The organism is Mitsuokella apri (assembly GCF_047974105.1).
GTDB lineage: Bacteria > Bacillota > Negativicutes > Selenomonadales > Selenomonadaceae > Mitsuokella.
Genome location: NZ_JBHYRS010000004.1, coordinates 176905 through 218234 on the forward strand (window position 1 = coordinate 176905; position 41330 = coordinate 218234).

The following is a 41330-nucleotide window of genomic DNA, read 5'->3' on the forward strand; positions in this document are numbered from 1 at the left end:
CTTATCCGTGATAATGATGGTGTCTTTCGTGAAATCCATATCGGTGACGGCAGCAAACGGCATGATGTTCGTCGTTGTCCAGCTCATCTTCTGCGGACGGTATTTTTCGATATCGGCATCCGTCGCCACGAGACGGCTCGGCACAAGGCCGCTGTAATACGAAATCGAAACCGGATAGCGCACGCCGTAGGTCATGACGGCCGTATTTTCCGTGCTGTTGGCTTTTAGCAGCGCCGCGAGATCCTTGCCCGAGTGGTCCTGCGTCACAAAGGGTACGGCGACGAGCACGGCCGCGATATAAAGAGCACTCATGCCCTTGGCCATGCGCCAGAACATTTTCCCATGTGCCGCAAAATACGCGCCCATGAGAATGGCCAGCGGCATCATGTACGGGAACGTATACGTCGTGTACTTCGAGGCCATGCATTCAAAAGCCGCGAAGACCGCGAGTGCCCAGACCATCAGGAAACGTTCCTTATCCCCCGCAGGCAGGTGCAGCTCGTGCGTAAAAAGCTTTTTGAAAAAGGCCGGCACGACAATGAACGACCACGGAAAGAAGCCAATCACGAAGACGAGCAGATAATAATACCAGACGCTGTTGCGCACATGCTCCGGCACCGTCGCGCGCAGGATATTGTGCACGCCGAGAAACGTGTCGATGAAATCGCTGCCGTGCATCATATACATCGGCAGATACCAAATGCTGACAATCGCCAAGAACAAGGCGAGCCCGCCGAGCATATGAACGGAAAGGAGCAGGCGCAGTGCGCGCTGCCAGGTGAGGAACAAGAGAATGACGAGCCCCGGCAGGGCAAGGCCGATTGGCCCCTTTGTCAGCACGGCCACGGCAGCTGCCGCAAAAGACAGATAATAATAGACCGGCTTATCCGTCTCATAACCCCGATAAAAGAAAATGAGTGTCAGACTGACAGTCAGCCATAAGGTCATATCCGTAATAATCGCATGACCGAGGTACCAATATTCCACCGTCGTCGCCAAAAGCACCGCCGAAAAAATGCCCACTTTGCGGCTGTAAAGTCTCGTGGCAAAGGCATACGTCACGAGGATGCCGGCAATGGCAAACAAAGCGGGGAAAAAACGCGCGGCAAAATCCGTCATGCCAAACATTTTAAACGCCGCGATGAGCTCCAGATAAAACAGGATGGGCTTATCGTACCAGTAATTGCCGAAAATGCGCGGCGACATATAATCGCCGGCTGCCATCATTTCCTTGGCCGTCTGCGTATAATTTGACTCAACCGGGTCCGTGACCGGCATCAGCCAATTGCCGAGCATAAAAAGCGCCAGCCCGAAAAGTGTCAGGTATAAAAAATCCCTGCGTTTCATGCCATATCTTCCCTTTCTTTCGCGTAATCTCTTATTTACCTTAGAGTATAGTGAGGGAAGATAAACTCCCGTTAAACGGGGTTTAAAGAGCAAAAAAAGAAAGCCCCCAGCCTGTCAAAACAAGCTGGAGACCTTCATGCTCTGTCTCAATAGTGCGGATGAGCCTTCACGTAATCGACCGGCCTGCTCCAATCCACAGAAACATCCGTGGCCTCCCAAAGGCGGGTCAGGGCCGTCTGCAGGCTCTTGACATCGGCCTGCGGGTCAATCGTCTCATGCGTGAAATCCATGAGCGTCTCGTGCGGGATGTTGATCTGATGCGTCTTGCCGAGATAATCCTCGACCTTTTTCTTACCCTCTTCGTTGGCGAGATGAACGGTTGCCTTTTTTGCATCCTCATCATAGTCAATCCAGCCGAGGTCATTCTTGTAGCTGATTGCTACGCTATAGATATTTGCCATTTCTTTTTCCCCTTTATCTTTACGCTGACGCGTTTTTCTTCTTTTTAAATTGGGCTCTATTTCTCCATTATAAGGGATTTTAAGCTTTTCTACAACCAGCCTTCTTTATTGATTTGTCAAGACTTGCGCGTGTAAATTTTTTATGATATTATACACGTAAAGAAGGACAAGCCTGGGATGTGCGTGAGCTTTAGAAGTGTCTAACCTACATTTTTCCTAGGGAGCTTGATTTGATTCCGGCAGATGCCCGCCTCGGCGACTGCAAAAACCGGACTTAGGGCACCCACCTGCTAGCCGCAGGTTTTAGGCATTTAAAGCGAACGGCACCCTGGACCCCTGCTTTGAAGAGGGATTACTGCTGCAAGTCTGTAGTCCCTCTTCGCGTATACAAAATAAAAAATTCCTGTCACGGACACGGCATGCCGGTCTGTGGCAGGAATTTTTTTCTTCTATAAATATACGGCTTTATGGCATCATGAAATCTTGAGACTGTGGAAGCCGCTGGCCTTGTGCAGGCGATTCATGATGGCAAGGCCAAGTCCTTTTTCCGTCGTGCCCTCGCCTAAAAGCACATCGGCCTTGGTATCGTTGAAGGCGATGAGCTCCTCGTAAATATTAGAAGCAATCGCCAAAAGGTCTCCCTGAGGGCCGTAATCTGCCAAAAGCTCAGCGGGGATGAGGCCCTGCAGGCTCTTACAGATTTCGGAGCTCGCGAGCACCCCGACCGTATGCCCCTGCGACTGCAGCAGGCGGACCTGACGGCGAAACGCCGCTGCCATCTTGTCAGGTGTCCCTTCGAGAAGCGTCATCGGGGCATTTGGCGCATAATGCTTGTACTTCATACCCGGCGCTCTTGGCACCGTGTCGGCCCCGACGAGTGCGGGGTCAAGCTTACAGCCGCCGAGAACTTCCGTCAGCATCTCGCGCGTGATGGCACCGGGACGCAGGATGACGGCGACCGGCCCCGTGCAGTCGACAATCGTCGACTCGACGCCAAAATGGCACGGCCCGCCATCGAGAATCAGCGGAATGCGCCCCTTCATGTCGCGCAGCACGGAAGCTGCCGTCGTCGGACTCGGACGGCCCGAGATATTCGCCGAAGGCGCGGCAACCGGCACTCCGGCCGCGCGGATCATCGCGCGGGCCACCGGGTGTTCCGGCATACGGATGCCGACCGTGTCAAGGCCGCCCGTGATGCGGTCCGGCACGATTTCCTTACGGCGAAGAATCAGAGTGATCGGCCCCGGCATAAAGGCCGCGAGCAGCTTTTCGGCCATCGGCGTGACTTCCGCCGCGACCATATCGACCATCGCGCGGTCCGAGACGTGCAGGATCAGCGGATTGTCAGAAGGGCGTCCCTTCGCCTCATAGATGCGGGCGCAGGCTTCGGCGTCAAGGCCGTTCGCCCCGAGACCGTAGACCGTCTCCGTCGGAAAGGCCACGAGTCCGCCGCTGCGGAGGATTTTGCCGGCACGCTCTAAATCTTCCTGCTGCGCGCGGGCATCCGTTATCTTCACGATTTCTGTCTGCATGGTCACTCTTCCTCCACTTCGGCTTCTACTTGGGCTTCTCCGTTTTCATCCTGCCCAGTCTCTTTGACAGGTTCTGCCTGCAGCTTTTTCGGCCTGTTTCGCCAGGCCACGACGACGCGGTCAATGCCGGCGTAGTCGGGCAGAATCTCCGTTTCCGTAATCAAGGGATTTTCTTCGGCGAGTTTTGCGACCGCCTGAGCCTGATGAATGCCGACTTCAAAGGCCATAAAGCCTCCGTCTTCGAGCATGGCAGGAGCCTCTTTTGCCAGTCGGCGGTAAAAGTCAAGGCCGTCCCTGCCGCCCGAAAGTGCCGTATGCGGTTCCTTCAGACGCACTTCGGGGGCTAAGGCAGCAATATCGGCCTCGGGAATGTACGGCGGATTCGAGAGAATAGCCGCAAAAGTCACCCCCTGCAGAGGTGCGAGCAAATCGCCCGTATGGAACGTCACGCGGTCCGCGAGACCAAGATTTGCCGCATTTTCTTCGGCCACAGCCCTTGCCGCCGGCGAGATATCGACCGTATCGGCCGTCACGCCGTCAAGGTAATGCAGGACGGAAAGGCAGATGGCCCCCGTGCCCGTGCCGATATCGGCGATATGCAAAAGAGAGGCCTCTTTGCCGCTCTCCTGCTCTTCGCGCAGACGGTCAACAGCGGCCTGCACGAGAATTTCCGTGTCGGGGCGCGGCACGAGCGTATCGGGCGTGACCTTGAATTTCAGGCCCATGAATTCCTTTTCACCGAGAATCTGCGCGACCGGCACATGCATGACGCGTTTCTTGATGCATTCGCGGTAAGCTGCGAGCTCTTCTGCTTCCATCGGCTCATCAAAATGAACGTAGAGATAGATGCGCTCCTGTTTCAGGACGTGCGCGAGCAGGACCTCGGCGTCAAGCCGCGGCGACTCGATGCCCTTTTCCTTGAAATAGTTTTCCGTCCACTTGAGGATACGTCCGACGGTCCATACCTGATTTGTCACTTCGCGTCCACCTTCTTCAGTCGTTCGGCCTGGTCTGCCGTGATGAGGGCCGATAAGAGTTCATCGAGGTCGCCATCAAGGATGGCGTCAATCTTGTGCAGCGTCAGGCCAATGCGGTGGTCCGTCACACGTCCCTGCGGGAAATTGTACGTGCGGATGCGTTCGCTGCGGTCGCCCGAGCCGACCTGACTGCGGCGGTCCGCCGCGACGGCGGCCTCCTGCTCCTGACGCGCCTTGTCGAGGATGCGCGCGCGCAGGACCTTCATGGCCTTTTCCTTGTTCTTGAGCTGTGACTTTTCATCCTGACACTGCACGACAATGCCCGTCGGCAGATGCGTGATGCGGATGGCCGTCTCAGTCCTGTTGACGTACTGGCCGCCCGCGCCCGACGCGCAGTACGTGTCGATGCGCAGGTCCGAAGGATTGATGTCAACATCGACTTCTTCGGCCTCGGGCAGTACGGCGACCGTCGCCGCCGACGTATGGATGCGGCCGCCCGACTCCGTGACCGGCACGCGCTGAACGCGGTGTGTGCCGCTCTCATATTTGAGACGTGAATACGCCCCAAAGCCCGTGACCATGAACGTCACTTCCTTGAAGCCGCCGATTTCTGTCGCATTGGCATCCATGATTTCGACTTTCCAGCCCTTTTTCTCGGCATAGCGCGAGTACATGCGGAAGAGGTCGCCGGCAAACAGCGCCGCTTCATCGCCGCCAACGCCGCCGCGAATCTCGACAATGACATTTTTCTCGTCATTCGGGTCCTTCGGCAGGAGCAGGATGGGCAGCTCCCTGTCGAGCTTTTCCTTTTGCTCGACAAGGTTCGCAAGCTCCTCCTCGACGAATTTGCGCATCTCGTCGTCAAGGGATTCATGGAACATCGCCTTGGCTTCGTCGATGCCCGCGACGACTTTCTTATACGTGCGGAATTTCTCGACAATCGGCGTCAGGGCAGCATGCTCCTTCGTATAGGCCTGCCATTTCGTCATGTCAGCCATGACCTCGGGGTCGCTGATGAGCGACTCGAGTTCCCTATATTTATCTTCAACGGCTTGGAGCTTCTCCAGCACAGGATTCACCTCTCCATAGGATATATTTTAGGGCACGGGGACTTCCTGCACGGGCTTAGCCACATGACGGTATTCCCCCGTCCCTTCGACGATTTCTTCTTCCGGCAGCACGGCCTTCAGCGACTCGATGGCCACGGCGACCATTTCATCCTCCGGCGGACGCGTCGTCAGATACTGCAGCCAGAGGCCCGGCTTGATGGCCGTCTGGATAATCGGATTCTCGCTGCGGCCCGCGAGGCGAATGATTTCATACGAGATGCCCGCAACGACCGGCAGCAGCAAAATGCGCGAGGCAATGCGCTCCGCGAGATTTGGCCAGCCGAGAAACGCAAAGACGAAAATCGAGACAAGCATGACAATCAGCAGAAAATTCGTGCCGCAGCGCGGATGCAGGCGCGAGAATTTCTGCACGTTCTCGACCGTCAGCGGCAGTCCCGCCTCATAGCAGTGAATCGTCTTATGTTCGGCCCCGTGATACTGGAACACGCGGCGAATATCCTTCATGCGTGAAATGCCCCAGATATAGCCGAGGAAAATCGCGAGTCTCAAAAAGCCTTCCATGAGGTTCAGGAAGAACGGGTCCTCCGTAATAACATGGAACAGGCGCGCCGCGCCCGTCGGGATGGCGATGAACAGAATGCTTGCGAGCACGAGCGCAAAGACGATCGTGCCGGCCATTTCCTTGTCCGAAAGCTGCTCGTCTTCCTCGCCGGCCATTTTGGCCGAGTACGAGAGCGAGCGGATGCCGATGACAAGCGACTCAATGAGAGAAACCGTGCCCCGCAGCATCGGCTTCTTGAGAATCGGATAGCGCTCCGCAATGGAATGCACATCCTTCGTTTCGACCTGAATCTCGCCGTTCGGGTCGCGCACAGCTGTAGCCGTAAGTTTTGGTCCGCGCATCATGACGCCCTCAATGACCGCCTGACCGCCTACCATCAAATGATTGCCCATAAAAATTGGACCTCCTGTATATCAAAAAACAACTTTCTTCTATTATATATAGGATACATCTGGCTGCTGTATTTTGTCTGTATATAAAATGAAGCAGAGCGAGATTTCTCTGCTCTGCTTCATCATGCTGCATCTTATTTCTTGCCGTAGCGCTTGTTGAACTTCTCGATGCGGCCGCCTGCCTGTACGTCACGCTGACGACCCGTGAAGAACGGATGGCACTTGGAGCAGACATCGACGCGAAGTTCCGGTTTCGTGGAGCCAGTCTTGAACGTGTTGCCGCAACCGCAGATAACCGTAGCTTCGTAGTACTTCGGATGGATACCCTGTTTCATTCTATTACACCTCTCTTTCCCCCCAGGAACTGGGAATGGATACAAGCCCGCTCTGCGCAGGCTTGGTTTAGACCTAGCTCCCCTTTTTCGGGGGAAAGCCAGTCAAATTTTGACCTGGAAACAGACGTCATTACGTCCATTACCGATTTATTATATCACGAGTTCTCCTGAGTTGCAAGGCAGCCGGCCGATAATATTCCCTAAGATACGAAATCTGCTTGAAAAAAACAGACTAATAGGCGATAATAGAGTTAACGAAGACTGCCGTCTCCGCCTGTCCAGATGGATATGACGAAGACGGCAGTCTAAACCGTACAGAAAGGACGTTTTGCTATGGCTAACGATAAAAATAAAACGAACGAACCTGTCATGAAACAGCGCTGCAGCTTCTGCAAACGCGAAGTTGAGATTCATGACTCCTTTGACATGCCGATTTACGACCCGGCTACGGGCTTTGGCATCTGCAAGAACTGCATCAAGGAACTCGCCCATTACATCGAAATGCACGAAGCCGATACGGCGAAAAAAGAGACGCCGGACTTTGCCGCCCAGCTCGATGAGATTCTCAAAAAGAACAAACCGCACATCATCAAGCAGTACCTCGATGAGTACATCATCAATCAGGACCGCGCGAAGAAAATCCTCTCCGTCGCCGTCTACAACCACTACAAGCGCATGAAATACGGCTACACGAACGACGATGGCACGGAAATCGAGAAATCGAACGTCATCATGCTCGGTCCGTCCGGCTGCGGCAAGACGGCGCTTCTCTCGCACCTCTCGAAACTCCTCGATGTGCCGTTTGCTGTCACGGATGCCTCGAGCCTCACGGAAGCCGGCTTCGTCGGCGCCGATGTCGAAGTCGCCGTCCGCAACCTCTACTATGCGGCCGACAAGGACATCCAGAAGGCCGAGCACGGCATCATCTACCTCGATGAGTTCGACAAGATTGCGAGAAAATCCGGCGCGAACAACTCCATCACGGCCGACCCGGGCCATGAAGGCGTTCAGCAGGCCCTTTTAAAGATGCTCGAAGGCAATGTCGTCGAGTTCACGGCCCGCGGCCAGCGCAAACATCCGGAAGCCCCGACCATCAAGGTCGACACGAAGAACATTCTCTTCATCGTCGGCGGCGCTTTTGTCGGCATCGACGACATCATCGCCAAGAGACTCCAGAAGGCCGATTCCTCGATTGGCTTCGGCGCCGAAGTCACGAGCAAGAGCGAAAAACCGACATTTGACGAGCTCATTCATCAGGTCCGTCCGGAAGACCTCATGCAGTACGGCATCATCCCGGAAATCATCGGCCGCCTGCCGATCATCTGCACGCTCGAGACCCTCGACGAAGACGCCCTGCTGCGCATCCTGACCGAGCCGAAGAATGCTCCGGTCAAGCAGTACGAAAAACTCCTCGCCATGGATAACGTCAAGCTCGAATTCGCCGAGGACGCCCTGCGCGCCGTCGCCAAGAAAGCCATCGAGCGCAAGACTGGCGCTCGCTCACTCAAGGGCATCATCGAGGACGTCATGCTCGATGTCATGTACGACATCCCGAAATCCGACGCCCCGCGCAAAGTCATCATCACCAAAGAATGCATCGACGAAGGCAAAAAGCCGGAAGTCATCAATCTTTGATAAAATTCAGCCCAATAAAAAAGCCGTTTCGCAGGAAACGGTTTTTTTGTGTCTAAAATTCAGGGCTTGGCCTCGATGACGGGGAAGCTGCCGAGGTCCTTAAGCCATTTGCTCTTCTTCGCCACGGCTCCGACAGATGCCCGCAGAGCCTCTTCGTTGTCCGCAATCTCGAGGTCGAAGAAGAAAATATACGCGCCGAGCTCCGTCCTCGCCGGACGCGACTCGATACGCGTCATGTTGATGCCGCGGTCGGCAAATTCCTTCAGCACATCGTAAAGAGCACCGGCCTTTTGGCCGTCAATCTCGCAGATTACGAGCATTTTTTCGGCCGGCTGCGTAATTTTCGGCATATCCGGCCTTGTCAGGCGCTGCAGCTCAAAAAAGCGCGTGGCATTGGCCATATTGTCCTGAATCTCCGTCGCCTGCGTGATGAGGCCGTTGAGCTCGCCGCCGCGCTTCGTGCAGATGGCCGCAGCCCCCATGCCCCGCGGCTCCTTCGCGACGATTTCCGCCGCGCGCGCCGTGCTCGCGACCTTGATGAGTTCGGCCTCGGGATAATGAAGCAACAGATACTTGCGGCACTGCGAAATCGGCTGCGGGTGCGAATAAATGCGCCGGATTCTCTGCGTGCCGGGCTTGACCATCAGCTGATTGTGCACGGGCCAGATGAGCTCGCGTGCCACACAGAGGTCCTCGCTGCGCGCGAGCGTGTCGAGCGTGATGTTGATGGCCCCCTCAAGGGAATTTTCCACCGGCACAAGGCAGCTGTCCACCTCGCCATCCTCGACCGCCTGAATCACGGCGTAAATATCGGGATAGACGAGAAGGTCCGGTTTTTCCGGCAGCAGCTTCGACAAATACTGCGCCGCCGCCTCGCTGTGCGTCCCGCGCGGTCCGAGGACCCCCATTTTCTTCATAAAAAATCCATCCCTTCTATCCATGCATTCGTTCATCCGAAAAAAGCCCCGTCCCATAAAGGACAGGGCTTATGCTTCCTACCTTACCACATGTAAAACTGTAAAGTCAAGCCAGCAGGCCTGAAACATCTTAAAGGTCCTTCTGCAGCTTCGCGAGCTCCGGGCAGAGGTCGCCAATCGAGCTCGAAAGGTCGTCCTTTGGCTGCAGAATCTCAAGCACCGGCTTCATCGTCTCCTTGAACTTCGCGTCATCCTGCATGAGCGTCAAAATCGCACTCGTGTTGATGGCATCCGCGAGGGCCGTATGCTGCGTGCCCTCGAATTTATGGTCCATCGCGCCGAGAGCATGCTTCAGGGCGAGGCTGTTGTGCAGCCCCAGACGGTCGTCAAACTCCTGCTGCAGGTCGACCCAGCGCGAATTGAGCCACTCGAGGTCAAAATCCGGCAGCTTGTAGCGGCACTCGCTGCGCAGCTGCTTGATGTCCGACATGCTCCACGAATAAATCTTCGTCTCTTCCTCGCCGACCCAGTCGACAAAGGCCTTAAAACAGTCCGCATAAGGCTTTTTGTCCGCCACCATGGCCTGCGTGATGCCCGTCAGGCCCGTGATATGCTTCTTAATCGGCCCGTACTCAGGCTTTACATAACATTGAAACTCCGCTTCCTGCTGGAAATTCTCGTCAAGACGAACAGCGCCGATCTCAATGACTTCCTCATTGAGCTTGCGGCGCACCTCGCGAAACTCCCTGCTGACCGGATTCATCTCCAAGTCTACCACAACATGCTTCATCTATTTCCGAACTTCCCTTCATTTGGAGTTACTTGCACTATTCTATTCTACGTTATCCGCGCGTTTTCTTCAACCGGATAATGTGTTATTATGGAAACAGTGCTCACAGAAAATGCACTCAAGACCGGACCTGACTAAAACAGAAAAGGAAGTTTTGCTTGTGAATTACCGTCTCTATCTCTTTGACTTTGACTACACACTCGTCAATTCCGAAGCAGCCATCGTCAAATGCTTTCATATCACGCTCAAAAAACTCGGCTACGAGGACGTTCCCGACGAACGCATCAAAAAGACCATCGGCCTGCCCATCCTCGATGCCGTAAAAATCATCATCCCCACGGAAGATGACAAAGAGGCCCGTCACTTCCTCGACAACTACCGCCCCGAAGCCGACCGCTACATGACGCCCGGCACGGCGTTCTTCCCCGGTGCCGTAGAAACGCTGCGCGCCATCAAGGCGACGGGCGCCAAAATCGGCATCATCTCCAACAAGACGCACCGCCGCATTCAGGAAAAATTTGATGTCGACCACGTCCCCGAACTCATCGACCTGATTATCGGCAGCGACGACGTCAAGAGCCATAAGCCGGAGCCCACGGGCCTGCTGCGTGCCATCGAGCACTTCGGCGTCAAGAAGTCCGACGTTCTCTACACCGGCGACAGCTGGGTTGACGCCGAAACGGCCCAAAACGCCGGCGTCGACTTTCTCGCCGTCACCACCGGCACGACGCCGGCCGCCGACTTTGCCAAATACCCGCATATCGCCATTTTGGACAGCATCGCCGACCTCAAAGGCTGCCTGAAGGCCTGACTCTTGTCAAATCCGGCAAAAAATGGTAAAATAATTAAGTCGGTAACGACGCGGGCATAGTTCATCGGTAGAATGAAAGCTTCCCAAGCTTTAGAGGGCGGTTCGATTCCGCTTGCCCGCTCCATATGAAAAGCAAAGGCTGTCTGAAGAAAATCTTCAGACAGCCTTTTTTATGCTGCGATTTTTCGCCAAAGGTTAGAGAGCGCGATCATCCAGCTGTGCGGCACAATCGCCGTAATAAGCCGATGCAAGGTCGAAATCGGGTCCGGCGTAAAGACCGTAAAGCCGTGCTTCGCGGCCCAAAGCGAACGTCTCGCCACGGCCTTCTGCGTCGTCGCAAACGGAAACCCCTTGAAAAGCCCCGCTTTGTCCGTCTGTTTCGCCACGTCGATGAATTCCGTATCGCGAATCCAATACGGGCAGACCGCCGTGACCGAAATTCCCCGGCTCCCGACTTCTGCCGCCAACGCCCGACTGTAGCTCAAAAGGAACGCCTTCGACGCCGCATAAGCCGCGAGATACGGGATGGGCTGAAACGCCGCACAAGAGGCAATCTCAATGACGTGACTGCCCTTCGCCATATACGGAAGCACAAGTTCTGTGAGCTTTGCCGCCGCACGGCAGTTCAGGTCAACCAGCCTGCCCGTCACCTGCGCGCCAATGTCCGCCGCAAGTCCGATGCGCCCAAAGCCGGCCGCATTGACAAGATACGCGGCCGTCGCGCCCGACTCCTCCAAAAGAGCCGCAATGGTACGAAACGACTCCGTCTCCGTCAAATCAAGCGCCAAAACGCGGCAGGGCACGGAAATCTCCCCGGCAAGCGCCTCCAGCCGTTCCCGCCGCCTTGCCACAAGCCAAAGCTCTTCTACCTCAGACTCCTTCGCGAGTAACCGCGCAAACTCACGCCCGAGCCCGCTAGAAGCCCCCGTAACCAGCGCGATCCGTTTCTGCTCTGACATAATTGTCACTTCTCTCTGCCTTAAAGCTTATAATACGCCTTATACCACTTGGCAAACTCGCCCAGGCCCTCTTCAATCGTAGTCGACGGCTTGAAGTCAAAGTCGCGCTGCAGTTCGCTGACATCCGCATACGTCTGGTAAACGTCGCCGGGCTGCATGGGCAGGAATTCTTTTTTTGCCGTTTTGCCGATGGCCTTTTCCAGAACCTCAATGAAGTGCATGAGCTTTTCGGGCTTGTTGTTGCCGATGTTATAGACCTTATAATGGTCGCCAAGTTCATTGGCCCTTGGCGGATTGCAGAGCATGTGCTCAATGCCCGTGACGATATCATCGACATACGTAAAATCGCGGTACATATCGCCGTTGTTGTAAATCTGGATGGCCTCGCCCCTGCGGATCTTATTCGTGAACTTGAAATAAGCCATATCGGGGCGGCCAAATGGGCCATAAACCGTGAAGAAGCGCAGGCCCGTTGCTGGAATGCCATAAAGATGGCTGTACGTATACGCCATGAGCTCATCCGACTTCTTCGTCGCTGCATACAGGCTGATCGGATGGTCGACATTATCCGTCGTCGAGAACGGCGTCTTTTTCTGATTGCCGTAAACCGACGAACTCGAAGCAAACAGCAGATGCTCTACTTTATGATGACGGCAGGCCTCCAAAATATTGAAGAAGCCGATGATGTTCGAATCGATATAAGAACGCGGATGGTCGATGCTGTAGCGCACACCGGCCTGTGCCGCTAAATTGACCACAATATCCGGCTGGAACTGCTCAAAAAGACCATTGACCGCTTTTTCGTCGGCCAAATCGCCTTTGACGAACGTAAACGACGGATACTCGCGCAGAATCGCCAGACGGCTCTCCTTCAGTCCAACATCATAGTAATCATTGAGATTATCAAAACCGACAACCTTCGCCCCCATGCCGAGCAATCGCTTCGCAAGATGAAAGCCAATAAACCCGGCTGCGCCCGTAATCAGAACTTTTTTTGCTGCATCAAATGGTAAATAAGACATACTCTGCTTCCTTTCCTAACTGCCATCAATCACGGTCAAAAAGATCGCGCGTATATACTTTATCCTTTACATCCGCCAATTTATCATCCCAGCGGTTCGTGATGATGATATCGCTGACTCGTTTGAATTCATCCAGATCGCGAATGACCTTCGAACGATAAAAGTCCGGTTTATCAAGAGTCGGCTCATAAACCACGACCTCAATACCCTTGGCCTTAATGCGCTTCATGATGCCCTGAATGGCCGAAGCACGGAAATTATCCGAGTTGCTCTTCATCGTCAAACGGTAAACACCGACAATCCCCGGATTCTTCTCGATAATCATATCGGAGATGTGGTCCTTGCGCGTCCTGTTGGCCTCAACAATCGCCGAAATCAGATTCTGTGGCACATCATGGTAATTCGCCAAAAGCTGCTTCGTATCCTTCGGCAGACAGTAACCGCCATAGCCAAAGGACGGATTATTATAAAAGTCGCCAATACGCGGGTCAAGGCAGACACCTTTAATGATATCACCAGTATCAAGCCCGCGAATCTCCGCATACGAATCCAGCTCATTGAAATACGCCACGCGCAGCGCAAGATACGTATTGGCAAAGAGCTTGATGGCCTCCGCTTCCGTCGAGCCCGTGAACAACATTGGGATGTCTTTCTTTACCGCACCTTCTGCCAGCAGATTGGCAAAGACATGCGCACGCTCCGACTTTTCACCCACGACAATGCGCGACGGATGAAGGTTATCATAAAGAGCCTTGCCCTCACGCAGGAATTCCGGCGAGAACATGATGTTGTCTGTATGATATTTTGCCTTTATTTGCTTTGTATAACCAACTGGTACCGTCGACTTAATGACCATGACAGCCTTCGGATTGATCTCCAGCACCTCTTCAATGACATTCTCAACCGACGATGTATCAAAGAAATTTTTCTTTGGGTCGTAATTCGTCGGTGTCGAAATGATGACAAACTCAGCATCCGAAAAGGCTTCCTTCGCATCTAATGTGGCCTTGAAGTGAATATCATCACGCTGCAGGAAGGCAGAAATATCCTTATCTACGATAGGCGAAAGTCCTTTGTTCAATAAGGAAACTTTTTCTGCATTGATGTCTAATGCCACAACATCATTATGCTGCGCTAAAAGCATACTATTAGACAGTCCCACGTACCCGGTTCCGGCAATAGCAATTTTCATCTCTTTTACCTACTTTCTTTAAAAATGGAGTATAGACTCAACTAAGGCTTAACAAGCTGGTAATCTAATCTCAATTATATTATAATGTACAAAGATATTTTCTTGAAAGGTGACCTCACATGAACTTCTATCGGCGAAAACAACTAAAACTACATGGTTACTTGCTGGATACCATATTCCTTTACCTGACTGCATTATTGATCTTCCACATAACACAAAAAGAAACAGATTTAATACAGTACGGTATCATGATCCGTCAAATAATCGTGCCAATCATCGGCATCGGCCTCACGCAATACATAAATCGGAAACGCTTATTTTCGGCCATATGGCTACCAGTGCTTCTCATCAGTCTGAGTTGGATGGCTCTGATTCCTATACTGCAAGCCAACAGCAACATGACCTTGCATCACTGGAATCCCCGTCATGATATCTTATTGGGGCTATATATTCTGCTCTCGCTGATGCTCTTGCAAAGTTTTTGCAATTTGCTGAGGCAACATTTCGTTTCATTTCCTCTTCTTTCACGCGGAGCATCAATAGTGTATGCTATAGTCACTATATTATGCTGCATCATTCCACTGTCCGAGTTGATTCATTTCTCATTATATCACGTTACTGTCTCCGAAAGTTCTATTTTTGCTGTACAAGAAACAGATTATCAGGAAGCTCTCGGTTATCTGCAAACCTATATCAGCCCAGCTGTGGGAATTTCTATTATCTTTGTGTTCCTGCTGATCGGTTTCTTGAGCTATCGAGCAACTCAATTGATGCCATCCCTTAAAACCCGTTGGGCTTCCTGGTTCGTCATTATCCTGCTTCCTATCACAGTTTTCTATATAGTCGGTTCTCTGAAAGATAAAACTCTCTTTTTTTCCACATGGCAAACGGTCACAGCCTACCGTCATGAACAGAAATTATTCGCAAAAGATTATGATGCGCGCTATCAGGCTCTGCAAATCACTACAGATCATACACTCGCAAAAGATGTACCCGGTACCGTCATCATGGTCATTGGTGAGTCAGCATCCCGCGATTATATGACTTATTACACACCATCCCTGCCTTATGACGACACACCATGGATGGAAAGCCAAAAAAGCAATCCCAATTTCATTATATACAGCAACGTCTATGCCTGCTATAATCAAACGGTAGAAGCACTAATTAGAGCCTGTACGGAGATGAGTCAGTATAATGATAAAAGATTCAACGAATCCATTTCAATTGTAGATGTAGCAAAAAAAGCAGGATATCAAACGTATTGGCTGAGCAATCAAGGCAGCATGGGCGAAAACGATGCCCCTATCACTTTAATGATGAAAACAGCCGACCATTATGCCGTTCCTAACATTTCCGATCGTCTTATTTATGACGGCGATCTCCTGCCCTTATTAAAAAACATTGATAAAAATCAAAGTAATTTTATCGTTATTCATCTGAAAGGCAGTCATGTCCCCTATCAAAAGCACTACCCAGAAAGCCACACGCAATTTGATTCCTCTACACCGGAAGGTCAATATGCGAATACTATTCTCTATACAGATACCGTACTGCATGATATTTTTACCTATGCCCAGCAGAATTTAAATTTGAAAGCCATGGTCTATTTTTCGGATCACGGTGAAAACATTTATCACGGGCATGGCCCTGACGTAAGAACATTTGATACCTTACGCATACCCATGTTTATCTACTTATCACCGGACTATCAGCAATACGATCCCAGTCGGTACAATATCCTTAAAAAGCATCAGGATGCGTATTTCACTAACGATATGATTTATAATACTATCTCCGGTATTCTTGAGGCGCCTTCCAACCATTATGACAGCCGAGAAGATTTTTCTTCGCCAGATTATGATTTCCAGCGGGACACGCTCTGGACCTTCAAGCATACAGTACCGATCTCTGAGGATCCGACATAATTATAAGTAACCTATAGAAAAGCCTGCTACAGAATTACAGCAGGCTTTCTTTGTGCATCAATCAAAGTTTGTACCGAATCTTCAATACGGCATACCAGAACAGACACTGAAGCTCTTTCCAAGTTTCGCCTTTGCTCCGGTATACCTGAGCCAACTTTTTGAAACTATGATAATACGACGGCTTTTTCGGCGGCATAGGATCTGGCATGCTGTCCCAAAACGATACATCAAGGTAATGACGCCATAATTCATCATCTTGGTCTAACACAAGTTCCCATGGTTTATCACGTCCAGAATAATGAATCAGAACTCCCTGTATACTGAAATCTTTATTTTTATGATGGAAAAGATTCGGAATAGGTTTCATATTTCCTTCTACAACTAAATTGAGGAGGTCTTGTGTTTGCCCCTTAAATCTACGTGGGTCTGCGCCTTGATAACTGAATACTCTTTCCGTAATCTTTTCTTTAATCCACTCATTAATATCAATCCACATTAATCCATCAGAGAAATATACATCTTGCTTCATTTTCAAGAATGCTACACGATCCGGTGTATGATAAGTCAAGGCACCAATAGCTTTTCCCTCCAAATCTATTGATAAGAAAAACTTTAAGCTGTCAACACAAATCATATCTGAATCCAAGTATAAGTAACGATCTGTATAACGGCGCAACACCCAAGGCATGACGATACGAATATAGGTTACACGTGAAAAACGAGCTACCTTGATATGGAAATCCTGATAAATACTCATGTCCATGACATAAAGGTAGATGTTGCATTTATATTTCTGAGCGGTCTTCTGTAGATTTTCCTTATTCTTTGGCGTATAACTATCGACAAAAACATGAAAATTAAAAGACATGTCTTTATTTGTCTCTAGAATAGAAGTAATTTCTGCACCTAATGCTTTAAAAAATGGATCATTTATGTTAAATCCAATATGCATGGTCGGTCTTGTATCATCCTTAGGAATATACAGAAATTCATTTTTTTCAATATATAACTTATCGCTGTTTTTTTCAAAATACTCTGTTGTAAACTTATTTCCCATCACTATCACCTTATCTTAATATATAGAAATGTGTTTTTTATGCAGCAACCATAAAAAACGAATGCGTCTGATAAAGTCTAAATTTTCTTCTATAAAATCTTTTTGTTCTTTCTTTATCGAATAGACCTTATATTGGCTATTATCTTCACGGATAAAATGAAATAATTCACGTGCCAACTTTCTATTCAGCCTTTTAATATATACAGGATTTTTCATTCCATCTAATCGTATAAGATCATCTCTCAATTTTTCTGTACAAATACAAATATCCAAAAATCGCTTATGTCCACCATGAGTCGTACTTGTAGGATTTTTATAGTAATAGTATAGGCACTTATCTGTTATCATGATTCGCTGACTTCGATAAAGATAGCGTCCAGAAACATAATTATCTTGTGAATGACACCTCTCTGGAGATACAATTCCCATTACAATGTCGCGACGATACACCGCATTCCAAACGACCTTACAAAGAAATTCTGTAAAATATAATTCAAAAACATGGTTTCCCATAATAACAGTATTTGCTATTCCATCATGTGGCAAAATAGGATCTTCATTTTTCCCATCTGAGCCTATAACAGAGCAGCGTGCCATATCCAATTGATTTTGCTCCATCATAGTAATTAAAGTTTTATACATATCCGGATGAAGCCAATCATCGCTGTCAACAAAAGCGATATATTCTCCTTTAGCAAAAAGAAGGCCATTATTTCTCGCGCCACTCAAGCCTTCATTTTCCTGATGCACTGCTATAATCCGTGAATCACGGACTGTATATTCATCACAAATATCACCACACCGATCCGGTGATCCATCATCCACCAAGATAATCTGTAAATTTTTATAAGTTTGTTTACAAATGGAATCTATACAGCGTCGCAAATATGGTTCCACTTTATAAACTGGAACAATAACGGATAACAAGCCTTTTTCACTCATAACAGACATCCTATCATATCAATAATATTTTTATACTATACCAGTTATATTAAAAAATATTTACACAGTAGTATCCAGCTGAGTATCGTTAGAGATTCATATTTGTTTTAAATATTTATGTCTTATATGCGTATACTTCCTATATTTTCTCAAATAAAAATCTAATAATGCAGCTTCTATCCTTTGTAAAAAATTTATTCTTTTAATATAGCTTCCTGTCACACGATGAATACATACCTCATCATATATACCTGGATGAGTCTTTAACTCTGCCCGAACATGCAGTACTTGATCACTAGAAGAAAAAATAACTTTTCCCGAGTCTGTAATTTGGCTCTTAGAATTTTCTTGCAAATGGTATATTACATCTTCTTCCGTTCCATAACGATAAACGGATAGTTGACACTCTCTTGTTGAGAAGGGAATGATATAATCGTATATAAACTCATTTTCGCACATTATCTTGATATAGGGAATTTCAAGATTTTCAGGGAACTGACAAGAATACAGACCGACTGTACTGATACCATAATCGGTACCTTCTGTTCCCAAAATACGCAGTTGACATGCATCTGTACGCTGCACAGCAGGAAGACGATAGTGCAATAGATTTCCTGCTTTAGGCAAAGGACCTAATATATATTTGCTGCCATTTGAAAAAGATACTTCTATTTTATTTATCCTGCCTGTGTTTTCGACATTTCCTCCAATTTCCAAATAAGCAATATCTACATTCTTATCCCAATGAAATGATACTGTTTTTTTTGTATCATTAGTTTTAGGACTCCATAAATATTGTGTAAAAGAAATCGCTTTACTGTCTATATCTCTAATATTTAAAACATTAAACTCAGCAACTCTCTGATAATCTCCTGAACTTCCTGCGATACGTGCCTGATAGACAAGATTATCTGTCCGTCTCTGCCAAAAAACAGCATCCGCATTAGCAATACGGACAGCATGAAGAGCAGCACTCTGCGAAGCATGCTGGAACAATGCCTTATAAAGGATATTATGCCGTAAGAAGTGCCCCCTGCATGCTGGCAAGACTGGAATGCGTACACGATCCTTCCACGTATATAGAGATTTGTCAATAATTACATCTTCCCTTGGAGATGGCAACAGCACCGACCGGATATTGATGTCGTAAAAATCTTTTAGTGCACCAAAAGACGTACAATAAGCAAATCCCTTAAATACGGTCGGTCGATACATATTATTAGGGCGACACAGAATTTTCCCCATTGCCTCTTCAAATAGAATCGATGCTGCACGATGATCTGAATGAAGATCAAGATCTACACAAAAGATGATATCTGGTTGTATATCCAAAAGAAGTTCTTGTATGTCATTTCGAAAAGCACTTCTGCAGTATGGGCTATGTTTCTTATGTTTTTGATACGCATAATCCAGAGCAATATCAGACCCGTATGTTTCATTATGTCCCGAAGGTGATTCTACTGGTCGTTGCTCAGCATAAAATAAATGTCCACCTTTATAATTATTCGAAGTATCCCCGTACCCTAAAAAAATAATATTTTTAACACCCAGTACAGTTAATGCCCGCTTTGCCTCATCCATACGAGTCGCTGCTGAGAAAGAAAAGTCACCATTTGTCGTGAAAGCACAGTATACATCAGCGCCCTTGTGGACATAACTATACATGATACTCCCAGCTACGTTGATTTCATCATCTTCATGAGGAACAATCACTAGAACTTTTTTATCTGCAACTGATTGAGCCAGAAATGAATTATGTTCTTTGCCAATTTTTTCAAGCATATATCTTATTTCTTCCTCTTAAAATAGTAATGTACCAGAGATGCTACAAAATACGATATCGTATAGGTTTTATATTCCCATTTTTTTGCAATAGAAAGAGGCGTTTCCTGTAAAAATAATTCTATATCTTTACGATGGGAAACTAAGACAGTATTATATTGCTCCTTATCCCTATATTTGATATCATAACGTAATAAAGCGATGATAGATTTCACATAACCACGAAAAGCACTGTTTATTATTTCTCCATTAGCGGATTCCATCTCTTTTACACGCGAATATATTTTCCTACATACCTGAAAATTTCCATACCACACATCGTAATTATCCTGCCAAGAGAGACTGTCTTTATGTTGAATATAATGATAAAAAATATTATCCAGGAATACGACTTTCTTCGCTTTAAGAAAAATCTCTGTTACGAATAACTTATCTTCTGAATAAGATATATTTTCATCAAAACACGTTTCACCAATAATTTCCCTTGTATATACTTTATTCAGCGAGCTATCGACAAAATGGCCTTTCTTTGCCAGACAGTTTAATGGTGCTGTGCTGACATAGGATTGTTCTTTCTTGTATGAAATAGGTTTGTAGTTTTCTTCCTTTATGACACAGCAATTCACTAAATCAGCAGACTCCGCCTCTAATGTATCAATCATAACACGATACATATCGGAATCTATACAGTCATCACCATCTACAAAGGAAATATATTTGCCTTTTGCTATTTTTAAGCCGCGATTTCTAGCGGAGCTTACACCCCCATTTTTTTTATCAATAACAATGATTCGATTATCCATACCAGCTGCATTTCGACAAATTTCTAAGCTATTGTCTGTCGAGCCATCATTGACGAGAATCAATTCAAAAGTCCTATAGGTTTGTGCCTGTATACTTTTTAACGTCTGGGAGAGGTATTTTGCATTATTATAGACAGGAACAATGATGCTTAACAAATCATTCATTCAATCCCAGCTCCTTTTTTGCGCTTTCTATAGCACATAAGCAAAGTCCCCAGCAAAGCCAGTAAATCTGCATCATATTGCGGCTAAAAAAGTCGTAATCCAAAAAGCCAAAGATGAATACAGACACAATCGATAGTCCTATTCCCCCTAGCCATGGAAGTGCTCTTTTTTCCTGCGCATATATGCGATGCAGCCAATATATAATCTCTTTAATCTGATAAATGAACAATGCTAAGAAACCTGTTAAGCCAATGATACCAGACTCGTCCAGTACATGCAGATAGATGTTATGTGGAGATTGGATATTCTGTTCATGATTGGGATTCTGAGCTTCAAAGCGCTCTTTGTAAACTTTTCCCCAGTTGCCCGCACCGATACCGACAATCGGGTGTTCTTTCGCAATCTGAATGCCGGCCTGCATCAAATAAATGCGTCCATCCTGTCCAATATTGCGTTCGACACGCTGGGATATAATCATAGGCGACGCATAAGCAATCCCCAGACAAATGAATGCTATTACGGTACCAATAATCTTCAAAGAGAATGTATCACGATGCCTGTAAATAAGCCATGAGAGTACGAAGAAAGAGATTATAAACGTCCCGTATGCATTACGTGACCCCGTACACACTACAAGAAATACCGCTATCATGCTAAAAAGTAACAATACAATACTGCTCTTTAAAAAGCTCTTTCTATACTTTACGACGCCAAAAAGGACCATCGGTAGCATGATGACTAATAACCCCGCTAAAGTATTGGGACTGCTGAAAGGACCGAATAAACGATTCACTTCCCAAACTGGGGTGCGAGCTACAATTACAAAAAAGTATAACAGTGAAAGGCCCCAGCCATACCATATTGCCAGAAAACTCTCCGCCGTAGGTCTTGCTATAACAACAGCCAATATAAACGGTGCTAGGCGTGATATATATCGAAAAAGCAACCGCGGTTGCCCATCGTTAAATGGCAAGGGAATAAACGAGCAGACAAAAAAGAGGAAAATAAAGACCAAACTCACACGAAACATTTTTGTATAGATGATAGGGCCAAGAACAGGTTCGCGATAATATCTGCATAATAACAGATGCAGCAACAAAGCCACGATCATCAAGAATCCCGATGATGCACCACAGCTAACTACCAACATCAACAATGGCAGCTGTGAAATACAAGTTTGCTTCTTTATCATAAAGTCAGACATGCTTTTCTCCTTGATCATGATAACTTATTTCTTCAGCCACTTCTGCACAGGACGCAAAAGATTCGGATGCTGCAGAAGATATGCCGTCAGGCTTTTTTCTGCAGCACAAAGATCATCATATGGCGCTGTGCCCTGCTGGATATCACTTCCAGCTTTAGCAGATAGGAGCTGATAGTAGGTTGCATTACATGCGCCAATTGCTTCTCGCGTTGCCCAATGATACGGCGTCACACAATAGTCAACAGGCTCTGTTAACGAATCAAACAAAGAATAATATTGGAATCCCTTTGGAGCAATCAGTTCAAAGATAGTAGGCAGTATATTCATGTGGCCGCCAATCGGATTATTCGCTAAAGAATCTTTTGTAAGTTCCCTATGATGGAACATCAGAATTGGCGAATGCAATTCCCGGAATGTATATTCGCGCTTCATAAAAGATGTATGCTGCAGTTCCGAGCATTGTGAACCATGATCTCCGGTAACGATAAACAGACTATCTGGATAGATTGATTTCATCTCATCAATAAAGTGATTGATAGCTCGATCCGAATACCAATATGTTCCCAACACTTTCGGAATAATTTTTTCATCCAGCACATCCTGCTGAACTTTCATGATTTTTTCTGCTTCAAAACCAAGTTTACGCAGAGGCATCTTATACGGGCCATGATTGGAAGTCGTATAAATAAAATGGAATTGCGGCAGATGATCATCTTTTTTTATCAGTTCCGCCGCCTTCTCTAAGAAAATATGGTCGTATACCCCCACCCAGGAACGAGGTGCATCCGGAGCACAGATATCGGTTGCCGAATAAGCATGATCAAAGCCGCAGGCGGGTGCAAAATGCGTGAAATTGCCATGAGACAAACTGCCGCCATACCAGTAATTTGTCTCATAGCCCAACTTACGAAGCTGCAGAGGCAAAGCCGTAGGCATCGTTCCATGCCAAAACTCTTCGCGTTCATTCAGTTCCAAGCCAGCATCGAATATACCTGACATAAGGCTGACAATTGACGGTCTTGAAATGATTCCTGCCGATAAAGTCGTTGGAATCGAAGCCGTATGTGGATCTGCCATAAACTTCTTTCCTTCATCAGCAATATGAAGATCTGCGAAAGCCGGGTCAAAATAAGGCTGTGAGTAGCTTTCGCCTACGATGAGGAATATATGCAATGGCTTGGCTATCTTTGGTCCTTTCGCCTCATGAAGAAATGCCTGTATGGCGTCATCAAATGATTGGACACTGCCGCCATTTTCCTCAATGAATGGTTTTACACGAGCCAGATTTTCCGTATCACTGAGCTGCATGGTCTCATTCATGGGATGATGACGCAGCATCTTCAGAGCAATCAAATCATCTACCGTAGCTTTAGAAAGGAATGGATCCTCCTTGACCACAGCCGGAATCGTATCCCATTCCGGCTTATTATCATGCATAAAAGTTCCGCCATAACGGAAGAAATAAAAGAACGCTGCCAAGGCTAGAACGACTGCGATATTAAATAAATAATACGCTGCTCCGGCAAAATGAGGATAAGGAATACATGGTATGGACAATATCACACTGATGCCCCAACCGACTAAGAATTCATAAGGAATGAACAGGAGCAAGTTTCGTACGCCATGATACTGGTTGAAGAAAACATCAATCAGATTATGCTTCTCTGCCTTTTTTCCTAAGAAAACAATATTATTGAAAATATCATGGAACTGCGCATAAAAAATCATCTTGCCGACAAATGCAATATACAAGAAAAATGCATAAGTAAGGCCAAGAATCAAGCGTATTATGTCCCCATGCTGCGACCAAAAAGGAATAAACAAGCTTGGCAATGTAACAACTACCAAAGAAAGTAAAAATACATAGGCATTGATATCCATGCCCCACCAAAAGCCAAATCGGAAGCAATGAAATAAAGCCCTTTTCTTTCCTGATAAAGAAGAATATGGCTTATGAACTGCTATAAAAATAACGCGAAATATAGCGCAGAGAATTGGAAAGCAAATAAATAACTTGATATCCTGCTGTGCGGAAAGGAAAAATTGTTCAAACACGCCGTTATCTCCTCTTATTTGCAAATTTCTTGATTTCAGACTCTACAAGCGATTGCCACTGATCCCATATACGCTCAGGTTCATAAGGTTGCATATTCTTGGCAGCCTGATGACCCATTTTTACGCGCAAGCCTTGATTACGCATCAATTGCTCCAGACCATTAGCAAAAGCTGGGATACCATCAGCACATAATATGCCATTCCGCCCATCGGCAATTAAATCCTTAACGGCATCTGCAGAACGAAAGCCTACAGACGGCAGACCTGTAGCCATAGCTTCTGTCAAAGCTAACGGAAAGCCTTCAAATGAAGATGGAAAAGCAAAAATATCCGCTTCTTGAAGCTGCTTCTGGACATTTTTTGTTGTGCCCATAAAATGGATGCGGTTCTCCAAATGGTGTTCTTTGATAAACCGGCAAATTTTCTCGTAATAATCCTGCTTCTTTATCTTACCCCAAAGCTCTACCTGCCATTCAGGATAACGGTCTGCTAATAAGGCAAATGCTTCTACCAAAATATGTGTCCGCTTCTGATAGGGGTCTATGCGGCCGACCGTAATAATCGTATACGTATCTTTAGTTTTATCAATCCGTGCCTGCTGGTCCAAAAGAACCTGTTCTACAACATTTGGAATACAGACAACAGGTGTATTCTTGATATATTGTTTTGCCTCTTCCACATACGATGGCATCAATACCTGAATGATATCTGCCTTTTCTTTCTCTCGTAAAGTCATCTGATTACTGTTTCCCATAATAATGCGAATGGCATTGTGCATCATGGCAATTATCGGTACCGTTCCATGCTGCCAGCGGTCTGCAACTTGTATAGCTTCATGATTATAGACAATGATGCAGTCTACCTGCCTTCCTTGAAAAAGCTGCGATAATTTTTTTACAGACAATGCTGCCCGATACGATTCAACAGGACGATCCATAACAGGGATTACTCGATTGATTTCCCGCTTCACCTTGATATAAAAAGGTATTTTCACCTTCCAGAGATTCAGAAATACGAGTTCTACATGGGGATCAAACGGGAAATATGGCACTGCATTTGTATCATCATTCGTGACTACCACTACATGATAACCTCGTTTAACAAAGGCATTTGCCATATTGGTCAAGACTCGTTCCGTACCAGCACTAGCCGTAACAGTCTCATCGCCCATATATAACAATACGATCGTGCGCATTGCCCATTTCCCTCCTCTGTATTTTACATAATGGATTAAAAATCAGGATAAAAGACTTCGTAAAAATGACTCTGTGCTGAAATCCTGATTGATTCTTTGCAGCTCTTTTTCGTAAGTCGGCAGCATCTTTTTATAGTCATGCAAAAATTCATATAGCTGTTTCGACAAATGTGTTAAATCTTTTAAATCGACCTCTTTACCCACTCGATATTCTTTCAAAATCTCGGGATTCAATACATCTGTTGCTAAGACCGGTTTATACAGGGCAAAAGCATTAAAATATACGGCACTCCAATTGTAAAGATAACGTGTATTGCTATACGGAAGGAATAAAACATCTACACTCTGCAACAGATCATACCAATCTTTTCCGTAGACCTTATGCTTAATAAAATGCACAGATGATTCTTTATCATATTTGGCCATGATACCTTCGATATCCTGACGATCCTCTGCGCTTGTAGGAGCTGCCTGTATAACAAGCTCAGCCTTCCGGTCAAGGTGACATTGTAAAAAGGCCTGAATAATGCCATCCACGTCTTTTTCGCCTTTGCGGTAATGCCCAAAGAAGCCAATGCGAATTGGCTCTTTATACGAAAGCACCGGATTGACTTTTATTCCTTCCGGCAACAAAACTGGCGGCTTTATCAGTTCCACATTGAGAACATTATCATTCTTAAAATCATTACGGAGTGTCGTTACTTTTAATTTGATATTTTTATAGCTTTGACATTTACGAGCCTGCTCTAAAAATTTCGGTTTCTCCTGAGGATTTACTCCCAAGAATATAAAAATAACAGGAATCGGGCTGTCCTTCAGCCGACTCTTATGCAAAGACCGCAGATATCGATATGTCGCTGTTGTCAGCATGATGGCATCCACATCATGGGCACAGGCTTTTTCATAAGCAGAGTTGAACCAGTTAACGCGTCTGCGCTCTCGTTGGATTGACAGCCATATCTTCTTTAATTTTCCTGCTCCCTCATAATCGACAATCTGTCCGCCTTTCATATATTCAATCGGAATCTTGAAGTCGACAGGCAGGGTACTGTTTTCAGGCAAAAACAGTACCGGTTCATGCCCCTGCTTTTTAAGTTCGTTGATAATCAGACGGTCAAATTCTTGTTCAAACCCGCCAGACGTCTTTACTGTCTCTAAGATGGCTACACGCATTACTTTTTACCGTTCCTTTGCAATTCATACAGTTTGAGATATTTGAGCATTGTGTAAAAAAAATGATTGAAGCACATATAGGTTCCCATCCAGCCATCAAGAAAACCAGTTCTCACGACAAACATTTTGAAGAAGCCGCCTATGCTGTGTATAAAAATACCACTTAAGGAAATTTTCTTTCCGCCTTTATAGGCATCTTCTGCCCAAATTGTCGTATAGCGGCATAACTTTCCTTCCCAATGCTGCCAGCTTTTATAGGTATAATGCTCAATATGACCAGATAAATTTTTCACAGGCAATGAGCATTCCGGATGCTCATGAACTTTATGTACCCATTTTACTTGGGTCCTAGGAAACATGCGTGCAACATGATCTGGTTTCAAAACGCCATGATTGAACTTCGTACCAAATGCCACCGATTTTCTTTCCATAGAATACTGATATTTCATGTCCTCCGAATGGATAATCTTATTGACATTTTCTACTAATTCGTCATTCAAGCGTTCATCAGCATCAAGATACAGCACCCAGTCGGCTTTCGTCTGTTCCAAAGCAAAATTCCGTTGCGCAGAAAAGTCGTCAGTCCATGCACGAAAGCTGACTTTTGCACCGTGCTCTTTCGCCAGTTCTACCGTGCGGTCCGTACTGCCCGAGTCAATGATGATAACTTCATCCGTACACTTCTTGGCATTTTCTACAACAGAAACAATATTATCTTCTTCATTCCGAGTCAGGATTAAAATCGCCAGTGAGCTCATATTTCCCTCATTTATTTCATCAGTAATTTGACTTTCTCCGCAATCGACGCGTCGACTTCGTCGAGCAGGGCGTAGCGTTTGCGGTAGTTCGCGCGTTTGCGCGTGGGGACTTCTTCCATGGTTTTGCGGTATTCGGTCATGGGCAGTTCGTAGAAGCGCTGGTCGGCGCAGGGACGGCCGCCCGATTCCTTCCAGAAGTCGCTGAAGCTCGTCTTGAGCTTGCGGTCGCGGCGAATGTGATTGTTCGCATAGTAGCCGTAGTTCGTGACGGCATAGATATGCTTAAGGCCAAGGGCTTTCGCAACTTCCTGCGTCGCGTGCAGGATGAAGTTTTTCGTGCGGTAGGCATGGCAGCGCTTCGTGACTTTCTTAACGACATCTTTCGCGTTTTCCATGTTCGGCCCCTGCATTGCGCCAATCCAGAGGGCCCATTCACCGGCCTTATTCGGCGCAATCCAGAACATCATCTGGTAGAGGTCATTTTCATCGAGGCGTAGAACGACGGACAAAATTCCTTCCTTGCGCTGTCCCGGATGATAGAAAAGTTCAAAACGCAGGTGACCAATATCATCCTTGCTTTCCCAAAGCAGATAGCGCTGTCTTGCGTAGATTCCCAGTAAAACATCTTTTTTCAGATGTTTCGCCAGATACTCCATATGCTGCTCGACCAGTCTGGCCCGTTCGTCAAAGGTCGATTTGTTGTAGAAGAACGCTCTCGTCGGCTGTTCGTAGACAAAAGGATATTCCTCCGCAATCTGGCGCAGGAGCTCATCTTTCGTAAAAAACTGGTGCAGTCTGTTCATGCGGCCTGCATTCAGGAGACAGCGAGCGACAAAGACCACCATTCTTCGAGCTTCACGCGGGTTTTCTGTATTGTAAATCTTTTTTCCTAACTTGATATAGTCCAGCATGCAATCGATCCTTTAATATCTCTGCAGGAAAAATCCTGCTTATCTTTTCTTTTTTAATTCTACTCTATCCGTCCCAGAATGGCAAACAAAAAGCCCCATCTTTTGATGAGGCTAGCAAATTTATTTACATTTTGTCAGTTATTATGTTTTTTACCAACAGTTCCCGCAGGCTGCCGCCCTCATACCGCAGGCCCTTGAGCCCCGCGTTTTTGGCGCAGAGCATGTCGGCTTCGCTGTCGCCGACGAAGTAGGACTTTGTACGGTCGATGCCGAAACGCGCACAGGCTTTGTCGATGAGGCCGGTCGCGGGTTTGCGGCAGGTGCAGATTTTACGGTATTCGGGGAGCTTGGCTTCGGGATGATGCGGGCAGTAGTAGAGGGCGTCGAGGTGAGCGCCGATTTTCCCGAGTTCCGCATTCATCCAGTCGTAGACGCGCTGGACGTCGCTCTCGGGGTAAAAGCCGCGGGCGACGCCGCTCTGGTTCGTCACGAGGATGGCGAGGAAGCCCCTGTCATTGACGTACTTGATGGCCTCTTTGGCCCCGTCGATCCAGATGAAGTCCTCGGGGCGGTGCAGGTAGTGGATGTCGACGTTCAGTGTGCCGTCGCGGTCGAAAAAGACGGCCTTATTTTCCATATTCGTAATAACCGCCGTTGTCGAGGAATGTTACATACTCCTTGACGGCCTCTTCCATGTCGGTGAAGCCCTGGTCGTAACCGGCTGCCAAGAGGTGCGTCGGGTCGGACTCCGTGAAGTTCTGATATTTGCCCTTGAGGACTTCCGGGAAGTCGCGGAAGGCGATTTCGCCCTTGCCCATGGCCTTGATGACGGCTTGGGCAACTTCGATATAGCTGTGGGCATGGCCCGTGCCGCAGTTGTAGATACCCGAAGGGCCGTGGTTCTCCCAGAACCAGAGGTTGACTTTGACGACGTCCTTGACGTAGACGAAATCGCGGCGCTGCTCGCCGTCTTTGACGGGCGTGCCGTTGATGTCGCCCCAGCCGCGGAAGAGATGGGCCTTGCCTGTCTCGTTGATCTGGTTATAAAGCTGATAGAAGATGGAAGCCATCTTGCCCTTGTGGTGTTCCTGCGGGCCGTAGACGTTGAAGTACTTGAGGCCGACAATCTGGCTGTGGGCCTCGGGCATGACCTGACGGACGTAGCGGTCGAAGGCGAGTTTGGAGAAGGCATATGGATTCAGCGCATCTTCGCACTCGTCGCCCTCGCGGAAGCCGTGTCTGCCGCTGCCGTACGTCGAAGCGGACGAAGCGTACATGAACGGAATGCGGTGCTGCAGGCAGAAATGCAGCAGCGACTTCGAGTATTCGTAGTTCGTGCGCATCATGAAGTTGACATCGTACTCCATCGTGTCGGAGCAGGCGCCTTCATGGAAGACGGCGTCAATGTCCGTGCCGTCGAAGTCGTCATCTTCGATGGACTGAAGGAAATCATCCTTGTACTGGTAGTCGATGAACTGCAGACCGCGCAAATTTTTGTAGTTCGAACCGTCCTTGAGGTCATCGACGATGAGGATGTCCGTGCGGCCGCGGCGATTGAGTTCCTTGACAATGTTGCTGCCGATAAAACCGGCACCACCCGTTACGATAATCATGAGAAATTCCTCCCTGTATCTATAAGAGTCTGTGTTTTGACTTTATTCCTTGCTTTCGCCTTTGAGCACTTTCATGAGTTCTTCGCGGCTGACAGCGTACGTGCCGAGTTTGGCGACGACGACGCTCGCGGCGAGGTTGGCCATGTAGGCGCTGTCAGCAGGGCTCATGCCGCCCGCGAGGCCCATGGCGAAGACGGCGATGACCGTATCGCCGGCACCGGAAACATCGAAGACCTCCTGTGCCTTGGTCGGGATATGGACAATCTCGTCATCGCGGACGAGGGACAGGCCCTCTTCGGAGCGCGTGACGATGATGTTGCGAATTTTGAACTTGCGCATGACGTAATGCGCGGCTTTCTCGACGGCCTTGTCCTCGTTGCGGATGGGCTCTAAAAGCACCTGATTGATTTCCTTGAGGTTTGGCGTAATGTAGTCCGCATGGGCATATTTTGTCCAGTTGGCCCCTTTCGGGTCTACGACGACCGGCACGCCGTGGGCGTGGCAGGCATCGATAATCTTATGGCAGTTTTCCTCGGTGCAGGAGCCTTTGCCATAGTCGGAAATGATCACGCAGTCGAGGCTTTCATTGAGCTTCTGATTGATGTAATTGAGGAAGCGGTCGGCGTAAGGCCCCGTAATTGGTGCGGATTCCTCGAAGTCGAGGCGCATCATTTGCTGATGGCCGCCAATGACACGCAGTTTCGTCGTCGTCGGACGGTCGGTCGTGATGAGGCCATGATAGTCGATGCCCCTGGCCGTGAATTTGTCGAGCAGGCTCTGGCAGTGGTAGTCATCGCCGACAAAGCCCGTGATGCTCGTCTCGCAGCCGAGGAGCGCGAGGTTGTGCGCAACGTTGGCAGCACCGCCCAAGGTCTCTTTCGTGTCGAGCACATGCGTGATGGGCACCGGTGCCTCCGGCGAAATGCGCGTGACTTCGCCGTAATAGTACTTATCGAGCATGACGTCGCCGACGACGAGAATCTTGCAGCGCGATGTGCGCTGGGCGACAAAATCATAAAGCTTTTCTTTATCCATTTTACACCTCTCTGCCTCTAAATCTTTAGAGCTCAATGACGCGGCATTTGTAATCGCCTATGTGCTTGAGCAGCTTGTACGCCGGCTCCGCGTGATAGGCCGCTAAAAGTTCCTCTGCGTACTTCATGACGACATCTACTGGGATATTCTTCATGCAGGCCATGTTTTCCTTCCCCGTGCGCGGACATTCGTGGATGCCGCACGGATGGCATTTCTCGGGGGTCTTAATCAGGATATCCTTGCCGTCGTAGGGATAAAAGGTCGGCACGGGGCTCGCGCCGAACATCGTGACAATCGGGACATTCATGGCCACGCCGACATGCATGGGGCCGGAGTCCGTCGTCAGGAACAGGCAGCAGCGCCGCAAAAGGCCCGCGAGGATAATCAGGCTGACTTTGCCCGTGAAGACGTGAACCTTCGGGCTTTCCTTCTCCTGCATCTGCGCAATGCATTTCTCGACAATCGGCACATCCGTCGGACCGCCGAAAAACGCGATTTCATAGCCCTCGCGGATGAAGCGGTCGGCGCATTCCGCAAAGTACGAATCGAGCCAGCGCTTTGTCAGCCAGCTCGCGCCGATGTTGAAGGCGATGACCTTGGCTTCAGGCGAAAATTCTTTCTGCCAGATGTTTTCCGACTTGGCTTCGTCTTCAGGCGGCAGCCACATCTCAAGGCCGCGGTCGTCGATTTTCGTGCAGCCGGCAGCTTCCTGGAGGACCTTAAGATGGCAGGTCACCTGATGCATGACAAGTTCTTTTGGCGTATCGGCCATGGCGCGGTTCGGCATGACCTTGTCAAAAAAGCGCTTGAAGCCCGGCTGTGAATAGCCGACAATGCGTTTGCCGCCGGAAAAAGCCGCGATGGCCGAGGCCCTTTCATTGCGGTGAAAGTTGATGACGAGGTCAAAATGACGGCTGCGGATTTTTTTGATAAAGCGCAGCAGGGCAAAAAAGCCTTTATCCTTGCCGTGTTTGTCGATGAGGATGCATTCATCGATGTTTTTGTTGCAGCGCACGAGGTCGCCGAGTGGTTTGTCCGTCAAGAGGGCGATATGGGCCCCGGGGTAATTCGTGCGCAGGGTTCGCAGGGCCGGCGTCACGAGCATGAGGTCGCCGATATGCATCGTATTGATGACGAGGATGTTCTGATACATGAATTTTCCTTCTTATATATTGGCTGTGTCAAGCGAGAGCAGTTTGCAGAGTTTCGCCTCGACTGCCTCTGGCTGGATGATGGCCATGCAGTCATGGCCGAGCGGGCAGGCGCGCTTCATGCACTCGCGGCAGTCGCGGTCCACGACGAGCAGATTGTCCATCTGACCGTAGGGACCGGTGCGTCTCGGATAGGTCGGGCCCATCAGCATGATGGTCGGGGTCTTGAGCCCGACGGCGAGGTGTGTCGGGCCCGTGTCGCCGCCGACGACGGCCGCGGCCTGCTGGAAAAGATAGGCAAGTTGCTTAAAATTGAGTTTGCCGACGAGATTGATGGGCGGAATGTCCATCTTCGCCATGATTTCCGCGGCCTTCTGCGATTCGACCGGGCCGCTGCCGACGAGCACCGGGATGATTTTTTTATCGTAGAGCCAGTCGCCGAGGGCCGCAAAATGGCCGTCGGGCCAGCATTTTGTCGGCCAGCTGGCGCCGACAACGCAGACGACATAGGGATTTTCCATATTGGCCCCGGCCTGCGCGAAAATCTGGCGCGTCAGACGCTGCTCCTTTTCCGGCACTGTAAGCGGCAGGCGCACGTCCTTGACCTTGCAGCCGATGGCGCGCGCCGTGTCGAGGTAGCGTTCAATGACATGGTCGTGCACGTGCTCGCCGACGACGGGTTTTGAAACGTACTTGCTGCCCTCGCGCATATTCCACATGCCGAATTTCATGCCCTTCGGGGCCTTGGCGAGCGAAGCGACAGCGGCCGACTTGAAAAGCCCCTGCAGGTCGAGCACAACATCGTAGTCGCGCTCTTGAATTTTTCTGCGCAACGGGCCGAAGTTTTTGAGGAAGCCGCCGAAATGGCGGAATTCCTTTTTATGAAAGACGATGATTTCGTCGATGCAGGAGTCCATGGCTACGATGTCATAGGCAGGAGGCTCGACGACCCACGTCAGATGAGCGTCAGGATACGTCTCTTTGATGGCGTAGCTCACGGGCAGGGCATGAATGACGTCGCCGATGGAGCTCATCTTGACGACCAGAATGTTTTTCATACCCATCACCCTTCCTGCTTGATTTTCTCGATAATATTCGTAGTCGAGCGGCCCTCGACCATGTTGACGAATTCGACGCGGCCGCCGTAACTCTGGACGATTTTGGCTTCGGGCAGGGTATCGAGCGTGTAGTCGCCGCCCTTGACGTAGACGTCGGGGCGGACTTTTGCGATGATCGTCTCGGCCGTCTTTTCGCCAAACAGCACGACGTAATCGACGGACTTCAGGGCACCGACGACTTCGGCGCGGTCGAGTTCGCCGTTAATCGGGCGCGTCGGACCCTTGTTCGTGCGGACCGAATCGTCCGTATTGAGTCCGAGCACAAGGCAGTCGCCGAAAGAACGCGCCTTATTCAAATAGCGCACATGGCCGGCGTGCAGGATGTCAAAGCAGCCGTTCGTAAAGACGATTTTCTGCCCTGCACGGTGCAGGATTTCGCAGAGTTTCTCGATATCATTTGGTGCAACCAGCATGTTCTTCCCTCTCTTTGCCTTGCAGAATTTCTACGGTCTTTTTGAGTTCCGCGGCCGAAACGGTGCTCGTGCCGAGCTTGCGCACGGCGATGCCGCTCGCGATATTGCTGAGCCTTGCGGCCATGTCCGGCCTTACGCCAGCAGCGAGGGCTAAGATAACCGTGGCCACGCAGGTATCGCCGGCACCCGAGACATCGAAGACCTCACTCTTATCGGAAACGGGGATATTATGAATGGAGCCATTCCGCTCGACGAGGACCATGCCGAGTTCGCCGCGCGTCACGAGCACGCCGTCGGCATCGAGCTTTTCGCGGAGCTCTTCGCCGGCCTCGCAGATTTCCTCGGTCGAGTGCAGTCTGCGTCCGACGGCAGAGGCGAGCTCCGCGTCATTCTGCTTGACATAGCCGATGCCATGGAAACGGCCGACATCGTAGCGCGAATCGACGATGCTCGGCAAATCATGCTCGCGGCAGTACGAAATCAGCAGGTCCTGCAGGCCTTCCGTGACCGTGCCCGAACCGTAATCGCTGATGACCACGCCCTCAATCTGCGGCAGGACGGAGCGGATATAATCATGCAGGGCCGTTTCAAAGGAAAGGCCCATGGGCTCTTTGCTCTCCTTGTCGATGCGCACAATCTGCTGGCTGACCGTCGCGCGGCCGCCCGCAATGATGCGCGTCTTGGAAATGGTCGGACGCGAAGCATCTTCCAGCATGCCTTCAACATGCGCGCCATTCGCGGCAAGGATTTTCTTCAGGCCCCTCGCGCTGCCGTCATCGCCCAAAAGTCCGACGGCAAAGACCTCGCCGCCAAGTGTTGCGATGTTGTTGACGACATTGGCCGCACCGCCCGCGACGATTTTTTCACCGGCCTGCTCCAACACGAGCACCGGTGCCTCGCGCGAAATGCGCGAAATGCGGCCATCGAGGTAAATATCCGCAACCATATCACCAATGACGAGGATTTTTCGGCCCTGCATCTGCTCAATCACAGAATCCAGCTCCTGCTGCAATGCCTTCACCCTTTCCCTTTTTTTCCTATATACTATATACCGATATATTTCCTATCCACATTTTAGCTGTTACATAGGCAGGAAACGCCATTTTACCTTCCACGTCTTGTCGCGGCCTTCGTAATGCAGGATGACCTGCGAGCAGTGCATGTCGTGGAACCAGTAGTAATCGAGCTTGCGCCACGAATTGTCTTCCAAATCGTATTTGGAGCCAAAGGCCACACGGTTGTTCTCGTCAAGGCGGTAGCTGAAGCCCGCTTCGAATTTGCGCGAGTAACTGTCGTTGTCGTAGTCGAAAGGCGAGACCTCGGTCGTGTTCTTCTGGTAGCGGTAAGCACCGTAGCCCGACCAGCGGTCATCGAAGTCCTTGATGGTGACGATATCGTAGTTGAAGCCGCTGTACTTCGAATCATTGTACGACTCATGCGTGACTTCGTAGCTCGTGCTGAGGTACAGGCGCCAGCCGTCAAAGACAATCGGGTCGTAGCTCAGGCCAAAGGCGTATTTATTATGCGTACTTTCGACTTCATTCTGCTTCCAGCGGCCATACTCGCCGTTGATGCCGTAATGGAAATGCGTATTGCCGAGGCGGTGATTGTGGCCCCAGAGCAGAGACGGCTCTTTCTTGATCCAGTTGTCGTCGCTGTCGTCGTAGTAGCCGTAGGTCACGCGCGCGTAGTTGCCGGCATTGCCCCAGCCGACATTGAATTCATTGCGCCAGTCCTTTTTCGTCGTATACATGATTTTGGCATTGGCATCGACATTCTTGGCCAAAGGCTTGTTGAGATTCTCGCGAATCCAGATGCCGTTCGTCTTATCGTAGCCGACGCGCGGGAACCAGTCCGAGACGGTATTATCCTTTTTGAGGTCGACTTCATAGCGCGACTTCGACAAAAACGTATTGCCCTTGATTTTGAACTGGACATTGTGCATGACCATCTTGTCGTTCGGGTAAATTTCGATTTTGCGCGCAAAAAGGTTGTAATCCGGATGGATGGCACTGCACTTCGTCTTCGTGCCGTCGTAGATGATGATCTTGTCCGGATAGAACTCGAATTTTTTGCCCGTCATGTAATTGTCGGCAACTTTGCCCTTGGCATTTTCCATCGAGCCCGTCTTCATCTTGTAATTGTAGTTCGTCTCAAAGCCGTCGAGCATGACCTCGGTCTGGCCCGGCGTGAACTGCAGGACATGGCCCTTGCCCGGAATGTGAATGCGCTCTTCGATGGTATTGCCGTCAATATTCTCGCCTTCAAAGCGGTGCTCATCGAGCTGCGTGACCTTGACCTTGCCCTTGGCCGTGAAATCACCCGTGGCCTGATTCCACGTCAAATCGTCACCCTCAAACGACACCGGCGCTGCCTTTGTCGGGTCGAGCGGATAGCGCAGATGCTTGGCCATCTCGGCCGTATCGGCCTTGAGCTGCTGCTTCTCGGGATTCGGTTTATTCGAGCGCGCTGCGCGGTGCTCGTTCTCGAGGTAATCGAGCAGGCCGAGGCTTGTATCGGAATCGGACTGATAGGTCTTAGCACTGGCCGTCCCCGCCGCGATTGGCAGGACCAGGGCCGTGACCATCAGGCCTGATAAAATCTTTTTTGTTGATTTCATCCAAAAAAATCTCCATTCTATGCATAAAAACGGTCTATGCGGAATAAAAAACTGCTACCCTTTATAGTACATCATCGCCGCCATGAGCGCAAATCTTATACATCCTGTTTGAGGGTCTCATTGAGACTGCCCGTGCGGTAGCCCAAAAGGTCAAGGGCCGTGTAGGCAAAGCCGAGTGTGCGGAAATAGGCGGCCGTCTTTTCGCGCAGGCTTTCATCGAGCATGCGCGGAATGTCCGACGGCAGAAGCTCAATGCGCGCGATATTTCCATGCGCGCGCACGCGCAGCTGCCGAAAGCCCTTATCCATGAGGAATTCTTCGGCAAGGTTCACGCGCTCAAGGCCTTTAGGCGTCAATTCCGTGCCATACGGAAAGCGCGAGGCCAGGCAGGCAAACGACGGCTTGTTCCAGGTCGGAAGCTTCAGGATGTGCGAGAGGTCGCGGATATCCTGCTTGTGCATGCCAGCCTCGTGCAGCGGGCTGAGGATGCCGAGTTCTCTTAAGGCACGATGGCCCGGACGGTAATCCCCGTCATCATCGAGATTTGAGCCGTCGACGACATAGGCAAGACCTTTGGCAGCCGCGACTTCCTTCATATGGGAAAAGAGCGCGTACTTGCAGTAATAGCAGCGGTCCTCCGGATTTTCTTTGACATGCGGCACCGTGAGAATGGGAAACGGCACAACATGGTGTTCGATGCCCTCTTTTTTGCAGAACGCTTTGGCATCGTCGACATCGCGCTGCGGCACAAAGTCCGACGCTGCCGTAAAGGCCACGGCTTTTTCTCCGAGCGTATCGTGTGCGGCCTTGACGAGAAACGTCGAATCGACGCCGCTCGAAAACGCCACGGCCACGCTGCCGAGATTTTGCAGAGCGGCCTGCAGCTTCGCGTATTTTTCGGCTAAAGGAGAAGGAATCGAGGTTTTCGTAAACATGGGAGTCACCTTTCAAAAAGATACCTAAGAAAATCTAAGGAAGCAAAAATTAATCACGCGGTTTTAAGAGGCCGTTCTGATAGGCCAGAAGCAAATTGTAGAGGTCCGTGATTTCATCCTGGATGGCACGGCCCTGGTCCGTATCACCCACGGTATTGTGGCAGGACTGCAGCTCGATGGTCTCCGAGACGGATTCAATGTCATGGTTGGCCTTGAGCGCTTCGCGGACATCGGCAATTCTCTGGTGCTGCAGAAGGCGCAGGCCGCGGGAATTGGAAATGAGCGTGTAGCCTGAAATGCCCGTCTTTTTATGATAGGCACGGCAGAAGCCGCCGTCGATGATGATGGCCCTGCCCTCTGCCTTTACAGGCGTCTCGCCTTTTTTGACCTTGACCGGCACATGGCCGTTGATGATGTGGCCGCGCTTCGGGTCGAGTCCGAATTCCTTGAGGACCTGCTCACAGCAGGACACCGTGTCGATATAGCGGTAATACGGGTCCGAGGGCTCTTTCCACGTGCTCTCATCAGGAATCAGCGCGCGTTCAAAGGTCTTGAACTCACGGCCCGATGTCGGCGAAAGCCTGCCGCACCAGAGGAAGTACATGAAATCGAGGGATGACTGCGTGCCGTGCAGCCAGGCCTCGCGCGCCTTTTTCTCGCAGAAATCAAACCAGCTGCGGCCGCGGTATTCTTTGCCGTCGAAGCAGATGGTGCGGAACGTGCCGTCTTCATTCAGGGGCACGCAGCCGTGGAACAGCAGATTGCCATTGAAGCAGGTGTAGAGATTGCCCTTTTGATAGAGGTAATCGACATGGCGGTGCAGCACCGTGCTCTCGAGGAAATACGAGCGCAGGTCGGCGATGATTTCTTTTTCGGCATCGGTCAGCTCGTAAACATCATCACTCGCCTCGTCAATCGTCGGGAAGTACGCACTTTCGAGCTCATAACGCGTTCCGTCGCCAAGGGTCGCATACGAAGAACGGAAGTCGATGTGGTCTAAGAGTCTCCTGCTCTGCATCTGAAAGTCCGGATTGCGCGCGATGAGCTGCCCCTCAAGCTTGAACATCATCATCGTGATGGCGCGTTCCGCGGCCTTCAGCGGCGCTTCGTCGGGATAAATATGCGAGGCAAAGGTCGTGAGCGGGCGCAGGCTGATGCCATAGCCGCGTTCCAATACGTCCGTGTTGTGGTAGCGCAGGGAATTGCGCACGACGGTCGCGATGCAGGCCTCGCTGCCGAGGGCCGCACCCATCCAGAGGACGTCGTGATTGCCCCATTGGATGTCGACGGACGGATGTTTCATCAAGAGATTGAGAATGGCATCGGGCCGGTTGCCGCGGTCGAAAAAGTCGCCGACGATGTGCAGCCGGTCGACAGCGAGCCGCTTGATGAGGACCGTGAACGCTTCGATGAAATCCGCGCCGCTGTCAATCTGCACAATGGTATTCAGGAGTTTCTTCAAATAAATGAACTGCGCCTGGTCCGCTTCCGGCCGCGTGTTCATGAGTTCGACAATGACCGAGGCATAGCGGTGCGGGATAAAGCCGCTGACCTTCGAAGCCGGATATTTATAGCTCATGAGTTTGACGAGCTCCAAGAGCCTGCTGAGATTCTCGCGGTACCATGCAGGCGTCGCGCGCCTTTCCGTCTTCATCTGGTCGATTTTTTCCTTCGGATAGTAAATCAGCGTGCAGAACTCCGCTTTTTCCTCCTCCGTCAGCCGCGCACCGAAGACGTAATCGACTTTTTCGCGGATGACGCCGGAACAGTTGTTGAGAATGTGAAAAAACGAAGCGTACTCGCCGTGCAGATCGCTCATGAAATGCTCAATGCCTTTCGGCAAAGAAAGATACGACTGCAGATAAATGAGTTTCTCGTAAACGGATTCCTTGGTCGGGTATTTTTCTGCCATAAGGCGCAGAACCTTGCTGATTTTCTGGTTATTGCTGCGATAATCCGTCGTCATCCTGGTAACTCCTTCCCTGATACCTGACTGTGCTCAAAAAATTTACTGCAAAAAAGAAAAATGCGTGCGCAGGCCGTAGCAGAGCAGCACGGCTGCAATCGTAAAGAGGTATTCCGTGACAGAGCCAACCTTAAAGAGCCGGATGCCGACTTTATGGTACGGTGTGAGGAGCGGCACTTTGCCGCAGACGGCATCCTCGGCAATATGTAAGAGAGCCCCGATGCAGATATAAATGCCGATGGTCACAAGATCCCCCGTGGGCAGAGATGTCAGCTGCGCATCTTCAAAATGGCTCAAAAAGAAAATGAGACCGAGATAAAGAAGCGGCCAGTGCGACCAGCCGCGGTGACGGCTGCGCCAGCTCCAGTAATTTCCCGCACGCGGACTGCCCTCGACTTTATCGGGAAAAATTGCCCCGGCCATGCTGTAGATGGTCAGCAGCATATCATCCGTCGCCGCGTAGACAATGACCCCCGTCAAGACCTGATGGTCAACCCATTTCATAAAAAGAAAATCCCCCACAACACATAAACGTACAAACGTACAAACACACGCACACGCTTCTATTTTCTATTTTAACAGATATCCTGGTAAAAACCTATGAAGTTCGGCGATTTTTTGGACTCACATGGAGGACTATAGTATAATGAAAGAGATACGATACTACGACAGAAAAAGGGAACTACATAAATGGACGATTATACTTGGAAAAAAACGATACGCAGACGCCGCATCAAAAGGCGCAGGCAGGCCCTGCTCTTTCTGATTATACTGATCATCGCCGCTGCAGCAGGCCTGATCTGGCATAATTACACGCAGGAGCGTTCGCCTAAATACGCGCTGGAACAGGCCGCAGCAGCCGTGAACAAAAAAGATGCCGATACGTTCCGCCGCTACGTCAATCTCGACCTCGTGACCTCGCGCGCCTATGACGACCTCACGGCCGACCTCTTCAACTACGACGCGACTTTGACGGCCACGAGCAAGTCGGCTTATGAAAAATTCTACATCACCATCAAGCCGCAGCTCACGAGCGGCACGCAGGATACGATTTTGAGCCGTGTGACTTCCGGCGAATGGAAGCTCCCGGATGGCACGGATATCTTAAAAGGCCGTCAGCTCGGCATTGACTATGAACGCTTCCTCGAAAGAAGCCAGATGCGCAATACGTCCTTTGTCAGCATTGGCAAGATCACGCGCGACGGCACGACGGCCACGGCCGAAATCAACATCAAGGATGACTGGACCCAGGCGCCGTTCACGCTCGAAGTGGCCATGGAGCAGGCCAATGACGGCCACTGGCAGGTCACGTACATCAAAAATTACCGCGCTTACCTCGATGCCATCACACCGCTGCATAACGAGGATATCGCCAAATACATCGACGCGACAAAAGGCATCGTCGCTTCCTACAATCAAAAGCTCGCTGCCTATAAACTGCGTTTCGACAGTCTCAGCAAATCTTCCTCCGGAAGCTTCACTGCGGAACAGAAGAACAGCCTCAAAGCCCTGATTGAGCAGGAGGTCGTCCCGACCCTGCAGGCCCGCCAGCAGGAGCTCGATGCTGTCGAGGTGCCCGCCGGTGCCCGCTACCTTGCCGACCAGCGCAAACAAGCCACGGACCTGACGCTCGAAGCCTGGCAGCATTTCCTCAAGGGCCTCGCAACCGACGACCCCGATGAGTTCGCACAGGCTGAGACCTGCAACAAACAGGAACTCGCCGTGGACCTGCGCGTCGACGACATTATCCGCCATACGGCCGTCAGCCGCAATATACCAAATCTTCCCTGACAAATATCGCGCAATAAAAAACCACCGTTCTCTCTGGAACGATGGTTTTTTTTCATAGAACGATAAAGCAAATTGGTAGGAATGAACTAGGCTGGGGGCATATATTTCGCCTGCAGGAGCGCAGTGACCGCCCGCAGGGCCAAGGCCTAAGGAAAGCCTTTCTACATTCTACGATGTAGGAACGCCGTGGCAGACGGCGAAGCCCCTTCGTATGCAAAAATCAGCATAGGCCTTGTTTTAACGGAGCGCCGAAGCCGAAATATATGCCCCCAGCCCTTTCTCAAGCCCACCTCGTTTTGTTTTTTCAATCTTTATGGATTTTATACATCGCTACGTACATAGTCGGCAGAACTAAAAGTGTCAGGACCGTCGCTACTAAAAGTCCGCTGGCAATGGCCACGGCCATGGGGCCCCAGAAAGAGCTGGCCATGAGGGGCAGCATGCCGAGGATGGCGGCAGCGGCCGTCAGCATGATGGGACGGAAGCGCAGCACGGCCGAATCGACGACGGCATCCCACGGTTTTTCGCCCTCGGCCAGATGTTTCTGGATCTGGTCGATGAGGATGACCGAGTTGCGGATGATCATGCCGGAAAGCGCGAGTACGCCGAGGATGGCGACAAAGCCCATGGCTTTATCGTAAGCGCTTAATAATCCAGTGTATTTAAATCCTTTCACCCATATGAGATAATACTCTCGCACGGAAAACTCAAAA

At 49.7% G+C, this 41330-nt stretch carries 38 protein-coding genes, 1 tRNA gene and 1 other RNA gene (1 of these 40 running past the window's edge); 6 read left to right on the forward strand and 34 right to left on the reverse strand.

Annotated elements, in window-relative coordinates; translation table 11 throughout:
• Together ACE419_RS07345 and ACE419_RS07350 are read right to left on the reverse strand one after the other, a co-directional pair.
• Positions 1-1347, reverse strand: the 5' portion of a protein-coding gene (locus ACE419_RS07345) for an ArnT family glycosyltransferase (protein WP_435721509.1). Its footprint begins 198 nt before the window's first position; 1347 of the gene's 1545 nt are visible here — the first part of the coding sequence; its start codon is at positions 1345-1347; the stop codon falls past the left edge of the window.
• Positions 1348-1493: 146 nt separating this feature from the next.
• Positions 1494-1808, reverse strand: coding sequence for a hypothetical protein (locus tag ACE419_RS07350; RefSeq protein WP_432647606.1), 315 nt, complete (start codon positions 1806-1808; stop codon positions 1494-1496).
• Positions 1809-1974: 166 nt separating this feature from the next.
• On the opposite strand from ACE419_RS07350, the gene ssrS reads away from it, so the two are divergent.
• Positions 1975-2147: non-coding RNA, 6S RNA (gene ssrS, locus ACE419_RS07355), on the forward strand.
• Positions 2148-2281: 134 nt separating this feature from the next.
• Here the strand turns inward: ssrS and ACE419_RS07360 are convergent.
• From ACE419_RS07360 to rpmE, 5 genes are all read right to left on the reverse strand, one after another.
• On the reverse strand, positions 2282-3340 hold the full coding sequence (locus ACE419_RS07360; RefSeq protein WP_435721510.1) for an L-threonylcarbamoyladenylate synthase: 1059 nt from the start codon (positions 3338-3340) through the stop codon (positions 2282-2284).
• Positions 3341-3342: 2 nt separating this feature from the next.
• Positions 3343-4317, reverse strand: a complete 975-nt coding sequence (prmC, locus tag ACE419_RS07365; protein WP_435721511.1) for a peptide chain release factor N(5)-glutamine methyltransferase — start codon at positions 4315-4317, stop codon at positions 3343-3345.
• Positions 4314-5387: a peptide chain release factor 1 gene (prfA, locus tag ACE419_RS07370; protein WP_295633045.1), complete on the reverse strand. Its 1074-nt coding sequence runs from the start codon at positions 5385-5387 to the stop codon at positions 4314-4316. Before prfA ends, prmC begins: the two co-directional genes overlap by 4 nt.
• Before the next feature lie 27 nt (positions 5388-5414).
• Positions 5415-6341 carry a DUF1385 domain-containing protein gene (locus tag ACE419_RS07375; protein ID WP_435721512.1) on the reverse strand — a complete coding sequence of 309 codons (927 nt, stop codon included), beginning with the start codon at positions 6339-6341 and terminating at the stop codon, positions 5415-5417.
• A 134-nt stretch (positions 6342-6475) separates the two neighbouring features.
• Positions 6476-6676, reverse strand: coding sequence for a 50S ribosomal protein L31 (rpmE, locus tag ACE419_RS07380; RefSeq protein ID WP_295633051.1), 201 nt, complete (start codon positions 6674-6676; stop codon positions 6476-6478).
• Positions 6677-7009: 333 nt separating this feature from the next.
• Here rpmE and clpX point away from each other — a divergent pair, with 333 nt between their 5' ends.
• Positions 7010-8311, forward strand: coding sequence for an ATP-dependent Clp protease ATP-binding subunit ClpX (gene clpX, locus ACE419_RS07385; protein ID WP_435721514.1), 1302 nt, complete (start codon positions 7010-7012; stop codon positions 8309-8311).
• A gap of 59 nt (positions 8312-8370) precedes the next feature.
• On the opposite strand, the gene pheA is transcribed toward clpX, so the two are convergent.
• Positions 8371-9228: a prephenate dehydratase gene (gene pheA, locus ACE419_RS07390; protein WP_435721516.1), complete on the reverse strand. Its 858-nt coding sequence runs from the start codon at positions 9226-9228 to the stop codon at positions 8371-8373.
• Positions 9229-9358: 130 nt separating this feature from the next.
• Complete coding sequence (locus tag ACE419_RS07395; RefSeq protein WP_432647178.1) at positions 9359-10018, reverse strand: 3'-5' exonuclease; 660 nt, start codon at positions 10016-10018, stop codon at positions 9359-9361.
• A gap of 160 nt (positions 10019-10178) precedes the next feature.
• Here ACE419_RS07395 and ACE419_RS07400 point away from each other — a divergent pair, with 160 nt between their 5' ends.
• Together ACE419_RS07400 and ACE419_RS07405 are read left to right on the forward strand one after the other, a co-directional pair.
• A complete protein-coding gene (locus ACE419_RS07400; RefSeq protein ID WP_435721517.1) occupies positions 10179-10829 on the forward strand; it encodes an HAD family hydrolase in 651 nt (216 codons plus the stop codon).
• A gap of 50 nt (positions 10830-10879) precedes the next feature.
• Positions 10880-10953, forward strand: a tRNA-Gly gene (locus ACE419_RS07405).
• Between the two features lie 46 nt (positions 10954-10999).
• On the opposite strand, the gene ACE419_RS07410 is transcribed toward ACE419_RS07405, so the two are convergent.
• From ACE419_RS07410 to ACE419_RS07420, 3 genes are read right to left on the reverse strand one after another with little or no spacing between them, the layout of a single operon-like run.
• A complete protein-coding gene (locus tag ACE419_RS07410) occupies positions 11000-11788 on the reverse strand; it encodes an SDR family NAD(P)-dependent oxidoreductase (RefSeq protein WP_432647180.1) in 789 nt (262 codons plus the stop codon).
• A 20-nt stretch (positions 11789-11808) separates the two neighbouring features.
• On the reverse strand, positions 11809-12810 hold the full coding sequence (locus ACE419_RS07415; RefSeq protein ID WP_432647181.1) for an NAD-dependent epimerase: 1002 nt from the start codon (positions 12808-12810) through the stop codon (positions 11809-11811).
• 25 nt (positions 12811-12835) lie between these two features.
• The gene (locus tag ACE419_RS07420; protein WP_435721519.1) at positions 12836-14002 is read right to left on the reverse strand and encodes a nucleotide sugar dehydrogenase; all 1167 of its coding nucleotides are present in this window, start codon (positions 14000-14002) and stop codon (positions 12836-12838) included.
• A 119-nt stretch (positions 14003-14121) separates the two neighbouring features.
• Between ACE419_RS07420 and ACE419_RS07425 the strand changes: the two genes are divergently transcribed.
• Positions 14122-15930, forward strand: a complete 1809-nt coding sequence (locus tag ACE419_RS07425) for a phosphoethanolamine transferase (RefSeq protein WP_435721520.1) — start codon at positions 14122-14124, stop codon at positions 15928-15930.
• 61 nt (positions 15931-15991) lie between these two features.
• Here the strand turns inward: ACE419_RS07425 and ACE419_RS07430 are convergent, their stop codons facing one another.
• The 21 genes from ACE419_RS07430 to ACE419_RS07530 form a co-directional block, all read right to left on the reverse strand.
• Positions 15992-16987, reverse strand: coding sequence for a glycosyltransferase family 8 protein (locus ACE419_RS07430; protein ID WP_435721522.1), 996 nt, complete (start codon positions 16985-16987; stop codon positions 15992-15994).
• A gap of 15 nt (positions 16988-17002) precedes the next feature.
• Positions 17003-17929 (reverse strand): glycosyltransferase, encoded by a 927-nt coding sequence (locus ACE419_RS07435; RefSeq protein ID WP_435721524.1) that lies wholly within the window; start codon positions 17927-17929, stop codon positions 17003-17005.
• Between the two features lie 96 nt (positions 17930-18025).
• Positions 18026-19711 (reverse strand): PIG-L family deacetylase, encoded by a 1686-nt coding sequence (locus ACE419_RS07440; RefSeq protein ID WP_435721525.1) that lies wholly within the window; start codon positions 19709-19711, stop codon positions 18026-18028.
• 5 nt (positions 19712-19716) lie between these two features.
• A complete protein-coding gene (locus tag ACE419_RS07445) occupies positions 19717-20679 on the reverse strand; it encodes a glycosyltransferase family 2 protein (RefSeq protein WP_435721527.1) in 963 nt (320 codons plus the stop codon).
• A complete protein-coding gene (locus ACE419_RS07450; protein WP_435721529.1) occupies positions 20672-21901 on the reverse strand; it encodes an O-antigen ligase family protein in 1230 nt (409 codons plus the stop codon). Before ACE419_RS07450 ends, ACE419_RS07445 begins: the two co-directional genes overlap by 8 nt.
• A gap of 6 nt (positions 21902-21907) precedes the next feature.
• Complete coding sequence (locus ACE419_RS07455) at positions 21908-23938, reverse strand: LTA synthase family protein (RefSeq protein WP_435721530.1); 2031 nt, start codon at positions 23936-23938, stop codon at positions 21908-21910.
• Between the two features lie 4 nt (positions 23939-23942).
• A complete protein-coding gene (locus ACE419_RS07460; RefSeq protein WP_295712937.1) occupies positions 23943-25133 on the reverse strand; it encodes a glycosyltransferase in 1191 nt (396 codons plus the stop codon).
• 42 nt (positions 25134-25175) lie between these two features.
• Positions 25176-26306 (reverse strand): glycosyltransferase, encoded by a 1131-nt coding sequence (locus tag ACE419_RS07465; protein ID WP_435721531.1) that lies wholly within the window; start codon positions 26304-26306, stop codon positions 25176-25178.
• Entirely contained in the window at positions 26306-27064 is a 759-nt protein-coding gene (locus ACE419_RS07470) for a glycosyltransferase family 2 protein (protein WP_435721532.1), read from the reverse strand. The genes ACE419_RS07465 and ACE419_RS07470 overlap by 1 nt, the downstream gene beginning before the upstream one ends.
• Before the next feature lie 11 nt (positions 27065-27075).
• Positions 27076-27975, reverse strand: a complete 900-nt coding sequence (locus ACE419_RS07475) for a VirK/YbjX family protein (RefSeq protein WP_435721533.1) — start codon at positions 27973-27975, stop codon at positions 27076-27078.
• 124 nt (positions 27976-28099) lie between these two features.
• Entirely contained in the window at positions 28100-28612 is a 513-nt protein-coding gene (locus tag ACE419_RS07480; RefSeq protein WP_435721535.1) for a D-glycero-alpha-D-manno-heptose-1,7-bisphosphate 7-phosphatase, read from the reverse strand.
• The gene (gene rfaD / locus ACE419_RS07485) at positions 28602-29588 is read right to left on the reverse strand and encodes an ADP-glyceromanno-heptose 6-epimerase (protein WP_435721537.1); all 987 of its coding nucleotides are present in this window, start codon (positions 29586-29588) and stop codon (positions 28602-28604) included. The genes ACE419_RS07480 and rfaD overlap by 11 nt, the downstream gene beginning before the upstream one ends.
• A 42-nt stretch (positions 29589-29630) precedes the next feature.
• A complete protein-coding gene (gene rfaE1 / locus ACE419_RS07490) occupies positions 29631-30623 on the reverse strand; it encodes a D-glycero-beta-D-manno-heptose-7-phosphate kinase (protein WP_435721538.1) in 993 nt (330 codons plus the stop codon).
• 25 nt (positions 30624-30648) lie between these two features.
• Positions 30649-31776 (reverse strand): glycosyltransferase family 9 protein, encoded by a 1128-nt coding sequence (locus ACE419_RS07495; protein ID WP_435721539.1) that lies wholly within the window; start codon positions 31774-31776, stop codon positions 30649-30651.
• Positions 31777-31788: 12 nt separating this feature from the next.
• Positions 31789-32832, reverse strand: coding sequence for a lipopolysaccharide heptosyltransferase I (gene waaC / locus ACE419_RS07500; RefSeq protein WP_432648368.1), 1044 nt, complete (start codon positions 32830-32832; stop codon positions 31789-31791).
• 5 nt (positions 32833-32837) lie between these two features.
• Positions 32838-33305, reverse strand: a complete 468-nt coding sequence (gene rfaE2, locus ACE419_RS07505; RefSeq protein WP_435721541.1) for a D-glycero-beta-D-manno-heptose 1-phosphate adenylyltransferase — start codon at positions 33303-33305, stop codon at positions 32838-32840.
• Positions 33286-34284 (reverse strand): bifunctional heptose 7-phosphate kinase/heptose 1-phosphate adenyltransferase, encoded by a 999-nt coding sequence (locus tag ACE419_RS07510; protein ID WP_435721550.1) that lies wholly within the window; start codon positions 34282-34284, stop codon positions 33286-33288. Before ACE419_RS07510 ends, rfaE2 begins: the two co-directional genes overlap by 20 nt.
• A gap of 102 nt (positions 34285-34386) precedes the next feature.
• Positions 34387-35925 carry an LPS-assembly protein LptD gene (locus ACE419_RS07515; protein ID WP_432648091.1) on the reverse strand — a complete coding sequence of 513 codons (1539 nt, stop codon included), beginning with the start codon at positions 35923-35925 and terminating at the stop codon, positions 34387-34389.
• Between the two features lie 95 nt (positions 35926-36020).
• The gene (gene larE, locus ACE419_RS07520) at positions 36021-36860 is read right to left on the reverse strand and encodes an ATP-dependent sacrificial sulfur transferase LarE (protein ID WP_432648090.1); all 840 of its coding nucleotides are present in this window, start codon (positions 36858-36860) and stop codon (positions 36021-36023) included.
• Positions 36861-36909: 49 nt separating this feature from the next.
• The gene (locus ACE419_RS07525) at positions 36910-38826 is read right to left on the reverse strand and encodes a fructose-1,6-bisphosphatase (RefSeq protein ID WP_435721543.1); all 1917 of its coding nucleotides are present in this window, start codon (positions 38824-38826) and stop codon (positions 36910-36912) included.
• 42 nt (positions 38827-38868) lie between these two features.
• The gene (locus ACE419_RS07530; protein ID WP_432648502.1) at positions 38869-39330 is read right to left on the reverse strand and encodes a metal-dependent hydrolase; all 462 of its coding nucleotides are present in this window, start codon (positions 39328-39330) and stop codon (positions 38869-38871) included.
• Between the two features lie 186 nt (positions 39331-39516).
• On the opposite strand from ACE419_RS07530, the gene ACE419_RS07535 reads away from it, so the two are divergent.
• Complete coding sequence (locus tag ACE419_RS07535) at positions 39517-40617, forward strand: hypothetical protein (RefSeq protein ID WP_432648199.1); 1101 nt, start codon at positions 39517-39519, stop codon at positions 40615-40617.
• A gap of 304 nt (positions 40618-40921) precedes the next feature.
• Here ACE419_RS07535 and ACE419_RS07540 read toward each other — a convergent pair.
• Positions 40922-41330 (reverse strand): efflux RND transporter permease subunit (locus ACE419_RS07540; RefSeq protein WP_435721544.1); only part of this gene is annotated, 409 nt, incomplete at its 5' end.

Coding starts and splice junctions, on each gene's coding strand:
- ACE419_RS07480 (WP_435721535.1), bottom strand. CDS start 28,612: ATGGAAAATAAGGCCGTCTTTTTCGACCGCGACGGCACACTGAACGTC.
- pheA (WP_435721516.1), bottom strand. CDS start 9,228: ATGAAGAAAATGGGGGTCCTCGGACCGCGCGGGACGCACAGCGAGGCG.
- rfaD (WP_435721537.1), bottom strand. CDS start 29,588: ATGATTATCGTAACGGGTGGTGCCGGTTTTATCGGCAGCAACATTGTC.
- ACE419_RS07360 (WP_435721510.1), bottom strand. CDS start 3,340: ATGCAGACAGAAATCGTGAAGATAACGGATGCCCGCGCGCAGCAGGAA.
- ACE419_RS07515 (WP_432648091.1), bottom strand. CDS start 35,925: ATGAAATCAACAAAAAAGATTTTATCAGGCCTGATGGTCACGGCCCTG.
- ACE419_RS07470 (WP_435721532.1), bottom strand. CDS start 27,064: ATGAGCTCACTGGCGATTTTAATCCTGACTCGGAATGAAGAAGATAAT.
- ACE419_RS07445 (WP_435721527.1), bottom strand. CDS start 20,679: ATGAATGATTTGTTAAGCATCATTGTTCCTGTCTATAATAATGCAAAA.
- ACE419_RS07450 (WP_435721529.1), bottom strand. CDS start 21,901: ATGATCAAGGAGAAAAGCATGTCTGACTTTATGATAAAGAAGCAAACT.
- rfaE1 (WP_435721538.1), bottom strand. CDS start 30,623: ATGGATAAAGAAAAGCTTTATGATTTTGTCGCCCAGCGCACATCGCGC.
- ACE419_RS07350 (WP_432647606.1), bottom strand. CDS start 1,808: ATGGCAAATATCTATAGCGTAGCAATCAGCTACAAGAATGACCTCGGC.
- ACE419_RS07435 (WP_435721524.1), bottom strand. CDS start 17,929: ATGAGTGAAAAAGGCTTGTTATCCGTTATTGTTCCAGTTTATAAAGTG.
- rpmE (WP_295633051.1), bottom strand. CDS start 6,676: ATGAAACAGGGTATCCATCCGAAGTACTACGAAGCTACGGTTATCTGC.
- ACE419_RS07525 (WP_435721543.1), bottom strand. CDS start 38,826: ATGACGACGGATTATCGCAGCAATAACCAGAAAATCAGCAAGGTTCTG.
- ACE419_RS07535 (WP_432648199.1), top strand. CDS start 39,517: ATGGACGATTATACTTGGAAAAAAACGATACGCAGACGCCGCATCAAA.
- larE (WP_432648090.1), bottom strand. CDS start 36,860: ATGTTTACGAAAACCTCGATTCCTTCTCCTTTAGCCGAAAAATACGCG.
- ACE419_RS07440 (WP_435721525.1), bottom strand. CDS start 19,711: ATGCTTGAAAAAATTGGCAAAGAACATAATTCATTTCTGGCTCAATCA.
- ACE419_RS07530 (WP_432648502.1), bottom strand. CDS start 39,330: ATGAAATGGGTTGACCATCAGGTCTTGACGGGGGTCATTGTCTACGCG.
- rfaE2 (WP_435721541.1), bottom strand. CDS start 33,305: ATGCTGGTTGCACCAAATGATATCGAGAAACTCTGCGAAATCCTGCAC.
- ACE419_RS07430 (WP_435721522.1), bottom strand. CDS start 16,987: ATGGGAAATAAGTTTACAACAGAGTATTTTGAAAAAAACAGCGATAAG.
- waaC (WP_432648368.1), bottom strand. CDS start 32,832: ATGAAAAACATTCTGGTCGTCAAGATGAGCTCCATCGGCGACGTCATT.
- ACE419_RS07395 (WP_432647178.1), bottom strand. CDS start 10,018: ATGAAGCATGTTGTGGTAGACTTGGAGATGAATCCGGTCAGCAGGGAG.
- ACE419_RS07425 (WP_435721520.1), top strand. CDS start 14,122: ATGAACTTCTATCGGCGAAAACAACTAAAACTACATGGTTACTTGCTG.
- ACE419_RS07410 (WP_432647180.1), bottom strand. CDS start 11,788: ATGTCAGAGCAGAAACGGATCGCGCTGGTTACGGGGGCTTCTAGCGGG.
- ACE419_RS07375 (WP_435721512.1), bottom strand. CDS start 6,341: ATGGGCAATCATTTGATGGTAGGCGGTCAGGCGGTCATTGAGGGCGTC.
- ACE419_RS07420 (WP_435721519.1), bottom strand. CDS start 14,002: ATGAAAATTGCTATTGCCGGAACCGGGTACGTGGGACTGTCTAATAGT.
- clpX (WP_435721514.1), top strand. CDS start 7,010: ATGGCTAACGATAAAAATAAAACGAACGAACCTGTCATGAAACAGCGC.
- ACE419_RS07415 (WP_432647181.1), bottom strand. CDS start 12,810: ATGTCTTATTTACCATTTGATGCAGCAAAAAAAGTTCTGATTACGGGC.
- ACE419_RS07465 (WP_435721531.1), bottom strand. CDS start 26,306: ATGCGTGTAGCCATCTTAGAGACAGTAAAGACGTCTGGCGGGTTTGAA.
- ACE419_RS07460 (WP_295712937.1), bottom strand. CDS start 25,133: ATGCGCACGATCGTATTGTTATATATGGGCGATGAGACTGTTACGGCT.
- ACE419_RS07510 (WP_435721550.1), bottom strand. CDS start 34,284: ATGCAGGGCCGAAAAATCCTCGTCATTGGTGATATGGTTGCGGATATT.
- ACE419_RS07495 (WP_435721539.1), bottom strand. CDS start 31,776: ATGTATCAGAACATCCTCGTCATCAATACGATGCATATCGGCGACCTC.
- ACE419_RS07475 (WP_435721533.1), bottom strand. CDS start 27,975: ATGCTGGACTATATCAAGTTAGGAAAAAAGATTTACAATACAGAAAAC.